This is a genomic window from Brevibacterium sp. HMSC07C04 (genome assembly GCF_001815905.1).
Classification (GTDB): domain Bacteria; phylum Actinomycetota; class Actinomycetes; order Actinomycetales; family Brevibacteriaceae; genus Brevibacterium.
This window is the reverse complement of sequence record NZ_KV823235.1, coordinates 2215-59267: the sequence shown is the minus strand read 5'-3', so window position 1 is coordinate 59267 and position 57053 is coordinate 2215. Positions and strand designations below refer to the sequence as shown.

57 protein-coding genes and 4 tRNA genes (1 of these 61 running past the window's edge) are annotated in these 57053 nt (G+C 61.9%); 50 read left to right on the top strand and 11 right to left on the bottom strand.

The annotated features are described in order from the left end of the window. A protein-coding gene (locus tag HMPREF3162_RS00595; protein WP_176747318.1) for a CPBP family intramembrane glutamic endopeptidase crosses the window boundary here: on the bottom strand, positions 1–929 show its 5' portion. Its footprint begins 40 nt before the window's first position; 929 of the gene's 969 nt are visible here — the first part of the coding sequence; its start codon is at positions 927–929; its stop codon lies off the left edge, out of view. Between the two features lie 34 nt (positions 930–963). Between HMPREF3162_RS00595 and HMPREF3162_RS00590 the strand changes: the two genes are divergently transcribed. After that, the gene (locus HMPREF3162_RS00590; RefSeq protein WP_070776549.1) at positions 964–2874 is read left to right on the top strand and encodes a thiamine pyrophosphate-binding protein; all 1911 of its coding nucleotides are present in this window, start codon (positions 964–966) and stop codon (positions 2872–2874) included. 96 nt (positions 2875–2970) lie between these two features. Here HMPREF3162_RS00590 and HMPREF3162_RS00585 read toward each other — a convergent pair whose 3' ends face one another. Further along, entirely contained in the window at positions 2971–4314 is a 1344-nt protein-coding gene (locus HMPREF3162_RS00585; protein WP_070776548.1) for an isochorismate synthase, read from the bottom strand. An 87-nt stretch (positions 4315–4401) separates the two neighbouring features. On the opposite strand from HMPREF3162_RS00585, the gene HMPREF3162_RS00580 reads away from it, so the two are divergent. The 3 genes from HMPREF3162_RS00580 (at position 4402) to HMPREF3162_RS00570 (ending at position 7578) form a co-directional block, all read left to right on the top strand. Beyond that, positions 4402–5109 (top strand): demethylmenaquinone methyltransferase, encoded by a 708-nt coding sequence (locus tag HMPREF3162_RS00580; protein WP_070573382.1) that lies wholly within the window; start codon positions 4402–4404, stop codon positions 5107–5109. Continuing rightward, positions 5106–6428, top strand: coding sequence for a geranylgeranyl reductase family protein (locus tag HMPREF3162_RS00575; RefSeq protein WP_070776547.1), 1323 nt, complete (start codon positions 5106–5108; stop codon positions 6426–6428). The genes HMPREF3162_RS00580 and HMPREF3162_RS00575 overlap by 4 nt, the downstream gene beginning before the upstream one ends. Positions 6429–6507: 79 nt before the next feature. Continuing rightward, a complete protein-coding gene (locus HMPREF3162_RS00570; RefSeq protein WP_070776546.1) occupies positions 6508–7578 on the top strand; it encodes a polyprenyl synthetase family protein in 1071 nt (356 codons plus the stop codon). A gap of 44 nt (positions 7579–7622) precedes the next feature. Here HMPREF3162_RS00570 and HMPREF3162_RS00565 read toward each other — a convergent pair whose 3' ends face one another. After that, complete coding sequence (locus HMPREF3162_RS00565) at positions 7623–8537, bottom strand: EamA family transporter (RefSeq protein ID WP_070776618.1); 915 nt, start codon at positions 8535–8537, stop codon at positions 7623–7625. Positions 8538–8656: 119 nt separating this feature from the next. On the opposite strand from HMPREF3162_RS00565, the gene HMPREF3162_RS00560 reads away from it, so the two are divergent. Continuing rightward, a complete protein-coding gene (locus HMPREF3162_RS00560; protein WP_226829230.1) occupies positions 8657–10045 on the top strand; it encodes an FAD-dependent oxidoreductase in 1389 nt (462 codons plus the stop codon). 99 nt (positions 10046–10144) lie between these two features. Here the strand turns inward: HMPREF3162_RS00560 and HMPREF3162_RS00555 are convergent, their stop codons facing one another. Beyond that, positions 10145–10633, bottom strand: a complete 489-nt coding sequence (locus HMPREF3162_RS00555; RefSeq protein ID WP_070776544.1) for a YajQ family cyclic di-GMP-binding protein — start codon at positions 10631–10633, stop codon at positions 10145–10147. A gap of 43 nt (positions 10634–10676) precedes the next feature. Next, entirely contained in the window at positions 10677–11447 is a 771-nt protein-coding gene (locus tag HMPREF3162_RS00550) for an ABC transporter permease (protein WP_218079158.1), read from the bottom strand. 105 nt (positions 11448–11552) lie between these two features. On the opposite strand from HMPREF3162_RS00550, the gene HMPREF3162_RS00545 reads away from it, so the two are divergent. From HMPREF3162_RS00545 to rplL, 15 genes are all read left to right on the top strand, one after another. After that, positions 11553–11634, top strand: a tRNA-Tyr gene (locus HMPREF3162_RS00545). A 186-nt stretch (positions 11635–11820) separates the two neighbouring features. Beyond that, entirely contained in the window at positions 11821–13158 is a 1338-nt protein-coding gene (gene gdhA, locus HMPREF3162_RS00540) for an NADP-specific glutamate dehydrogenase (RefSeq protein WP_083304083.1), read from the top strand. Further along, a complete protein-coding gene (locus HMPREF3162_RS00535) occupies positions 13158–13949 on the top strand; it encodes a glycerophosphodiester phosphodiesterase (protein WP_176745876.1) in 792 nt (263 codons plus the stop codon). The genes gdhA and HMPREF3162_RS00535 overlap by 1 nt, the downstream gene beginning before the upstream one ends. Positions 13950–14043: 94 nt before the next feature. Continuing rightward, positions 14044–14116, top strand: a tRNA-Thr gene (locus HMPREF3162_RS00530). 26 nt (positions 14117–14142) lie between these two features. Then, positions 14143–14216 (top strand) — tRNA-Met (locus HMPREF3162_RS00525). A 134-nt stretch (positions 14217–14350) separates the two neighbouring features. Continuing rightward, positions 14351–14800, top strand: coding sequence for an FAS1-like dehydratase domain-containing protein (locus tag HMPREF3162_RS00520; protein ID WP_070573394.1), 450 nt, complete (start codon positions 14351–14353; stop codon positions 14798–14800). After that, positions 14793–15251, top strand: a complete 459-nt coding sequence (locus tag HMPREF3162_RS00515; protein WP_070573397.1) for a MaoC family dehydratase — start codon at positions 14793–14795, stop codon at positions 15249–15251. Before HMPREF3162_RS00520 ends, HMPREF3162_RS00515 begins: the two co-directional genes overlap by 8 nt. Further along, the gene (locus tag HMPREF3162_RS00510; protein ID WP_070776542.1) at positions 15248–16327 is read left to right on the top strand and encodes a UDP-N-acetylmuramate dehydrogenase; all 1080 of its coding nucleotides are present in this window, start codon (positions 15248–15250) and stop codon (positions 16325–16327) included. The genes HMPREF3162_RS00515 and HMPREF3162_RS00510 overlap by 4 nt, the downstream gene beginning before the upstream one ends. 112 nt (positions 16328–16439) lie before the next feature. Then, positions 16440–16512: transfer RNA gene (locus HMPREF3162_RS00505), tRNA-Trp, on the top strand. Between the two features lie 64 nt (positions 16513–16576). Further along, entirely contained in the window at positions 16577–16834 is a 258-nt protein-coding gene (gene secE / locus HMPREF3162_RS00500) for a preprotein translocase subunit SecE (protein ID WP_070776541.1), read from the top strand. 66 nt (positions 16835–16900) lie between these two features. Continuing rightward, positions 16901–17626: a transcription termination/antitermination protein NusG gene (gene nusG, locus HMPREF3162_RS00495; protein ID WP_070573403.1), complete on the top strand. Its 726-nt coding sequence runs from the start codon at positions 16901–16903 to the stop codon at positions 17624–17626. Positions 17627–17830: 204 nt separating this feature from the next. After that, positions 17831–18268 carry a 50S ribosomal protein L11 gene (gene rplK / locus HMPREF3162_RS00490; protein WP_019174620.1) on the top strand — a complete coding sequence of 146 codons (438 nt, stop codon included), beginning with the start codon at positions 17831–17833 and terminating at the stop codon, positions 18266–18268. Positions 18269–18331: 63 nt separating this feature from the next. After that, a complete protein-coding gene (gene rplA, locus HMPREF3162_RS00485; RefSeq protein WP_070573405.1) occupies positions 18332–19024 on the top strand; it encodes a 50S ribosomal protein L1 in 693 nt (230 codons plus the stop codon). Between the two features lie 367 nt (positions 19025–19391). Further along, positions 19392–19916 carry a 50S ribosomal protein L10 gene (gene rplJ / locus HMPREF3162_RS00480; RefSeq protein WP_070573406.1) on the top strand — a complete coding sequence of 175 codons (525 nt, stop codon included), beginning with the start codon at positions 19392–19394 and terminating at the stop codon, positions 19914–19916. Positions 19917–19988: 72 nt separating this feature from the next. Next, positions 19989–20378: a 50S ribosomal protein L7/L12 gene (gene rplL, locus HMPREF3162_RS00475; RefSeq protein ID WP_070573410.1), complete on the top strand. Its 390-nt coding sequence runs from the start codon at positions 19989–19991 to the stop codon at positions 20376–20378. Positions 20379–20524: 146 nt separating this feature from the next. Here rplL and HMPREF3162_RS00470 read toward each other — a convergent pair whose 3' ends face one another. From HMPREF3162_RS00470 to HMPREF3162_RS00455, 4 genes are all read right to left on the bottom strand, one after another. Next, positions 20525–22147, bottom strand: coding sequence for an MFS transporter (locus HMPREF3162_RS00470; protein WP_070776540.1), 1623 nt, complete (start codon positions 22145–22147; stop codon positions 20525–20527). A 10-nt stretch (positions 22148–22157) separates the two neighbouring features. Beyond that, positions 22158–23390: an amidohydrolase gene (locus HMPREF3162_RS00465; RefSeq protein ID WP_070776539.1), complete on the bottom strand. Its 1233-nt coding sequence runs from the start codon at positions 23388–23390 to the stop codon at positions 22158–22160. 152 nt (positions 23391–23542) lie between these two features. Further along, positions 23543–24331, bottom strand: a complete 789-nt coding sequence (locus tag HMPREF3162_RS00460; protein WP_070776538.1) for an MBL fold metallo-hydrolase — start codon at positions 24329–24331, stop codon at positions 23543–23545. A 24-nt stretch (positions 24332–24355) separates the two neighbouring features. Further along, a complete protein-coding gene (locus tag HMPREF3162_RS00455; RefSeq protein ID WP_070776537.1) occupies positions 24356–27832 on the bottom strand; it encodes a proline-rich domain-containing protein in 3477 nt (1158 codons plus the stop codon). 466 nt (positions 27833–28298) lie between these two features. Between HMPREF3162_RS00455 and rpoB the strand changes: the two genes are divergently transcribed. The 3 genes from rpoB (at position 28299) to HMPREF3162_RS00440 (ending at position 37247) form a co-directional block, all read left to right on the top strand. Further along, on the top strand, positions 28299–31781 hold the full coding sequence (rpoB, locus tag HMPREF3162_RS00450; protein WP_070776536.1) for a DNA-directed RNA polymerase subunit beta: 3483 nt from the start codon (positions 28299–28301) through the stop codon (positions 31779–31781). 59 nt (positions 31782–31840) lie between these two features. Further along, complete coding sequence (locus HMPREF3162_RS00445; protein WP_070776535.1) at positions 31841–35719, top strand: DNA-directed RNA polymerase subunit beta'; 3879 nt, start codon at positions 31841–31843, stop codon at positions 35717–35719. A gap of 526 nt (positions 35720–36245) precedes the next feature. Further along, on the top strand, positions 36246–37247 hold the full coding sequence (locus tag HMPREF3162_RS00440) for a PDDEXK family nuclease (RefSeq protein WP_070776534.1): 1002 nt from the start codon (positions 36246–36248) through the stop codon (positions 37245–37247). A gap of 157 nt (positions 37248–37404) precedes the next feature. Here the strand turns inward: HMPREF3162_RS00440 and HMPREF3162_RS00435 are convergent, their stop codons facing one another. After that, positions 37405–38430: an ATP-dependent 6-phosphofructokinase gene (locus HMPREF3162_RS00435; RefSeq protein WP_070776533.1), complete on the bottom strand. Its 1026-nt coding sequence runs from the start codon at positions 38428–38430 to the stop codon at positions 37405–37407. Between the two features lie 145 nt (positions 38431–38575). Next, positions 38576–39259 carry a DUF1707 SHOCT-like domain-containing protein gene (locus HMPREF3162_RS00430; RefSeq protein ID WP_070573429.1) on the bottom strand — a complete coding sequence of 228 codons (684 nt, stop codon included), beginning with the start codon at positions 39257–39259 and terminating at the stop codon, positions 38576–38578. Between the two features lie 426 nt (positions 39260–39685). Between HMPREF3162_RS00430 and rpsL the strand changes: the two genes are divergently transcribed. From rpsL to map, 27 genes are all read left to right on the top strand, one after another. Further along, on the top strand, positions 39686–40060 hold the full coding sequence (gene rpsL / locus HMPREF3162_RS00425) for a 30S ribosomal protein S12 (protein ID WP_019174631.1): 375 nt from the start codon (positions 39686–39688) through the stop codon (positions 40058–40060). Next, complete coding sequence (gene rpsG / locus HMPREF3162_RS00420) at positions 40060–40530, top strand: 30S ribosomal protein S7 (RefSeq protein WP_019174632.1); 471 nt, start codon at positions 40060–40062, stop codon at positions 40528–40530. Before rpsL ends, rpsG begins: the two co-directional genes overlap by 1 nt. Before the next feature lie 66 nt (positions 40531–40596). Continuing rightward, positions 40597–42702 carry an elongation factor G gene (gene fusA / locus HMPREF3162_RS00415; protein WP_070573431.1) on the top strand — a complete coding sequence of 702 codons (2106 nt, stop codon included), beginning with the start codon at positions 40597–40599 and terminating at the stop codon, positions 42700–42702. 108 nt (positions 42703–42810) lie between these two features. Continuing rightward, positions 42811–44004: an elongation factor Tu gene (tuf, locus tag HMPREF3162_RS00410; RefSeq protein WP_070573433.1), complete on the top strand. Its 1194-nt coding sequence runs from the start codon at positions 42811–42813 to the stop codon at positions 44002–44004. Positions 44005–44441: 437 nt separating this feature from the next. Then, the gene (rpsJ, locus tag HMPREF3162_RS00405) at positions 44442–44750 is read left to right on the top strand and encodes a 30S ribosomal protein S10 (protein WP_019174635.1); all 309 of its coding nucleotides are present in this window, start codon (positions 44442–44444) and stop codon (positions 44748–44750) included. Positions 44751–44764: 14 nt separating this feature from the next. After that, positions 44765–45439 carry a 50S ribosomal protein L3 gene (gene rplC / locus HMPREF3162_RS00400; protein WP_070573435.1) on the top strand — a complete coding sequence of 225 codons (675 nt, stop codon included), beginning with the start codon at positions 44765–44767 and terminating at the stop codon, positions 45437–45439. Positions 45440–45444: 5 nt separating this feature from the next. Continuing rightward, a complete protein-coding gene (gene rplD, locus HMPREF3162_RS00395) occupies positions 45445–46092 on the top strand; it encodes a 50S ribosomal protein L4 (protein WP_070776616.1) in 648 nt (215 codons plus the stop codon). Then, positions 46089–46391, top strand: coding sequence for a 50S ribosomal protein L23 (gene rplW, locus HMPREF3162_RS00390; protein ID WP_019174638.1), 303 nt, complete (start codon positions 46089–46091; stop codon positions 46389–46391). Before rplD ends, rplW begins: the two co-directional genes overlap by 4 nt. A 30-nt stretch (positions 46392–46421) precedes the next feature. After that, positions 46422–47258: a 50S ribosomal protein L2 gene (gene rplB / locus HMPREF3162_RS00385; RefSeq protein WP_070573437.1), complete on the top strand. Its 837-nt coding sequence runs from the start codon at positions 46422–46424 to the stop codon at positions 47256–47258. 15 nt (positions 47259–47273) lie between these two features. Continuing rightward, positions 47274–47555, top strand: coding sequence for a 30S ribosomal protein S19 (gene rpsS / locus HMPREF3162_RS00380; protein ID WP_026022711.1), 282 nt, complete (start codon positions 47274–47276; stop codon positions 47553–47555). Positions 47556–47594: 39 nt separating this feature from the next. Beyond that, positions 47595–47969, top strand: coding sequence for a 50S ribosomal protein L22 (rplV, locus tag HMPREF3162_RS00375; protein ID WP_019174641.1), 375 nt, complete (start codon positions 47595–47597; stop codon positions 47967–47969). Further along, on the top strand, positions 47969–48772 hold the full coding sequence (rpsC, locus tag HMPREF3162_RS00370; RefSeq protein ID WP_019174642.1) for a 30S ribosomal protein S3: 804 nt from the start codon (positions 47969–47971) through the stop codon (positions 48770–48772). The genes rplV and rpsC overlap by 1 nt, the downstream gene beginning before the upstream one ends. Before the next feature lie 3 nt (positions 48773–48775). Continuing rightward, positions 48776–49192, top strand: a complete 417-nt coding sequence (gene rplP, locus HMPREF3162_RS00365) for a 50S ribosomal protein L16 (RefSeq protein ID WP_070776532.1) — start codon at positions 48776–48778, stop codon at positions 49190–49192. Between the two features lies 1 nt (position 49193). Beyond that, the gene (rpmC, locus tag HMPREF3162_RS00360; RefSeq protein ID WP_070573441.1) at positions 49194–49445 is read left to right on the top strand and encodes a 50S ribosomal protein L29; all 252 of its coding nucleotides are present in this window, start codon (positions 49194–49196) and stop codon (positions 49443–49445) included. After that, on the top strand, positions 49445–49720 hold the full coding sequence (rpsQ, locus tag HMPREF3162_RS00355; protein ID WP_026022713.1) for a 30S ribosomal protein S17: 276 nt from the start codon (positions 49445–49447) through the stop codon (positions 49718–49720). Before rpmC ends, rpsQ begins: the two co-directional genes overlap by 1 nt. A 140-nt stretch (positions 49721–49860) precedes the next feature. Next, entirely contained in the window at positions 49861–50229 is a 369-nt protein-coding gene (rplN, locus tag HMPREF3162_RS00350) for a 50S ribosomal protein L14 (RefSeq protein WP_019174646.1), read from the top strand. Positions 50230–50231: 2 nt separating this feature from the next. Next, complete coding sequence (gene rplX, locus HMPREF3162_RS00345; RefSeq protein ID WP_019174647.1) at positions 50232–50603, top strand: 50S ribosomal protein L24; 372 nt, start codon at positions 50232–50234, stop codon at positions 50601–50603. Then, entirely contained in the window at positions 50603–51175 is a 573-nt protein-coding gene (gene rplE / locus HMPREF3162_RS00340) for a 50S ribosomal protein L5 (RefSeq protein WP_070573443.1), read from the top strand. The genes rplX and rplE overlap by 1 nt, the downstream gene beginning before the upstream one ends. A gap of 77 nt (positions 51176–51252) precedes the next feature. Then, on the top strand, positions 51253–51651 hold the full coding sequence (rpsH, locus tag HMPREF3162_RS00335) for a 30S ribosomal protein S8 (RefSeq protein ID WP_070573446.1): 399 nt from the start codon (positions 51253–51255) through the stop codon (positions 51649–51651). A gap of 17 nt (positions 51652–51668) precedes the next feature. Beyond that, positions 51669–52205: a 50S ribosomal protein L6 gene (rplF, locus tag HMPREF3162_RS00330; RefSeq protein ID WP_070573448.1), complete on the top strand. Its 537-nt coding sequence runs from the start codon at positions 51669–51671 to the stop codon at positions 52203–52205. Between the two features lie 2 nt (positions 52206–52207). Continuing rightward, complete coding sequence (gene rplR, locus HMPREF3162_RS00325; protein WP_070573450.1) at positions 52208–52588, top strand: 50S ribosomal protein L18; 381 nt, start codon at positions 52208–52210, stop codon at positions 52586–52588. After that, the gene (gene rpsE, locus HMPREF3162_RS00320) at positions 52585–53214 is read left to right on the top strand and encodes a 30S ribosomal protein S5 (protein ID WP_019174652.1); all 630 of its coding nucleotides are present in this window, start codon (positions 52585–52587) and stop codon (positions 53212–53214) included. Before rplR ends, rpsE begins: the two co-directional genes overlap by 4 nt. Beyond that, positions 53214–53399 (top strand): 50S ribosomal protein L30, encoded by a 186-nt coding sequence (gene rpmD, locus HMPREF3162_RS00315; RefSeq protein ID WP_070573452.1) that lies wholly within the window; start codon positions 53214–53216, stop codon positions 53397–53399. Before rpsE ends, rpmD begins: the two co-directional genes overlap by 1 nt. 1 nt (position 53400) lies before the next feature. Beyond that, positions 53401–53856, top strand: coding sequence for a 50S ribosomal protein L15 (rplO, locus tag HMPREF3162_RS00310; protein ID WP_070573454.1), 456 nt, complete (start codon positions 53401–53403; stop codon positions 53854–53856). A 231-nt stretch (positions 53857–54087) separates the two neighbouring features. Then, complete coding sequence (gene secY / locus HMPREF3162_RS00305; protein WP_070573456.1) at positions 54088–55389, top strand: preprotein translocase subunit SecY; 1302 nt, start codon at positions 54088–54090, stop codon at positions 55387–55389. A 123-nt stretch (positions 55390–55512) separates the two neighbouring features. Then, positions 55513–56082, top strand: a complete 570-nt coding sequence (locus tag HMPREF3162_RS00300; protein ID WP_070573458.1) for an adenylate kinase — start codon at positions 55513–55515, stop codon at positions 56080–56082. After that, a complete protein-coding gene (gene map / locus HMPREF3162_RS00295) occupies positions 56082–56918 on the top strand; it encodes a type I methionyl aminopeptidase (protein ID WP_070776531.1) in 837 nt (278 codons plus the stop codon). Before HMPREF3162_RS00300 ends, map begins: the two co-directional genes overlap by 1 nt. Positions 56919–57053: the final 135 nt, after the last annotated feature.

Below are 57053 nucleotides of genomic sequence, written 5' to 3'. Positions count from 1 at the left end.
CGCGGCAGGAGCGTCCGGTGTTTTCCAGCCAGCAGCAGAAGCCCGATGCCTGCCAGCAGACCGAGTGCGGCGGTGATGACAGAACCCTCAAGGCCCATCGTTCCACCGGTCAGCCACGACGATCCCGACCATTCCACCTGGAACAGGCCCACCGCCTCGCCCGTGCCGGAAACCGGAGACACGAAGACGAACGCCTGCATGAAGTTCCACCCGGCGTGGATGGCTATTGCCAACCACAGACGGCGCGTCAGGAGGTAGGCTCCGCCCAACAGCAGCCCCGCTTCGATCACAATGAAGATCGCACCGGACAGCGTGGCATCGGGGTTGCCCAGGTGCACGAGGCCGAAGATCGCGCTCGTGATGAGCAGCGACGGCACCCACCCCCACCAGGCGTCGAAGATGCGCAGGAAGAACCCGCGGAACAGCAGCTCTTCCGTAAAGGCCGGGCCCAGTCCGATCCCCAGAGCGAGGACAAAAGCAGGCAGAAGCTCATCGCGGGCAGTCAGACCGGTGATTCGGAAGCCCCCGGCCAGCGCAATCACGCCGACGGAAGTCCCGAGGATGACAAAGGCGAGGGTCAGGCCCAGAAGGAACTCCGTCACCTTGTTCTTGCCCCGCAGACCGTGCCCCGGGGCACGCGCGATAAAGCGCATGATCAGCAGGTAGAGAACGAACATGGCAGCACCGCCGGCCATAAGTCCGATCCCCAGACCGTACGACTCGGCATGGCTGCCGCCTTGTCGCGCGGAGGCGGTGTCGAGAGCCCCGATTCCGGCAATCGACGCAACAACGGCGACCGTGACCAGCTGAGCGATGACAAAGGCGACTATGCCTGCAAGCAGCTGCCAGATCCGGTGAGAGTCGGGACGTTTGAAGTCCGGGATCGCCGGTGCCGGTGCGTCCGAATAGGGGCTGGGAGGGTAGACCATGGTCGACATTCTAGGGTCTGGTTGAATCGGGTGCGTGAACACTTCAACTGCGACAGCCCGCACTATCGCCCTGTCTCTTATTCGCCGCGGTCTTGAGCATGTTGTCATTGCCCCCGGTTCGCGTTCGGCACCGCTGACCTACGCCTTTGCGGAACTTGCCGATGCCGGTCTGGTGACCACCCACGTGCGCATTGACGAACGCGATGCGGCGTTCTTTGCGCTGGGACTGGCCAAGGGGCTGCGCCGGACGGCCGTTGCCGATGCGTCTGTTCGGGCTTTCGGCGGTGCGGCGGCTGCGGGTGTTCGCGGTGCGGAACCCAGTGCCGTCGCGGGCGGGGTCAGTGGCAGCACCTCGCCTCAGACTCCGGGGCTGGTCGCTGTTCTCACGACTTCGGGAACAGCGGTGGCGAACCTGCACCCGGCTGTTCTGGAGGCTTCGTATTCGCAGCTCCCGCTGCTCATCCTCAGTGCTGACCGGCCCGAGCGCCTGCGCCGCACCGGGGCCAACCAGACGATCGACAGGCAGTCGCACGTGCTCGGCGATGTTCGTCTGCGCTTTGATGTGCCTGTAGAACCTGACGAGGCGTCGCTCACCGCCTCCGTACACGCTGCGGCTGCCGCTGCGGTCGGCTCGGAGGGGGCGGGCGCGGGTATGAACGCCCCGTACGCCCTGAGTTCGGGACTGCGTGGACTGTCCACACCGGGGCCGGTCCAGTTCAACGTGCAGTTCGACGGTGAGCTCACACCGAAGCCCGAAGACATGCCCTGGCGTCCCGAGATCGGCGAGGCCAACCGCCTTGAACACCGTCCGCACGTGCACGCGGGATTCGCGCAGGCGCTGGAAATGCTCAGCCGCCCTGGAACTGTTCTGCTGGCCGGCAGCGACTGCGACTTCGGCGCGCACCGAGCAGGGGAACTCGCCGTGGCCTTCGGAGTCCCGGTTTTTGCCGAACCGTCCTCACCGCTGTTCCACCTGTCGGTGCCCGGCCACCCGGGCGTTCTCGACGATGACCTTGCCGAATCCATCACCGGGGTTGTCCGCACCGGCAGAATCACCCAGTACCGTCAAGACCAGCGGCTGTTGGCGAACCTGCCGACGGCAGAAATCCAAGCGGACCTCGACTGGGCGCCGGCGGATGAATACGGCTCGTACTTGGCTTCGGCCGGGCTCACCGGCCAGACACCAGATGCTGATGCGAAGCGGTGGGCTCGCACCGCTGCATCCGAATCGCATATTCAACGGGCTGCGGGAGTGCGCGAAACCCTGCTGGGCCGCACCACCGGCGTGATCGCAGGCCAGCCGACCGTCGCCTCGGAAGTCCGCTCGCATCACCGTGAGGCGGCCGCCCAATGGCACGAGGTGCCGCCGACCCCAGCTGAACCGCCCGCCGGGGTGTCTGCTGTCGCTGCGATTGTCGGTGCTGCCGCCGAGAATGCAGCCGAACACGGCACCGTCGCCCAGATCTTCCTCGCAAGTTCCAATGCGGGCCGCTACGCTTCTGCGCTGGCTGGGAACGAGGCTCTTGGGCGTGTGCAGATGAGCGCCAGCAGAGGGCTGGCCGGGATCGACGGGTTGATTGCGACGGCTGTCGGCATGGCGCTGACGGGACCCGTGTCGAAGCAGTGCCCGCTGCGTTTGATCATCGGGGATGTCGCAGCCCTGCACGACGTGGGAGGGCTGCTGCGCGAAGGCGGAAGCGTGAATCTGCCCGCCCTGCAGATCTTCGTCCTCAATGATGACGGCGGAGCCATCTTCGGCGGTCTGGAGCACGGTGCCGGGCACCTGAAAAGTCATTTTGCGAGGTACTTTGCAACACGCCACGGACGCAACTTCCGTGCGCTCGCCGAAGCCTACGGCTGGCCGTACCAGCAGGTGGCAGTCGACGATCTGCTTGCTGTGGCAAAGGCCGGCAGTGCGGGGCTTTTTGAAGTCCCGCTGGTCTGAGTTGAAGCCCCGCTGGTCTGAGCGTCTGGACCGAGCGCTTGCCCGGTGGGGTGAGCCTCTGTCCCGCCGGGATGCCCTGCTGGCGGCGAGCGGCGCTTACGGGCGGCTGACGCCGAGCGCCTGGAGCATAGGGCCGAGCTTTGCCCACGATTCTGCAAGTTCGGACTGCGGGTCTGAATCGGGCATGATCCCGCCGCCGGCCCACAGCCGAATGCGGGTGCGCGACTCCAACTGTCCGCAGCGCAGCGCAATGCCCAGCTGGCCGTTGCCCGCACCGTCAATCCATCCGACCGGCCCTGCGTAGCGACCGCGGTCGGCCCCTTCAATGCGGGCGATTTCGCGCATCGCCTCATTGCGCGGCACGCCGCCGACAGCTGCCGTGGGGTGAATGCTCTTGGCCAGATCGATGATCGACGGACGGTCATTCGGTCTGCCGGAAGGGGAGTCGAGAGTGCCGTGAGCGTCGGTTGCTAAGTGAATGACATTGGGCAGGGTCAGCAGATAGGGCTGTTCGTCTACGTGCAGGTCACTGCTGTGGGGACGCAGGCTCTCTTCGAGTGAGTGCGTGGCGTAGATGTGCTCCTGGGAGTCCTTAGCCCCGGCAAGCTGCTGGCGGGCCTGAGCCAGTTCCGTTTGGGCATCGGCGCGCACCTGGTACGTGCCGGCGAGCACGCGGGAGCGCACAACGCCATCGTGAGCACCCACCAGAAGCTCCGGTGTTGCGCCGATCATGCCGGCCACATTGAACGTCCACGTGGCGGGGTAGGCGGCGTTGAGCGCTCCGAGCACCGCCCGAACGTCGATGTCGCGTGGCGTGTCGACTACAGCGTCGCGGGCCAGGACGATCTTCTTGAACCGGCTGCCGGGTGCCCGCATGAGTGCGACCGCGTCGGACACATTGCGGATGTGCTGCTCCTGGCTGATGCGGCCCTCGTGCAGCGAGGCACCCGCAACGGGGCTCAGCGCTGTTGATTCGAGCGTGAAGTCGTCATCGGCGCCGTCTTCGGGGCAGATGGAGGTCAGCCACACGCGTTCGTGACGGCGGCCCATGATGAAACGCGGAATGTCGATGACGGAATCCGTGTCGGAATCATCGGCAAAGGCAATTGCGGTGAAGCCCACCAGGCCCGATCCCGGCAGTCTGACCGCGTCTTCGACCTGAGCGCGCTCAGACACAGTGCGCCACTGCTGGGACAGCTGATCGAAGCGGGTGCGCCCCTCGACGGTCCCACTGCCGCTGGCGCGCAGTCGTGCTGCTCTGCCGAAGCCCACCAGACCGGAGTGCCCTCGCACCCAGCAGTTGAACGTGTCCTGGGGCAGCTGTGCCAAAAAATCCTGCACGGTTGACGGCAGACCGCCCGCAAAGGGAGCGGGAGCGTGGGGGTCGACGCCGTCGATGAACCACGAGCGCACCCGCAGGGAAACAGAATCGCTGAGCACACGGCCAGTCTAGTGAGAAGCACTGTCGTCGGCACTGGCACCGGCCCGATTGGCTCCCGGGAGGGCGGGACTGAGATTATGAGACACATGAATCGCGCTCACCTGGACAAGAACAAGGCGGATGTTGCATCGATGTTCGACGCTGTTGCCGAACGCTATGACATCACCAACGACGCCATGACCTTCGGCATTTCGCGCTGGTGGCGCGTGGAGATCACCCGATCGGTCGACCCCAAACCCGGTGAGCTCATCCTTGACTTGGCCGCGGGAACCGGTTCCAGCTCAGTGCCCTACGCACAGCGCGGAGCCACTGTCATCGCCGGTGACATCAGCGAGGGAATGCTTGAGGTGGGCCGTCGCCGCCACCCTGAAATCCAGTTCCAGTACGCAGATGCGACGGACCTTGACTTCGACGACAACACCTTTGACGTGGTCACCATCACCTATGGCTTCCGCAACGTGCAGGAACCTCAGAAGGCGCTTGCGGAAATGCTGCGTGTTCTCAAACCCGGCGGCCGACTGGTCATTGCCGAGTTCTCGACCCCGACGTTCAGCCCGTTTGCGCGGTTCTACAAGGAATACATCATGCGGGCCCTTCCTGCGGTGGCAAAAGCAGTGAGCTCGAATCCAGACGCCTACGTGTACCTGGCTGAGTCGATCCGCGCCTGGCCGGCTCAGCTTCCGCTGGCCCATATGATCCGCGATGCAGGCTTCGATCAGGTCAAGTATCGCAACCTCACCGGCGGCATCGTCGCCATTCACCACGGTCTCAAACCCGCTGGTGATGCACAGTGAAGAACGTCGATGCCGATGTCGTGATCGTCGGTGCCGGTCCCGCCGGATCTGCGGTCGCCGCCCACTTGGCACACGCCGGGCTCGATGTGGCGCTGCTGGAGAAGACGGCGTTCCCGCGCGACAAGATCTGCGGTGACGCGCTGACGCCGCGGGCGGTCAAAGAGCTCGGCCACCTGGGCTTTTCCCTGCCGGATGAGGCCGGTTGGCACCGCAATCGCGGGTTGCGCCTTATCGGCGGGGGACACCGGCTGGAAATCCCGTGGCCGGATGTGACGGGCTTTCCGTCCTATGGACTGACCCGAGCCCGTATGGACCTTGACGAACAGCTGGCCCGGCACGCCGAAAAGCAGGGTGCTGTCCTGTACCAGCAGATGTCAGCAGAAGAGCCCGTTTTCGACAAGGGTTGGATTGCGGGTATTCGCGCCGTCCCGGCAGACGTCCGGGGGCGGAAGCTGCGTTCCAACAAGGCCGGCGAAGCGGCCGAGGAAGTGTTCTTCCGTGCGCCCATCGTGATCGCGGCAGACGGGGTCAGCGCCCGCACGGCCGTGCAGATGGGGCACCGCAAGCGCGATGACCGTCCCATGGGCGTGGCAGTGCGCACCTACTACGACTCTCCGCGCCACGACGATCCGTTCATTGAGTCGTGGCTTGAGCTGCGCAGCCCCGAGGGCGAACCCATGCCCGGCTACGGGTGGCTCTTCCCCCTGGGCGACGGCACCGTCAACGTGGGACTGGGCATCCTCAACACCAGCCCGCAGTTCGGCAAGGTCAACTACCAGACGGTGCTCAAGGACTGGATCGCCGCAATGGGCGATGAGTGGGGCATCGGCGGGGCTGACGGAAGCGAGGGAATGCGCCAGCCCATCCGCTCGGCAGCCCTGCCGATGGCGTTCAACCGCACCCCGCACTTCGACCGGGGAGTCATGCTGCTGGGTGATGCTGCAGGCATGGTCAACCCGTTCAACGGTGAAGGCATCGACTACGCGTTCGAACAGGCGCGGATCGCTGCTGACATCATCAGCACCTACCGCGGGTTCCCGCAGGCTGTCTACCGGGAAAAGCTTGCAGGGTTCAGCACGGCCGTGCAGGACGAATACGGCAGCTACTTCACGCTGGGACGAGGCTTCGCCCACCTGATCGGCCAGCCCAAGGTTATGGAACTGGGACTCAAGTACGGCATGGGCTCGCGATACCTGATGAGTTTTGCGGTCAAACTGTTGGCTAATCTTTACGAAGACGACCCGCGGGCACACCGCGACCTGCACGACCGGGCAGTGCACGCGCTCATCACGGCCGTACCTGCCACCTCGAATCGCTAGCAGAGTGAACGTAGACTGAGGGGTCGCAGATCCCTGCACAGCCGAACCGATTGAGAATCTGAGGAAAGAGAAGACGACGATGGCACCTTCTGGCGAGGCCAGCGCGCCCTCCGCACAGCCGGGCACCCAGCCCAAACCTGGTGCTTTCGCCGCTGTTGGCGCTGACCTGAGCGCCAACCTCGATCGTCAGCTCGAACAGGTCGAACAGCTCCTTTACGACGCGGTGCGCCAGACTGACCGCCTGGCTGACGAATCGTCCCGCTATCTTCTGTCAGCCGGCGGCAAGCGAGTGCGCCCGTCATTGGTTCTTCTGGCCGCACAGTGGGCGGCCCAGCTGAGCCCAGAAGCGAACGCGGAAAGCTTCGATGTGGTGAAAGCCGGTGCTGTTGTCGAACTGACCCACTTGGCCACGCTCTACCACGATGACGTTATGGACGAAGCTCCCGTGCGCCGCGGCGCACCGGCTGCCCACCAGGTGTGGAACAATTCGGTGGCCATTCTCACCGGCGATGTTCTGCTTGCACGAGCGTCCAGCCTGTGTTCGGAGCTCGGTGCGCGTGCCGTTCTTCTGCAGTCGGAGACCTTCGAACGTCTGGTGCTGGGTCAGCTCAGTGAGTACACCGGCCCCGAAGACGGTGCAGACGCCGTTGAGCACCACATCCGCGTGCTGTCGGACAAAACGGGTTCGCTCATTGCCGCGTGCGGTGAGTTCGCGGTCTTGGCTGCCGGCGGTTCTGCTGAGCTCGTGGAGCCCCTGCGGCAGTACGGTGAAAACGTCGGCGTCGCGTTCCAGTTGGCCGACGACATCATCGACTTGGCCTCAGAAGAAGACGAATCCGGCAAAACACCCGGAACGGACCTGCGCGAGGGCGTGCCGACTATGCCGACGCTTCTCATTCGCCGCGAAGCTGCGGCAGGGGATGCTGAAGCGCAGCGGATCGTCGATCTGCTGAATGCTGATCTTTCCTCTGACGAAGCGCTCGAAGCGGCCCGCACCGCACTCGTCGCCCATCCCGTTATGGAGGATGCTCGTGCCGAGGCCCGCCGGTGGTCGGCTCGTGCCGTAGAAGCGCTGCGCGACCTCCCGGACGGGCCCATCAAGGCGGCCTTCGAACTGTTTGCCGCCGGAGTCGTCAACCGGGTCGGCTGAACCACTCCGTCCAGAGCCCGCCAGAGCTCGGGCGCACCGAAGCTTCAGCCGGCTTCAGGGCCACCGGCAGTGTTTGGGGTGTTCTGTACAGCGCGCTTTGCACGGCGGGCGCGGTTGCCTGCGCGAATCGAATCAGCGCCGATGAGTGCGACTGTGACCCAGATGATGATGAATCCCCACCACTGCCCCCGGGACATGTGCTCGCCGAAGATCAGCAGCAGGACGGTGTGCCAGAAGCCTTCCGTGGTGAACGTGCCGAGCCCGTTGGCTTCCACGACAGCGAGGATGACGATGCTGGGCAGCGTGAGGATGAAGGACTCTATTGTCAGCCCCTCCAGTGCGCCTACGCGGGAGCCGACCTTGGACTTGACAAGGCCGTAGAGGCCGAAGCTGATGGCCACCGCCAGGCCCAGCCAGGGCACGATGCCCTCAGAGATTGTGATGACGAGAACTGAGACGAGCCCCAGTCCCATTGCGGTCCACTGCAGGGGCCGCAGGCGCTCGCGCAGGAAGATGATGCCAAGCGCCACTGTGATCAGCGGGTTGATGTAGTAGCCGAGCGCGACCTCGGTCACGCGGCCGGCCTGTACGCCGAGGATGAACACCAGCCAGTTGATGCCCACAAAAAGCGAGGCGGCGGCCAGGGTGCCGAAGATCTTCGGTTTGCGCGCAAGGTCCCACGTGCGCTTGAGGCCGCGGGCGAAAGCCAGCAGCAGTGCGCAGAACACCAAGCACCAGATGATTCGGTGGGCGAGGATTTCGAAGGCGCCGGCCGGGGCGGCTGCCGCAAAGACGAGCGGCATGCTGCCCCAGAACAGATAGCCGCCGATTCCCAAGATCAGCCCGTCGCGGCGGCGACGGGCTTCGTCTGCGGGAAGAGCAGCAGTTGAAGTGGCTGAGCTGCTGGCGGGCGTCGTTGCGGCGGCTTGAAGTGGTGCGGATTCTGAGTCATCGGTCACATTGGCGAGTGTAGACCCGCTTGCGGAGAGGAAAGCAACTATTCGCCAATAGAGCACAGCTTCATTTCCAAAATCGCGGTGCGTACAATTGACGGTCGGATATAGGGAAAGGTGATACTTTGAGTCGTCCTCTGCGCTTGGCCATTGTCGGTGCTGGTCCGGCGGGTATCTACGCCGCTGATCTCATGACCAAAGAAGAACGTGACTTCGACGTGAGCATCGATCTTTTCGAGCGCCTGCCGGCGCCCTTCGGTCTGGTCCGCTATGGTGTGGCGCCCGACCACCCGCGCATCAAAGGCATCACGAACGCACTCATTCGCGTGATGGATCGCCATCAGCTGCGTCTGTTCGGCAATGTGGACTACGGCACGGACATCACGCTGGAAGAACTGCAGGACCATTACGACGCGGTCATCTTCTCCACCGGCTGCTTCATCGACACGAAGCTGCCGATCCCCGGTGTTGAGCTTCCGCGCTCCTACGGTGCTGCCGAGTTCGTCAACTGGTACGACTCACACCCTGACGTTTCGCAGGAATGGCCGCTGGAAGCCGAAAAGGTCGCCGTCATCGGCAACGGCAATGTCGCTCTCGACGTCGCGCGCATCCTCGCAAAGCAGGCTGATGATCTGCTCTCGACGGAAATTCCCGACCACGTGTACGAAGGCTTGAAGAAGAGCGCCGTCACCGATGTGCACATCTTCGGCCGCCGCGGTCCCGCCCAGGCGAAGTTCACCCCCTTGGAGATCCGCGAACTCGGTCAGGCCGCCGATGTCGACATTGTGGTCTACCCGGAGGACTTCGAATTCGACGAAGGCTCAATGGAGGCCATCCGCACCTCCAATCAGGTTAAACAGGTAACCAAAACCCTTACCGATTTCACACTGCGCGAAGACACCGGAGCCAAGCGTCGCCTGCACCTGCACTTTTTGGAAGCGCCGGTTGAAATCCTCGGCGACGAAGAGACAGGTGTGACGGCACTGCGCACGGAGCGCCAGGAACTCGACGGCACCGGTGGAGTCAACGGCACCGGCAAGACCACTGACTGGCCGATGGACGCCGTGTACCGCGCGGTCGGCTACTTCGGCACGAAGCTGCCCGGCCTGCCGTTTGATGACAGGCGCGGCGTCATCACGAACATCGAAGGCCGTGTCATCGACGGCGAATCGGTCGATGTCGCCCAGGCCGAAGATCACATTCCCGGTGTGTACACCACCGGCTGGATCAAACGTGGTCCCGTTGGTCTGATCGGCCACACGAAGGGCGATGCGCTGGAAACCATCGGCCACATCATCGAAGACTACGAAGCGGGCCGTCTGCCCCAGCCTGCCAAGCCGGAAGAAGACGCCATCGTCGACCTGCTGGCTGAGAAGGGCATCGACTACATCGACTGGGAGGGCTACCACCGCATTGAGGCTGCCGAAAAGGCTGCCGGTGAACCGCACGGCCGTGAGCGCATCAAGCTGGCCACGCGGCAGGCAATGGTCGATGCGGCTATGAAGATGGCCTAGTTCAGACGAGATCCCCTGAACACAAAGGGCGAGGCGGAACTCCGCCTCGCCCTTTCTGGTCCGCTTGTCGGTGGCGCAGCCTGCGCTCACCCGAGCCCGTCAGCGGTAGTTGACGAACTGCAGGTCGACGTCGAGGTCTTTGCCCTTGAGCAGAGCGATCACCGCCTGCAGGTCGTCGCGCTTCTTCGAAGACACGCGCAGCTCGTCGCCCTGGATCTGCGGTTTAACGCCCTTGGGGCCCTCATCGCGGATGATCTTGGAGATCTCCTTGGCGGTCTTCTGCTCGATGCCCTCTTTGATTGCCGCTTCGATCCGGTACTCCTTGCCGGATGCGAAGGGTTCGCCCGCGTCGAGTGACTTCAGCGAAATTCCGCGGCGGACCAGTTTGGACTGGAAGACGTCGAGGACTGCGAGCACGCGCTCTTCCGAATTGGCCTTCATAAGCACCTTTTCGCCAGACCACTCAATCGAAGGGTCGACGCCCTTGAAGTCATAGCGGGAGTGGATTTCCTTTGCCGCCTGGTTCAGGGCGTTGTCCGCTTCCTGTTTGTCGACCTTGCTGACAATGTCAAAGCTTGAACCAGCCATGTGTGCCTCCTTGTTCGCCAACGCGTCGCCCACAGTCTAAGCGCTAGGAGTCTGTGACGACGGGCTTCTTGGCGCCGGGTGCGAGTGTCATGGCAATCGTGATCGACACGACTGCACCGGCGGTGAGGATGCCCACCAGCACGAACACCTGGAAGAGCCCGGCCTCGTAGGGAGAAGACCCGCCGAACAGCGCGCCGACAAATGCGCCGGGCAGAGTGACAAGCCCCGTGGTTCGGGTGGTGTCGGTTGTCGGGACGATGGCGGAGTAGACGGCGGACCGGGCCAGGGGGCTGGTTGCCTGCCGAGGTGTCGCCCCCAGGGCGAGCCAGCCCTCGACTTCCGGCCAGCGATCGTGCAGCAGTTCGTTCAGCCTGCGCACCGTCAGCGTGGACAGGGTCATGCAGTTTCCGATGATGATCCCGCCGAGCGCCAAAAGGTACGACGGTGAGAACTCCAGGCCGCGCAGACCGAAGATCGTCACAAGAGTCACACCGGTCCCTAAGAACATGCCCAGGCCGATGACCGCGGCGGTTCTGCCGGTTCCCGTGGACCGGCCGAGTGCGCGAGCGCGCTTGAAGGCGGTCCACCAGGCAACCGAGAACATGAGCACCAGGAATGCCGCGACCCAGCCGGCTGAAGAAATGGCCCCCGTGAGAACGAAGGCGAGTACGGCCAGCTGGAGGGTGCCTCGGGCGACTGCGTACACCGGCGCCCAGGGCGCACGGATTCGGGCAGTCAGCAGAAGAACGGTCAGAACCGTCAGCAGCGCGATCAGGGCGGGGGCAGAAGACAGAAAATCAGCGGGCGCGGTCACACCGGGCAGTGTAGTCGGCAGATGCGTCGTAGAAGAGGATTTCGCTTTTCATTCTCGAACGTCTATAGTGTTACGAGTGCTCAGCCAAAAACGGAGCACAAACCCGGCAGATTGCCCGAGCGGCCAAAGGGATCTGACTGTAAATCAGACGGCATTGCCTTCGAAGGTTCGAATCCTTCATCTGCCACAGCCAAAGGCTCCGACCATGTGGTCGGAGCCTTTTGTGTACCCCCAGTTTCTGCGGCCGCGCACGGCTGTGGTCCAAATCATGGTCGCATGCACGCGAATTCAGGCAGAGGAATACTATTCACGTGAGACAGTGACAAGGTCCGGCCCGTTCGGGGTCCGATGCGAGGGGAGAAGCCGCGTGCCACTGGAAACCATTGACGACCTGCAGGAAAAGGTCATAGCCCGCAATCCAGCCGAACCCGAATTCCATCAGGCGGTCCGCGAAGTTCTCAGCTCACTGCGCGCGCTGGGCAATCGCCACCCGGAATACGCTGACGCGCGGATCGTCGCACAGATGTGCGAACCGGAACGCCAGCTGATCTTCCGCGTCCCGTGGGTCGATGACAAGGGTCAAGTGCAGGTCAACCGCGGTTTTCGCGTTGAATTCAATTCGGCTCTCGGTCCCTACAAGGGCGGGCTTCGCTTCCACCCGTCGGTCAACCTCGGAATCATCAAGTTCTTGGGATTTGAGCAGATCTTCAAGAACTCCCTGACGGGCCTGCCGATTGGCGGCGGCAAGGGCGGGGCTGATTTTGACCCGCACGGCAAATCTGACGACGAAGTGATGCGCTTCTGCCAGTCGTTTATGACTGAGCTCTACCGATATCTGGGCGAGTACACCGACGTCCCGGCCGGTGACATTGGTGTTGGATCGCGTGAGATCGGCTACCTGTTCGGCCAGTACAAGCGGATCACCAACCGCTACGAGTCCGGTGTTCTCACCGGCAAAGGGCTCTCCTGGGGCGGTTCGCTCGTCCGCACGGAGGCCACCGGCTACGGCTGTGCGATCTTCGCCGGGGAAATGCTTGCCAGCACCGGCGGTTCCTTTGACGGTGCGAAGGTCGGAGTTTCCGGGTCGGGCAATGTTGCGATCTTTGCAATCGAAAAGGTGCACCAGCTCGGTGGTCTGGCTGTGACCGCCAGTGACTCCGGCGGCTACGTCTATGATCCCGACGGCATTGACCTCGACCTGCTCAAGCAGATCAAACTCGAAGAGCGCGGCCGCATCAGCGAATACGCTGATCGCCGGGGCGGAAACGTGAAGTACGTCAAAAAAGGCTGCGTATGGGAAGTCCCCGTCGACATTGCCCTGCCGTGCGCCACGCAGAACGAACTCGACGGCGCTTCTGCCGCGCAGCTGGTGAAAAACGGAGTGCGGGCTGTTGCCGAAGGCGCGAACATGCCGTGCACACATGACGCAGTGGGCGTATTCGCAGATGCCGGCGTGCCCTTCGGCCCCGGCAAGGCGGCCAATGCCGGCGGTGTCGCCACCTCTGCACTGGAAATGCAGCAGAACGCTGAGCGTGACTCGTGGACGTTCGAATACACGGAGGAGCGCCTGACGCAGATCATGAAGAACATCCACGAAACGTGCCTGGCGACCGCCGATAAATACAACCACCCTGGCAACTACGCGATGGGTGCGAACATTGCAGGCTTCCGCAAAGTCGCCGACGCAATGCTGGCCTTCGGGGTGGTGTGATGTTCACGCAGTTCCTTCGGGAGCGGGGTATTGACAGGGTCCCCGGCCGAGGCGGCAAGCCGTGGGCAATTGCCCACAGGGGGTATTCCTCCGCGGCACCTGAGAACACGATGGCGGCACTCGATGCGGCTCGTGCGCTGGAAGCCGATTTCATTGAGATCGATGTGCACCTGAGTGCTGATGGCACTCCGCTGGTTCTGCACGACCCGACTCTCAATCGCACAACGGACGCATCCGGTGCGGTTGCGAGTCTGTCGGACGAACAGATTTCTTTGGCCGATGCCGGGTCATGGCTTGGGCCGGGATTTGCCGGACAGCGGATTCCGCATTTGGATGCCGTTCTGTACAGCATGTCGTTTCGCGGCGGCTGGCTGCTGCTGGAGCTGAAGGGCGATTGGGAAGCCGGGGGAGTTGCTGCGGTTGTCGACCTCATCGCGCAGCACGGAATGGCTGACCGGGTGGTCCTCCAGAGCTTTTCGCAGCACACCCTGCACAACTGCCAGGCGGTTGCCGGGCACATTCCGCGAATCCTCCTGCGGATGGTGCCCAAAGAGGGCGATGTCGAATTGGTCCAGCGGCTTGAGGGAATCGGCTATGCGCCGTCCTTCCGCGGCTTCAAATCCCGCCGCGAACTGGTTGAGGAGATCAGCGAACTTGACCTGTGCGTCAACGTCCACACCGTTGACACCCCTGAAGGCTGGGATGCGCTTCTGTCAGCTGGCGTCAGCGGGATCATCACGAATCAGCTGGGTCGCCTACAGGGCTATCTGACAGCGAAGTTCGATGTTTGAGATGCGGGATCAACAGCTGTGATGAAGGTCTCTGCGTGATCCCTCCGTGCGGATTTTGCATTCGCCAATCGGGTGTGTAGAGTTAAGTCTCGTTGCCCCAATAGCTCAGTCGGCAGAGCGTTTCCATGGTAAGGAAAAGGTCAAGGGTTCGATTCCCTTTTGGGGCTCTGGTGTAGTCACCGCGCTGCACTGTGGCGGGGTAGCTCAGGTGGTTAGAGCGCACGACTCATAATCGTGAGGTCGCGGGATCGAGCCCCGCTCCCGCTACTTGTCAAGGCTTCCAACAGTCCTCTGTTGGAAGCCTTTTTCTATGCCCGAATGCGTGGCGCCGCCGCCCGGTGGTGGTGTCGAGAGAGCGCTCGCCAACCGCCTAGACTTGATCCCTGAACGAGGAGGAAACTATGGCAGTCAACACGCAGCTGCAGGGGGCTGAATACCGCCTTCCGCAGCCGTACTTGGTTTCGCGCGAAGCGATCGCCGAATTCTCGCGCGCAACAGGAGCGCAGCACCCGGCCCACACAGATGCGCAAGCGGCTCGCGCGGCCGGATACGCCGATCTTGTCGCCCCGCCGACCTTCGCGGTGATTCCCGCCCAGCGCAGTGAACAGCGCTACATCTTCGATGAGAACTCCGGCATCGACTTCTCTCGGGTGGTCCACGGCGGAGAGCAGTTCACCTACAGCCGACCGATTGTCGCCGGTGATGAACTCGACTGTGTTACCCACATCGACGGTCTGCGCGAAGCCGGGGGCCACGCCATGATCACCACCCGAACCGAACTCACCGCAGGCGGCGATCACGTTGCCACCGTGACTTCGACCATTGTTGTGCGAGGAGGCGACGATGACTGACACCTCGAAATCTCCCGTGCTGACAGAACTTGAAGTCGGCCAGGAAGTGATCAGCCGCACCATCCCGATTTCGCGGGCGGACCTGGTCCGCTACGCGGGGGCTTCCGGTGACTACAACACGATTCACTGGAACGAGCGCTTTGCGCAGGAAGTCGGCCTGCCGAACGTCATTGCCCACGGCATGCTCACAATGGCCCTGGCCGTTGGCCCCGTCACGCAGTGGGCTGGTGACCCCGGCGCCGTGATCGACTACCGCACGCGGTTCACAAAGCCCGTTGTGGTGCCCGATGCTGAAAGCGGATCCCCCGAACAGCCCACGGTTGAACTGGCAGTCACTGCGGCTGTTGGGGCGATTGACGAAGAAAGCCGCACCGTGAGGCTTGACGTCGACGTCACAGCAGAAGGGATCAAGGTTCTTGGCCGCACCCAGGTGAAGGTGCGTTTGGCATGAGCGCACCGGTCAGCCTCGCCGAATACACAACCCTGCGAATCGGCGGCCCAGCGGCAAACACGGAAGTCCTCACAACCGAAAACGAACTCGTCGCATTTGCAGACGAATTTCGCCTCCAGGAAGGTCCGGCGCTCCTGATCGGCGGAGGTTCCAACCTCGTGTTGGCTGATGACGGCTTTGCCGGGCCCGTGGGCATTATCCGCACAGAGGGCGTTCAGCTCGAAAGGGGCCGCGGCGCGGCGCGGGTGACGGCCCACGCGGGCGAAGACTGGGACAGCTTCGTCGCTTGGACCATCGAGCAGGGTCTCACCGGCCTTGAGCCGCTGTCGGGAATCCCCGGCTCCGTGGGCGCTACGCCGATTCAGAACGTCGGAGCCTATGGCGCCGAGGTGGCCTCCACCATCGAATCGGTGTTTCTGTTCGACCGTGAATTCGGCCGCACCCACATTGTGCGCAAAGCAGAACTTGAGTTCGGCTACCGAACCTCGGTCCTCAAGCGCACAGCGCAGCACCACGGTCAGCCGCGCTACGTGGTCCTCTCGGTCACCTTCAGCCTGCCCAAAGCCGGCGATGCGGGTTCGGCAGTGCCCATCAAGTACGCGCAGTTGGCCAACGCGCTCGGCGTGGAAGTCGGAGGCGCCGCCAGCCCGACGGCTGTGCGCGAAGCCGTGCTCGAACTGCGCCGATCCAAGGGGATGGTCCTCGACCCCAGCGACCACGACACCTGGTCGGCCGGGTCTTTTTTCACCAACCCGATCCTCGATGTTGAGCAGGTGCCCCTTCCCGAAGGCGCACCGCGCTATGCCGTCGTCGACCCGAGCACGGGCAGAGACGACCCTTCGGCAGTCAAAACCTCCGCCGCGTGGCTCATTGAGCAGGCCGGTTTTGCCAAGGGCTTCAAGCTCGACGGTTCAAATGCCGCGCTGTCTGGCAAACACACGCTGGCGTTGACCAACAGGGGCGGTGCTCAGGCACAGGAAATCATCGAACTGGCACGGCACATTCGCGATGGCGTGCAGAGCAGATTCGGCATAACTCTGGTCCCGGAGCCGAACCTCGTAGGCCTGGAACTTTAGGCGCGCACACGTTCAGTTCGACGCGAGCACACCGAGCGGCTAATATGTTGTGTCGGTGACGCCCCGTTTCGTCAGTCGCAGCATTGCGGCTATGATGATCCGGTGCTCGCTTAGGGGTGTGGCGCAATTGGTAGCGCAACGGTCTCCAAAACCGTAGGTTGCAGGTTCGAGTCCTGTCACCCCTGCTCTATTCCCGGCACAGCCGGGGAAGCCCGAAGGTTGGGAACGTAGACGGAAGAATGAGGACGAGTGGCTGAATCGCAGGCAAGCTCTGGAAGAGCGCGGAAGAAGCGCGGATTCTTCGGCGCGATCATTCAGTTCCTTCGCGAAGTCGTCGACCAGCTGAAGAAAGTCGTCACTCCCAGCCGCAAGGAGCTGATCAACTACACCCTCGTCGTTCTGGGCTTCGTCGCCGTCATGATGGTGCTCGTGACCATCCTCGACTTCGTGTTCGGCAAACTTGCCGGATTCATCTTTGCGGGCTCACCGCTGTGGCCGCTCTGGTAGCACCCGGGCACAGCAGGCCCACTGAACCTGACCCGCGCCGCCGACTGCGAAAACAAAGGAGAATCGGTGTCTGAGAACACTCCGGAAAACGTCGAAGCCGAACAGGCAGAGAACTTCGACCCCACAACGGGCGAAATTGCCGACGGCGCGGACGCTGCAGACCAGCAGTCTGCACCGGAAGTCGACCCGTTCGAAGAATTCAAGTCGGACCTTCGCATGAAGGACGGCGACTGGTACGTCATCCACTCCTACGCGGGCTACGAAAACCGCGTCAAGGTCAACCTGGAAAACCGTGCGGTATCGCTCAACGCCGAAGATGAAATCTTCGAAATCCAGGTGCCGATGGAAGAAGTCGTCGAAATCAAGAACGGCCAGCGCAAGACCGTGCGCCGCGTCCGCGTGCCCGGCTACGTGCTGGTGCGCATGGAGCTCACCGATGAATCGTGGGGCGTCGTCCGCCACACCCCGGGTGTCACGGGTTTTGTCGGCAACGCCTACGACCCCATCCCGCTGAGCATTGACGAAGTTGCGGGCATGCTCGCGCCGGTTTTCGAAGAACAGCAGGCCGAAGCTGCGAAGATCGCAGGCGAACAGGCCGCCGCGGATGGCGTGCCCATCGAAACCGAATTCGAAATCGGAGAATCCGTCATGGTCAAGGAGGGCTCTTTTGAAGGCCAGCCTGCCACCATTCAGGAAATTCGTCCCGAGCAGCAGAAGCTCACAGTGCTTCTGTCGATCTTCGAACGTGATGTCCCCGTGGAACTCGGATTCAACCAGGTTTCCAAAATCTGATACTGCGCTTACGCTCAAAGCGGGTGCCGGGCTGTTCGCCGGGCACCCGCTTCTGTGTTCCCTGGAGTCCGCATTTAACAAAAGTGTGCGACCGTGGAATAATGTTGTGGTTTGGACTCCGTCCGCCCTCATCGGAGCGGACAACCGCGTCCAAAGCCCACGGCCCTTCTGACCGTGGGAACACCTACCAGATTAAGGACCAACATGGCACCCAAGAAAAAGGCTGTCGGTCTGATCAAGCTGCAGATCCAGGCGGGCGCTGCTAACCCGGCACCCCCGGTCGGTCCTGCCCTTGGTCAGCACGGCGTGAACATCATGGAATTCTGCAAGGCCTACAACGCGGCCACAGAATCCATGCGCGGCAACATCGTTCCGGTTGAAATCACTGTCTACGAAGACCGCTCGTTCGACTTCATCACCAAGACCCCGCCGGCTGCTCAGCTGATCAAGAAGGCAGCTGGACTGAAGTCGGGTTCGGCAACCCCGCACACCGTCAAGGTCGGTCACCTGACCGCTGACCAGGTGCGCGAAATCGCCGAAACCAAGATGCCTGACCTCAACGCGAACGACATCGACGCCGCCTCCAAGATCGTGGCCGGCACCGCTCGTTCCATGGGCATCACCACCGACATCAAGGCCTGATCAGGCACACCCAAACGTGGTAGGGCCGGCGCGGCCCGCACCACAACTGCAAGGAGATAGCAGATGGCAAAGCGCTCAAAGGCCTACAGGGCCGCAGCCGAAAAAATCGCGGCTGACACTCACTACACCCCGGACCAGGCAGTAGCCCTGGCCAAGGAAACCGCCGTTTCGAAGTTCGACTCGACCGTCGAAGTTGCATTCCGTCTGGGCGTCGACCCCCGCAAGGCCGACCAGATGGTGCGCGGCACCGTGAACCTCCCGCACGGCACCGGTAAGACCGCTACGGTCCTGGTGTTCGCAGCCGGAGACCGTGCTGAAGCTGCCCGTGAAGCAGGTGCTGACTACGTCGGCTCCGATGACCTGCTGGAAAAGGTGGCCGGAGGCTTCACTGACTTCGACGCTGCTGTTGCAACCCCGGACATGATGGGCAAGGTCGGCCGTCTGGGTAAGGTTCTGGGTCCCCGCGGACTCATGCCGAACCCCAAGACCGGCACCGTCACCATGGACGTCGCGAAGGCTGTCCAGGACATCAAGGGCGGCAAGATCGAGTTCCGTGTTGACAAGCACGCGAACCTGCACTTCATCATCGGCAAGGCTTCGTTCTCCGAAGACCAGCTGCGCGAAAACTTCGCCGCCGCTGTCGAAGAGATCGCACGCCTCAAGCCGTCCTCGTCCAAGGGTCGCTACGTCAGCAAGGCAACGATCACCACGACCAACGGTCCGGCGATTCCGCTGGACGTTGCGTCCCTGCGCTGATTCTGCGGCCTCACCGGCCGGGAAACCGCAGCTGAGCATCAGGCCCGGGCGCTGAGTACAGTGCCCGGGCGACCACGAGCGGAGCTCGTCTTTCCAACGGGGAGGCGAGCTCCGCCTCGTAGGGGCATGATTTGCGCTTCCCTGCAGAACTGCCCTACAATTGAATCTGCCCAAGACCGTCGGTCTCGGAAACCGCTGCGCGAGCAGCAGTGTCCGACGAAGACTCTCAGCGAGAGTGACCCGCGCAGGTGAGAACAAAGCTGAAAGCGCACATTGTGTGCCCTCAGCCGAACGCCAAGCGTTCCGCACCTGCCTGCGGAGCGCTTTTTGTTTTGGGCAAACCAACAGATGTATTGAAAGGAATACCATGGCGAGGCTTGACAAGGCAGCCGCGGTAAAGGAGATCAAAAACCGTTTTGACAACTCCTCCGCTGCAGTGCTGACCGAGTACCGTGGTCTCACAGTGGGCGAAATGCAGCAGCTGCGTCGTTCGCTGGGCGAGAACACCACCTACGCCGTGGTAAAGAACACGCTGACGGCCATCGCGGCTAAGGAAGCTGGAATCGACGCGTTTGAAGGTCTGCTTAACGGCCCGACCGCCATCGCGTTCATCGAAGGCGAACCTGTTGACGCTGCGAAGGCCCTGCGGGACTTTGCCAAGGCGAATCCCAAGCTGGTCATCAAGGGCGGTTACTTCGACGGTGCTGCTCTTACAGCTGAGGATGTTTCGAAGCTGGCGGAACTCGAATCTCGCGAGGTGCTGCTTGCCAAGGCAGCCGGCGCTATGAAGGGCAGCCTCTACAAGGCCGCCTACACGTTCACTGCACCTGCCGTCAAGGCGGTTCGCACCGTGGACGCTCTGCGCGCCAAGCAGGAATCGGAAGCCGCCTGAGCTTCATAACCACAAACCGGTTTTCCTATAGCTGAACAGCTGTAGACCCATTAATGGAAGGACTTTGCCACCATGGCTAAGCTCACCCCCGAAGAGCTCATTGAAGCTTTCAAGGAACTGACCCTCATCGAACTCAACGATTTCGTCAAGAAGTTCGAAGAAGAATTCGAAGTTGAAGCAGCTGCTCCGGTCGCTGCTGTTGCCGCTCCGGCTGCTGGCGGCGGCGACGCCGGCGGCGCTGCCGAAGAACAGAGCGAATTCGACGTTGTCCTCGAATCCGCTGGCGACAAGAAGGTTCCGGTTATTAAGGAAGTCCGTGCTCTGACTTCGCTGGGCCTGAAGGAAGCCAAGGACCTCGTTGACTCGGCTCCCAAGCCGATCCTCGAAGGCGCTTCGAAGGAAGACGCTGAAAAGGCTAAGGAACAGCTCGAAGCTGCAGGCGCCACCGTCTCGCTCAAGTGATCATCGGTCACTGACTGTTCTACAGCGAAACCCCCGGGATGTTTCCCGGGGGTTTCCCTGTATTCAGGCTTCTTCTTACGAGACGCCGCTCACCTGATTTCTGAAACCACGGTCAGACTGCCTGGCGGCGAGTGCTGTAGGTGCGGCTATTCTTTCGCCACTGCTTCTTGGGCTTCCTCGTAGCGCTGACGGGCCAAGCGGGCTTCTTCCTGAGCCTTGGCGGCCTCTTCTTCGGCAGCGGCGAGGTCTTCCTTGGCTGCTGCGAGCAGTTGCGAGGCCTTGGTTGGCGCACTGTCGGATGTCTTGCTGCCCGCATCACCCGGCACGAAGAGGATGATGGAGGACAGCGCGATCAGGGCCATGGCGAGTGTGGCGCCCAGGCCGAGCATGGCGGCTTCGCGGACTGCCGTGTTGTCCTGACGGCCCGTGAATTCAATGGCGCTGCCCAGCAGCGTGGAATCCGAGGTGGACAGGACGGTGTAGATGGTCGTCGGGATAGCGGCGCCGAAGGCGGCGCCAAGAGACGAAGCCACCTTGTACACACCAGAGCCTGCGCCGGCCTTGTCATCTGGCAGGGCACTCAGTGCTGCGTCGGTGGAAGGGGTGGCGTAGAAGGCCAGACCCAGTCCGAACAGGCTGAAGGCGATAATCGCCAGGACGAGGTAGGTCTGCGTCATCACGTTGGTGCCCATGAGCAGAATGATTGCGGCGATGACGATCATCGCGCCCCACATCATCGGCTTTTTAGCACCGAACTTCTGCAGCAGCTTCTCGCCGACGCGAATGAAGGCGATGATGAAGATCGCGTAGCCCAGTGTGTAGTACCCGGCTGTAGCCGCGTCCATTCCGGCTGCGTCCTGTAGCACCCAGAGGGTGACCGGGATAAGACCGGCGGTTGCATTGATCATGAGGTTGGAGATGGTCGCCCCTGTGAACACCGGGTTCTTGAACAGGGAGAAGTCCACCAGGGGCGCTTCACTCTTGTTTTCCACCCGAACGAACAGGGTCAATGCGATGATGGAAACAGCCAGGAGCGTCCATGTGATCCAGTTGGTCCAGCCGATGGTGGAACCCTGCGTGACGACCAGCAGGAGAGTCAGTACGAAGGTCGCCAGGGTGAAGATGCCGGGCACGTCCGTCTTTGCGCCTGCGTCCTTTGCCGGAGCATCCTCGGGAATCTGACGCATGAGCAGAATGGAAACTACGGAGATCAGCGCGCAGATGATGAAGATCGAACGCCATCCGAGTGCCGTGGAGGCCATGAAGCCGCCGAAGATAGCGGCCAGACCAGAGCCGCCCCACGAGCCGATGGACCACATGGATACGGCTCGCTGTCGTGCGGCTCCCTGCCAGTAGGTCTTGAGAAGTGCCATCGTGGCGGGCATGATGCAGGCTGCGGAAAGGCCCTGCAGGATGCGGCCGATGATCAGCATGACGTTGCCGACGCCGCCGGTGATGGCCAAACCGACCAGAAGGGAGCCGATGATTCCCAGGATGTTGCCGATTGTGGTCATCCGCACGCGGCCGATGCGGTCGGCAAAACCGCCGGCGACCACGATGAACATCCCGGAGAACAGGGCGGACAGGGAGATGGCGATGTTCATGACCGTCGCGGGCGTGTTGATGTCCTGGCCCATCGCCGGGCCGATGTTCAGTGTGGTCTGTGCGAAGAGCCAGAAGGTGATGACGGCAAGTACGATGCCCAAGAGGGCGGAGTCATTGCCTTTGAATTCTTTAGCCATTTCGACCGATTGTCTTGTAGTGGTCATGGCTTGATCCTTATTTGGTCAACCAGGCGGAAGCGGCAACAACGACTGCTTCTGCGCCGCGGTCGAGGGTGGGTTGGAGGTCGGGGGCGAAAGCCGGATTGTGGTTGCCGACTGCTCTGCTCATATCCGCAAAGCCGCCGAGGCCCCAGTAGCTGTAGGGCACGCCGAGTTCGTCCGGAATGATTGAGAAGTCCTCTGACGCTGGCACCGGGTCCAGGTCGCAGGCTTCTTCGCCGAAGTACGCGTCGAATGCCTTGCGGGCGGTGTCTGTGGCATCCCCGTCGTTGTCGGTGAGGGGGTAGCGGTCGTAGTACGTGAATTCGGGTTCTTGGGGGCTGCGGGCAGCAGTGCACTCTGCTCGCACATTGCGCTCGATAGCCTCTTTCAGGTGTGCGCTGACATCGCTGCTGTAGGCGCGGGTGTTGATGAGCAGTTCGGCGGAATCGGTGATGATGTTGGACTTAGTGCCCGCGTGGATGGCTCCGACGGTCACCACTGCGGTTTCCTTGGCGGCGACTTCACGCGAGACGATGGTCTGAAGGCGCATCACGATGGTGGATGCCAAGACAACGGGATCGACGCCCAGTTCCGGCATGGAGCCGTGGGAGCCTTTGCCGTGCACGGTGACTTTGACTGAGAAAGCAGAAGAAAGCACCGGGCCGCGGCGAGTGCCCACGAAACCGCAGGGAAGGCTTGCCAGCACGTGCTGGCCGAGATAGACATCGGGCTGGGGCATTGCCTTCTTCAGGTCTGCTGCAAGCATTGCGCGTGCGCCTTCGGCGGTTTCTTCAGCGGGTTGGAAGACGCCGATGAATGTGCCGGACCACTGGTTCTTGTTGTCGTTGAAGGCCTGCAGTGCCGTCAGCAGCGACATGATGTGGAAGTCGTGGCCGCAAGCGTGGGCGACGGGGACTTCCGCGCCGGTCTTTTGGTCAACCTGCGTTGCTGTGGAGGCGTAGTCTTTGCCCGAGACTTCCTTGACCGGCAGCGCGTCTATGTCTGCGCGCATAGCCACGACGGGCCCGTCGCCGTTTTCAATGATGGCAAGCACACCGGTGTCTCCGATGCGGTGCGTGGAGATTTCTGAGGCTTCGAGCTCTTGCACGATCCGGTCTGCGGTGCCGTGCTCCTGCATGGAGAGCTCAGGGTGTTGGTGGAAGTATTTGTACAGTTCTTCGCGTTCAGATCGGGTAGACGCGAGGCCACCCAAAATCTTTCTGACGCTGTCAGTTGTGGTGGACATACTTCAATTATAGGCGGGCGTTAAGGCTACTGCCAGGGAATTCTCAGGAATTTACTTTCGCAGAAGCAGGCGTTCAGGTTCCGAATCTGAGGGCGATCGTTGGGGTGCCCGGGCTGAGGCGCACTCAGCGCTTGTGCTTCACGAGGTGCCGCTCACCTGATTCGCTTAGCTTCGCCGATCCCCGTGGTGGGAAGGTACGTGAACGGCTGTGCCTGGCGGGTGCTCACTTCGGCATCACCCCCTTCTGGGTCTGCCAGCTGTGCGGCGACTGCCGCGATGTCGTTTGCCTGAGCTTGGACGAATGCCCTGTCGACGGGTTGGCCGTGGCCGGGGCAGAAGACGCTGAGCCCATCGATGGTGAGGATCTCGCGCAGCGACTGCGCCCATGCGCTGGGCAGTGCGTCGTCACCGAACTGGGGCGGAGCACCCTCTTCGATGAGGTCTCCGACGATGAGCGCATCTGCCACCTGCAGAACGAGGTCGCTTTCCGTGTGTCCGCAGTATTCGTGCACTGTCACCTCGGCGCCGCCGAGGTCAATGGTGTCGCCACGGCCTATGATTCGCGTGGTTTTGACGACGAGTTCGGTCGGATCGGCTGGGAGCTCGGGTTCGTCGGCCGCGGGAACTTCCGCCAGCTGAAGCCATGCACTTGCAGCCTGGTCTTGAGCGAAGCGCTCTGAAGCGAAGAAGTCTTCAATTCCCTCGCTGCGCAGGTGGGCATTTCCGAAGAAGTGGTCCCAGTGGTCGTGCGTGTTGACTACGGCAATCGGCAGGCCGGTGATTCCACGCACGGCGGTGAGGATGCGCTGTGCTTGCCTGGGCCCCGAGCCGGTGTCCACCAGCAGCGCCTTGTCTGTGCCGACGACGAGGTAGCTGTTGACCGCGGCTGGGTCAGTTGTAATGACATAGATGCCGGTCTGCTGCGCTGAGCTGTCTGTCAAAGGCCCTCCTGTGGTTCTTGAAGTCTACTGGCCGGGATGGTCAGCGCGGGGATCGCGGCTGAAACCGGGTCCGGGCGGGGGAGCGGTGTCGGACATTCCGGGCTGTGAGGGCCGAGGTGCCGGTCCGGGTGGGAACGGTCCGGGTGGTTTCGGGAGTCCCGGCGGTCCATGCTGCTGTCGGCGAGGTGCTGGTGGGTAGGGCGAAATCTGCTGGCTCTGTGGCTGGAGCGGGTGTGGCGCATGCCGAGGGCCTGCTGGGCCGCTGGGGTGTGGGCGGGCCGCACCGCCTGGCACGCCCTGCGGGGGTTTGGGTTTCTTTGGTCGAAGCAGCATCCACACGACAACGCCGATGAGCATGAGCGCCAAAAGCACGAGAGCCAACCAGATGAGACTGCGCAGCCCCCAGAAAACAGCGAAAGCGCACGCAATGAGTCCCCACCACAGTGCATATTGGCGTGACGTCAGTGCGCCGATGGCGAGCAGAACCGCGTGGTCTGCCAAGAACAGCACCGTCAGCCAGCCGGGCCCAGTTGCTGCGGCCACTATCCCGGCCGCCGTCAGGATCATCCAGGCAACCAGAATCAGCACGTCGAACACCGTGAACGATTGGCTTGCCGATGGGGGTGACCAAGGAGTGTTTCGGGCTCGGCGGGCCAGCACGAGGCCCCATGTGACTGCAACTGCTGTGGGTACGTGCCACAGGACGACGAAGGGGCTGTCGATGAAGCCGTCGATTGCCAGCATGACTGCGACAGCTCCGAGATACGAAGCACCTTCCCGGCACCCGAGTCTGTGGCTTGGATTCCTGAGGAATCGCGCGGCGCCGAACACCATGAGCGCCAAAATCGCGAATGTCAGTCCCGCAGCTGCACGCTTGGGGTTTTCGAGCCATCCGCGGTCGACCGTCACGAACATCTGCGCGAACAGGGCCATGAGCAGTGCCAGACCGGCCGTGATGAGAGTAGCGAGAATCTTGCGGTTGAAAAGAATGAGAACCCAGTGGCCGGCGTAGGACACCGCCCACACACCCCAAGATGCGAGCAGCATTCCCAGAGAGAAGCTCTTGGTCAGTTCGCCGAATACTGAGAAGAGGCCCATGAAGAGTGTGAGCCCCGCTGCCAGCTGGAGCCATTGAATCGACAGGCTCACGCTCATCCAGGCGATTGCGACCGCGGTCAGGGCGAACGCTGTCGCAATCACTGCAGTTGGAACACCGAGAAACCGCGTTGTCTGAACAGCCCAGAGCCCGCAGGTGAAGATCAAGACCGGAACTGCGAACAGGCGGAGTCTCCCAGGTTCGGCGGGGTGCTTTCGGCGAAGATCGGAGACCGCCCCCTGAGTTCCCGCCGCTGCAGCCAACGCCGCGACACCTGCGGTGATCATGACGATGGAAGCGCTGAGAACTCGACCGTCAGTGCCGAAGAACGTGTGCCGGAAGACTCCGGAGGCAGCAGCAGTCGCCCATACGATTGACATGGCGTATGCCGCTTGTGCCCGCCGAGCTCGCCCCTTCAGCCGCAAACGGTGCGACACTGCCCAAAGGACAGCTGATCCGATCCCGGCCAGTGGGATGAAGACAGCCGCGCTGTAGTTCACTCCTGCAGAGCGGCTGATGATGAAGCCCAGTGCTGCGGAAGCGCCGAAGGCGGCGCACAGTGCTGCAAGGGACATGACAGCAGAGCGGAAGAGGAAAGCAGCCCCGGCAAAGATTGCGGCAGCTGCCGCGGAAGCTGCAAAGAAGATCCACAACCACAGCGTGGAATTGTCTGCCCACACGAGAAACGTAAACGGCAGGCCGCCGGCAATGCTGATGACTGTCGTGCAGACCGTGGATGTCGATCGCAGCTGTCGGCGCTGCCTGCCCGCTTCGGTCCGCGAAGCAAAAGACAGTGCGCCGTGTCCGACGACCATGACAGTGCTCATAACAAGCAGCACCGCGCTTGAGGTCCACGGCGGTGTGAGATCTGACAAGCCGGCGGCCAGGATTGGCGCCGATGCCAGCGACAGTGCCGATGCCGCCTGGAGGAAAACAGAGTCCGATTGCCAGGCAGACCATGCACACACGAGCCCGGCCAGAAACAGGATGACTCCAGCGGCAAGCAGCGACGGGGCCATCGCGTTGAATGACGCTTCGCTCTGCTGTGTGGACGAGGAAACTGCTCCGAGGCGCGACGTCACACGCAAAGCCAGTATCGACACCGTGAGAATCGCGGTGGAAATGTACAGCGCAATGAGCAGCGTCAGCTGTCTGCCCCGGCGGGCGAACAACGGCAGAACAGCTGTCAGGATGAGGATTTGGATGAATCCGGCAGCGATCCCAGCGGTTGAGACAGTCACTGAGCACGTGGGCACAAAGCCGCCAGCTGTCGGTTCGGGGCTGGCTGTGGTCCGGCATATGGAGCCCGTCAGAGTTGTGATGCCGATTGTGCTGGCAAGCACCGCCGCGCCCAGGGCGTAGGTCCAGCTGCGGCACGTGCCCAACACGATGTAGAACACCGTGAGAACCAGCCAGAAAACGCCCTTCGCCCACGGTGAATCGTCAGGCAGGGTGATGAGCGCGCAGACACCCGACGCCGGAGCGATGATCTGCCCCAGCAGGGAGAAGGGCCGCGCCCAGTGAACCTGCTGGCCCCGGGCTGCGGAGAGAAAAGAGCGAAACCCGGCGGCGCCTCGTGAGTGATAGGGCCGGGCAGCGGCCGCCGGGCCTTCGAGCACGCGGCCGACCACTATGAACAGCATCGACACGATCACCAAGCCGACCCCGTAGTAGGCAAAGGACGGCCCGCCGAAGTTGATGGCGGACAGCACCGTCGAGCCGAGGAAAAGCAGGCCGAACCACGTGACGAACTCTGAGCGCAGCAGGGCAGCCGCAAGGGCACAGCTGACCAGCCCGAACGCCGAGGCGGCAAGCCACGCAGTCTTCGCACCGGTGATGCCAAGACCCCCGAGGGCGGCTCCCGAAACCGGAAGGAGGACGAGGCCGACCGCCGTCAGGGCAATGCCGACCGGCTTGAGGCGGGAGGACAGCAGCGAAATGAGCAGACCGGCGCCGTAGGTGATGATCCCGGTGCTGATGACGGCTGCCCCGCGCAGGAGCGCGTGTTCGGCGATGCCTACGAAGATGAATGCCGCGATCACAAGGAAGGTGGCCGCAACACCCAGCAGGATGTTCGCGTAGACGGAGGTGTCGCTGTTCATTCCGGCTGGAGCAGGGTCAGGGGCAGTCGGGCGCGGGGGATACGGCCCACGCCCAGGACCGTGGTGAGCGGCCACGGTCCGCAGCTGACGAGGTTCGGCGGGCGGGAAGGGCGCCACATTGGGTCCGACGGGCTGGCGGGCAGGCGTGGTCCCGGGCGGGGTCTGTGGGGAGCGGACGGTCTGTTGGGCGTCCGCGTGGGGCAGGGCAAGCCCAATGAGGCTGTAGATGAGCGCGGCGAGTGTCGCCAAGAACAGCAGCGGAACCGAGCCGAGTGTCGCGAGCATAAGCGGCAGGTTGAACATCTGGGCCTCCCAATAGATAGGCCCAGATTAACGTGAAGCCCCTCACAGTTGACTACCGGAATTACGCCGCAATCCAATATGTTGGACAGTGACTATAGGTCACAGGTGCTGGCGAGAAGTGGGGGAGTGCGGCACCTGGCAGGCCCGAATGGGTGGGCGCACAGGGCACATGCAGAAGCGCCCTGCCCGTCGCGACATTCGTCGGACCGTGCAGAGCGCAAAATGAGTGGAGAGGCAAAACCCTACCACACGGGGCCTTGCTGCGGCAGGACCAATCGGCTATCCTGAATGTTTGTGTTGCAGTGGGTTTGCTGTGCCTTCATATAGCGGTGGGCATCAAACTAGCACACCTCGGCCGAATCCGTTCTAATGTCAGCGGATCGAGTGTCGCTACAGCGGCCTGATCGGCCCGCGGGTGTCCAACGCTGCAGTGCACGAGTGATGACCACAACGTGGAAGGAACCCATTGGCCGCCGCCAACGAAAACATCAGGACCGCTAACCCGCCTCAGCGCATTTCCTTCGCGAAGATCCACGAACCTCTCGAAGTTCCCAACCTCCTGGGACTGCAGACCGACAGCTTCGACTGGCTGATCGGCTCGGAAGCCTGGCAGGAGCGAGTTGCGGAAGCAATCGAGAACGGCGACACCTCCGTTCCGGAAACCTCGGGACTCGAAGACATCTTCGAAGAGATCTCTCCCATCGAAGACTTCTCGGGCTCCATGTCGCTGTCGTTCCGCGACCACCGCTTTGAACCGCCCAAGTACTCAATCGACGAGTGCAAGGAGCGCGACATCACCTATTCGGCGCCGCTGTTCGTCACCGCCGAATTCATGAACACCTCCACCATGGAGATCAAGAGCCAGACGGTGTTCATGGGCGACTTCCCGCTCATGACCCCCAAGGGCACCTTCATCATCAACGGAACCGAGCGCGTTGTCGTTTCGCAGCTCGTGCGCTCGCCCGGCGCCTACTTCGAGTCCGCTCCGGACAAGACCTCCGACAAGGACATCTTCACCGCGAAGATCATCCCGTCGCGCGGTGCCTGGATCGAATTCGAAGTCGACAAGCGCGACCAGGTCGGCGTCCGCCTCGACCGCAAACGCAAGCAGTCGGTCACAGTTCTGCTCAAGGCACTCGGCTGGACCTCGTCGGAAATCCTCGAACGCTACGGCGAATTCGAATCGATCCGCGAAACCCTGGCCAAGGACACCGTCGAAACGCGCGAAGAAGCGCTCATCGACATCTACCGCAAGCTGCGCCCGTCCGAACCGGCGACCGTCGAGGCCGCAGAGAACCTTCTGCAGAACCTCTACTTCAACCCCAAGCGCTACGACCTTGCCAAGGTCGGCCGCTACAAGGTCAACCGCAAGCTCGGACTCGATGAAGACGTCACGCAGGGCGTGCTCACCACCGAAGACATCGCGGCGGCCATCCACTACATCGTCGCGCTGCACGCCGGTCACGAAACGCTCAAGGGCGTTCGTGACGGTGAAAGCGCCGACATCCCGGTGGCGCTGGACGACATCGACCACTTCGGCAACCGCCGCATCCGCGCGGTCGGAGAACTGATCGAAGGCCAGGTTCGCACCGGTCTGTCGCGCATGGAGCGCGTGGTCCGCGAACGCATGACCACCCAGGACGTCGAAGCGATCACCCCGCAGACGCTGATCAACATCCGACCCGTCGTGGCAGCCATCAAAGAGTTCTTCGGAACCTCGCAGCTGTCGCAGTTCATGGACCAGAACAACCCGCTGGCCGGACTTACCCACAAGCGCCGCCTGTCGGCGCTGGGCCCCGGCGGTCTGTCCCGCGACCGTGCGGGCATGGAAGTCCGCGACGTCCACCCGTCGCACTACGGGCGCATGTGCCCCATCGAAACGCCGGAAGGCCCCAACATCGGTCTGATCGGCTCGCTGGCCTCCTACGCGCGCATCAACCCGTTCGGTTTCATCGAAACTCCGTACCGCATTGTCGAAAACGGTGTTGTCACCGACAAGACGCGCTACCTGACGGCCGACGATGAGCTCCCGTACAACATCGCCCAGGCCAACGCGCCGCTGACCGAAGACCAGCGCTTCGCGGAAGAATTCGTCCTGTCCCGCCCCAAGGGCGGTTCAGGCGAAGCCGAACTGCTGCCGAAGGAAGAAATCGACTTCATGGACGTCTCCGCACGTCAGATGGTGTCGGTCGGCACGGCTCTCATTCCCTTCCTCGAACACGACGACGCCAACCGCGCCCTCATGGGTGCCAACATGCAGCGCCAGGCAGTTCCGCTGGTCCGTTCGGAAGCACCGCTGGTCGGCACCGGCATGGAGTACCGTTCGGCAATCGACGCCGGCGACGTCATCACGGCAGACAAGTCCGGTGTGGTCACCGAAGTCTCGGCTGACTACGTCACCGTCATGAACGACGACGACACCCAGACCATCTACCGAGCAGAGAAGTTCCGCCGTTCCAACCACGGCACCTCGTACAACCAGAGGATCATCGTCTCCGAGGGCGACCGTGTCGAAGCCGGCGCGGTGCTGGCTGACGGCCCATCCACCCAGAACGGCGAAATGGCACTCGGCAAGAACCTCCTCGTCGCGTTCATGTCGTGGGAAGGCTACAACTTCGAAGACGCCATCATCCTGTCCCAGCGCATGGTCCAGGACGACGTGCTGTCCTCAATCCACATTGAGGAATACGAAGTCGACGCCCGCGATACCAAGCTCGGCGCCGAAGAGATCACCCGCGACATCCCGAACATTGCGCAGGAAGCTCTGGCCGACCTCGACGACCGCGGCATCATCCGCATCGGCGCCGAAGTCACCGACGGCGACATCCTGGTCGGCAAGGTCACGCCGAAGGGCGAAACCGAACTCACGCCCGAAGAGCGCCTGCTGCGCGCCATCTTCGGTGAGAAGTCCCGCGAAGTCCGCGACACCTCGCTCAAGGTGCCCCACGGCGAAACCGGAACCGTGATCGCCGTCAAGGTCTTCGACCGCGAAGAAGACGACGAACTCACCCCCGGTGTGAACCAGCTGGTGCGCGTCTATGTGGCCCAGCGCCGCAAGATCACCGTCGGCGACAAGATGGCCGGACGCCACGGCAACAAGGGCGTCATCTCGACGATCCTGCCGGTTGAGGACATGCCGTTCATGGAAGACGGAACCCCCGTCGACATCATCCTCAACCCGCACGGTGTGCCTCGCCGAATGAACATCGGCCAGGTCTTCGAAACCCACCTCGGGTGGGCAGCCAAACAGGGCTGGAAGATCGAGGGCAGCCCCGAATGGGCGCAGGAGCTCAAGGAAGCCGGTTTCGACCTCGAAGCCGAGCCCGGCACCAACGTCGCAACCCCGGTGTTCGACGGAGCGCACGAACCCGAACTGCGCGGCCTGCTCGACAGCACCCGCCTCAACCGCGACGGTGAGCGGCTCATCGACGGATCCGGCAAGGCTCGCCTGTTCGACGGACGCTCCGGCGAACCGTTCCCGTACCCGATCTCGGTGGGCTACATGTACATGCTCAAGCTGCACCACCTGGTCGACGACAAGATCCACGCCCGCTCCACCGGTCCGTACTCGATGATCACCCAGCAGCCGCTGGGCGGTAAGGCGCAGTTCGGCGGCCAGCGCTTCGGCGAAATGGAAGTGTGGGCCCTCGAAGCCTACGGTGCGGCCTACACGCTGCAGGAACTCCTGACCACCAAGTCAGACGACGTTCCAGGCCGCGTCAAGGTGTATGAGGCAATCGTCAAGGGCGAGAACCTGCCCGACCCGGGCATCCCCGAGTCGTTCAAGGTCCTCATCAAGGAAATGCAGTCGCTGTGCCTTGACATCGAAGTTCTGTCGGCAGACGGCCACGCTGTCGAAATGCGCGAAGACGACGAAATGTACCGGGCCGCTGAAGAGCTCGGCATCAACCTCTCGCGCGACGAAGCCCAGACAGTCGACGAAGTCTGACAGCCAGCCAGCCCGAATTTTTACTGACCTTCTGAAGGTCACCAAGGAAGAGGATTTACGTGCCTGACGTTAATTTCTTTGATGAACTGCGCATCGGCCTGGCCACGGCTGATGAGGTTCGCCAGTGGTCGCACGGCGAAGTCAAAAAGCCCGAAACCATCAACTACCGCACGCTTAAGCCAGAGAAGGACGGTCTGTTCTGCGAGCGGATCTTCGGTCCCACGCGCGACTGGGAATGCGCCTGCGGTAAGTACAAGCGCGTTCGCTTCAAGGGCATCATCTGTGAGCGCTGCGGTGTGGAAGTCACCCGCGCCAAGGTGCGCCGTGAGCGCATGGGCCACATTGAGCTCGCCGCGCCCGTCACCCACATCTGGTACTTCAAGGGTGTGCCCAGCCGCCTGGGCTACCTGTTGGACCTGGCGCCGAAGGACCTCGAAAAGGTCATCTACTTCGCGGCCTACATGATCACGTCGGTCGATGAAGACTCGCGCCACCGGGACATGCCCACCCTGCAGAACCAGGTGGACATTGAGAAGAAGCAGATCGAAGACCGCATGAGCGCGGACCTCGATCGCCGCACCAAGAAGCTCGAAGACGACCTCAAGGAACTCGAAGCCGACGGTGCAACCGCTGCGGCTAAGAGCAAGGTCGAAAAGCAGGCCAATAAGGAGCTCGGCAACATCCGCCGCAACTCCGAACGCCAGCTCGACCGCCTGGAACAGGTGTGGGACCGCTTCAAGAACCTCAAGGTCGCAGACCTCGAAGGCGACGAAAGCCTGTACCGCGACATGGTCGCCCGCTTCGGCATCTACTTCGAAGGCTCCATGGGTGCAGCTGCCATCCAGCAGCGCCTCAAGGACTTCGACCTCGAATCCGAAGCCGAAATGCTGCGCGAACTCATTCGCACCGGCAAGGGCCAGCGCAAGACCCGCGCGCTCAAGCGCCTCAAGGTCGTCAACGCATTCATGACCACGGACAACAAGCCCGAGGGCATGGTGCTCGACGCGATCCCGGTCATCCCGCCGGAACTGCGCCCCATGGTGCAGCTCGACGGTGGCCGCTTCGCAACCAGCGACCTCAACGACCTCTACCGTCGTGTCATCAACCGCAACAACCGCCTCAAGCGCCTGCTTGACCTCGGTGCACCCGAAATCATCGTCAACAACGAAAAGCGGATGCTCCAGGAAGCTGTTGACTCGCTGTTCGACAACGGTCGCCGCGGCCGCCCCGTCACCGGACCGGGCAACCGTCCGCTTAAGTCTCTGTCCGACATGCTCAAGGGCAAGCAGGGACGTTTCCGTCAGAACCTTCTGGGCAAGCGCGTCGACTACTCCGGCCGTTCGGTCATTGTTGTCGGCCCCACGCTGAAGCTGCACGAATGCGGTCTGCCCAAGACCATGGCGCTGGAACTGTTCAAGCCGTTCGTGATGAAGCGCCTGGTTGACCTCAACCACGCGCAGAACATCAAGTCCGCCAAGCGCATGGTCGAACGTCAGCACCCGCAGGTGTGGGACGTGCTCGAAGAAGTCATTCAGGAGCACCCCGTCCTTCTCAACCGCGCACCCACCCTGCACCGTCTGGGCATTCAGGCCTTCGAACCGCAGCTGGTCGAAGGCAAGGCAATTCAGATTCACCCGCTGGTCTGCACCGCCTTCAACGCCGACTTCGACGGTGACCAGATGGCAGTCCACCTGCCGCTGTCAGCTGAAGCACAGGCCGAAGCACGCCTGCTGATGCTGTCGGCAAACAACATCCTCAAGCCCTCGGACGGCAAGCCCGTGACCATGCCCACGCAGGACATGATCATCGGCATCTTCCACCTGACCTCCGAACGCGAAGACGTTCCCGGCATCGGCCGTGAGTTCGGTTCGGTGGCCGAAGCCATCATGGCCTACGACCGTGGCGAACTCGACCTCGGCGCAAAGGTGAAGATCCGCCTGAGCAACATCGTTCCGCATCGAAAGATGGAACTGCCGGAAGGATGGGAAGCTGGCGACACCCTCGTTCTTGAGACCACGCTGGGCCGTGCGCTGTTCAACCGGTCGCTGCCGGAAAACTACCCGTACGTCAACGAGACCATCGGCAAAAAGCAGCTGTCGAAGATCGTCAACCGCCTTGCAGACAACTACCCGCGTGTAGAAGTCGCCCAGGCGCTCGACAACTTCAAGGAAACCGGCTTCTACCAGGCAACCCGCTCAGGTCTGACCGTCGCAATGAGCGACATCGTGTCCCCGGAATCCAAGGAACAGTCGCTCAACGAAGCCGAAGAACTCGTCGACAAGGTAGAAGAACAGTACGCCTTCGGTGCGCTCACCGACGACGAGCGCCGTACCGAACTGGTCAAGATCTGGTCGGACACCACCGACAAGATCGCCGAGGCAATGCAGAAGAACTTCACGTCGGAGAACTCGATTCTGCGCCTGGTCGAATCCGGTGCTTCCGGTAACTGGACGCAGGTTCGCCAGCTGGCCGCAATGCGCGGTCTCGTGACGAACCCCAAGGGTGAAATCATCCCGCGTCCGATTAAGTCGAACTACCGCGAAGGCCTGTCGGTCCTCGAGTACTTCATCGCATCGCACGGTGCTCGTAAGGGACTGGCAGACACCGCTCTGCGTACCGCAGACTCCGGTTACCTGACGCGTCGTCTGGTGGATGTTTCGCAGGATGTCATCATCCGCACCGAAACCACCGACTCGAAGCGCGGAATCACGCTTCCCGTCGCCCAGGAAGATGCCAACGGCAAGCTTGTCGTGCACGAATGGGCCGAAACCTCGGTTATGGGCCGCCTCACGGCAGTCGACGTCACCGACGCCGACGGCAACGTCGTGGTGCCCGCCAAGACCGACATTTCGGTCGATGTGCTCGACCAGCTGGTCGCAGCCGGTATCCGCGAAGTCAAGGTCCTGTCGGTCCTCACCGCAGACTCCGACGCGCAGATCTCGGCTGAGCACTACGGCCGGTCCATGGCAACCGGCAAGCTTGTCGACATCGGCGAAGCAGTCGGCACCGTGGCTGCACAGTCGATTGGTGAACCCGGTACGCAGCTGACCATGCGCACGTTCCACACCGGTGGTGTTGCTGCCGGAGGCGGCGGTGACATCACGCAGGGTCTGCCGCGTGTCACCGAGCTCTTCGAAGCACGGACGCCCAAGGGCTACGCGCCGATTTCGGAAGCCGCCGGCAAGGTCAAGATCGACGACAGCCGCAAGACGCGCTACGTCATCGTGATCCCCGCGGACGGCTCCGACGAAATCGAGCACGCAGTCGGCCGCCGCGCAAAGCTTCTGGTTGAAGACGGTCAGAACATCGAAGCCGGAACCCAGCTGGTCGAAGGTGCTATCGATCCCAAGCAGGTGCTGCGCATCCGCGGTCGTCGCGACGCCGAAAAGTTCCTTGTCGACGAAGTCCAGAAGGTCTACCGTTCGCAGGGTGTCGGCATTCACGACAAGCACATCGAAGTCATCGTGCGTCAGATGCTTCGCCGCGTGACGGTCATCGAATCCGGTGACACCAACCTGCTGCCGGGTGAACTGGTTGACCGCGGCCGCTACCAGGACGAAAACAAGCGCGTCGTCGCTGAAGGCGGCCAGCCGGCTTCCGCACGTGACGAACTCATGGGCATTACGAAGGCATCGCTGGCCACCGAATCGTGGCTGTCGGCCGCATCGTTCCAGGAGACCACGCGCGTCCTGACCGAAGCGGCAATGGAAGGCAAGTCCGACCCGCTGCTGGGCCTGAAGGAGAACGTCATCCTCGGTAAGCTCATCCCGGCCGGTACCGGTATGCACCGCTACCGCAACCTGGTTGTCGAACCGACTGACGAAGCCAAGCAGGAAATGTTCTCGAACACCTACGGCGACTTCTACCCGGCATTCGCCGGCGAAGGCTCGACCATTCCGCTCGAGGACTACGACTTCGGCGGCTTCGGCGACATCTGATTCGCCTAAGCGTGTGATTCGGCTGCGCAGCTGAATCACCAGCGCGACTAAGCGGGGGAGAGGCGCTTGTCTCTCCCCCGTGGGCAAGCTGCTGAGCGGGTAGACCGCCAAGCCCAAGCCCGGCGCACAGCGGCCCGGAGGGATTTTCCCTCCGGGCCGCTTGTGTTCTGTGGGTAGGTGCGCTGCGAGGTGCCGCCCGGCTGGGACCGAGCCCTCCACCTCGGCACCGGATCTCAACCTCGCAGACCCCACAACTGCGGCCCACGCCTTAGCAACAGAAACTCCCGTCAGCAGTTGTTGCTAAGGCGCAGATCCGTAGCTAACGGGAGTTTGCTTGTTGCTAAGGGTGTTTTACGGCTTCGGGGGTTTGCCGGGTCGCCGAACTGGGCGCCGAAAAGCGCGCCGAGGGCGTCCTCGCCCTTTGGGAAAAGCCACTTCATCCACAATCGCCCAGAAAATCCACAGGGTTATCCACAGATATGGACTGGGGGTTGTGGAGCGATAGGTTCTCGGACGACAGTTGCATATGTTCAACGTGTTCTCGCTTCAAGAGGCAAAGGCTTTCGGCGCTCAAAAGTGGCAGGTCGAAAGGGCCGTCGGCTGTTGCCTCGAACGGCTGTATCGGTCCTGCTATTTCGTCAATCGCACCTGCGCCAAACACACTCAGTTCAACCGTTTCGCAGAACCGGAGATTCTGTACCTGATAGGGGAGGCCACCTCAACAGGGAAGGGGCGCGCATGGTTCCAGCTGCAGGAGAAGAAGCACCTCGGCAAAGCTGAATTCATCGGCCGACGGCTGAGTGAACGCGATGTTCTCAGCCACGAAACTGCCGCCCTGATCTACGGGCTTCCCGTGCTGACCGTTCCAAGCAAGGTGCAGATCATCAACCCGTCACGGTCCCGGGCAGGTGAAAGGTTTGTTCGGCGCCAGAGGCAGATTCGCCAACCTGAAGAGACCACCCTGTGGCATAGCGTTGCTGTCACCAGTTCGGTGCGCACGGTGCTGGATATCGCGAATGACAATTCGCTTGAGCACGCGGTCGTCGCGTTCGACGCTCTGCTGCTCTCGAAACCGAAAAAGGCACCGGCCTACGAACACTCTGCCCGCGAGCTCATCGACGCGAACGTGAAGTTCGCTGCCTCGCAGCGGGTGGTCACACTCATGGAGTATTCGACGGGGCTGGCCGAATCGTACGGTGAAAGTGTCTGCATGGTCACGGTGCGCAACCTTGGCGTCAAAGGACTGGTCCAGCAGGCGAACATTGTCGATGAGAACGGTGACTTCGTTGCCCGCGTTGACGGCCTGATTCCTGACAAGCGCATAATCATCGAGTTCGACGGGGCCGTGAAGTACCGAGACACCGGTGTCGGCGGCATCAATGAGCGCGGTGATCAATTCATGCTCGAGAAGCAACGTGAACACAGGCTGCACGTGCTCGGATACACGGTGGTGCGGATCATGTGGCACGACCTGCAGAACCCTCTCCGCCTGAGGGAACGACTAGCTGCAGTGGGTGCACTCGGCTAAGCGCGCCTTGGTCCTCCGCCTCGGGAGCCGTCCCACAGCCGCCGCCCACGCTTCAGCCGCAAAAACTCCCGTCAGCAGCTGTTGCTAAGGCGCAGACCTGCAGCTAACGGGAGTTTTCTTGTGGCTAACGGGTGCATCCCATCGATGCCCCTAAGCCCTACCCCAGCAGCGCTTCGAGCTCGTCCCAGCGCTCCTTCGGGACAGCTTTCAGTGATTCAACCGCATCGGCCATGGGGACGCGGATGATGTCTGTGCCGGAGAGGCTGGTCATGTAGCCCCAGCTGGCGTCGTGGACGAGGTCGACTGCGGCTAGGCCCAGACGTGTGGCAAGTACGCGGTCGTAGGCGGTGGGGACCCCTCCGCGCTGCAGGTGGCCGAGGATTATCGCGCGAGTTTCGATGCCCGTCATGCGTTCGACTTCGGCTGCGACGTAGTCGCCGATTCCCCCGAGCCTCGGCCTCCCGTCGGCGGCGATTCCGGCAACCCCTTCTTCTGCGTCAACGCCGACGGGCACAAATCCTTCTGCAACCACGACGATGGGGGCGCGGCCTCGGTTGCGGGCGCTTTGAACCCACTCGGCGACGCGTTCCATGGTCACGGGGAATTCGGGCAGCAGGATGGCCTGTGCTCCTGCGGCCATGCCGGCGTGCAGTGCGATCCAGCCGACGTGCCTGCCCATGACTTCGACAACCATGCACCGGTGGTGTGATTCTGCTGTTGTGCGCAGTGCGTCGATGGAGCGTGTGGCGATTGCCGCTGCCGTGTCGAATCCGAACGTGTAGTCGGTGCTGCCGAGGTCGTTGTCAATGGTCTTGGGCACGCCGACTACGGGCAGTCCTTCGTCGTCAGCGAGTCGCGCGGCCCCAGCGAGCGTGCCTTCACCGCCGATGGCGATGACGCCGTCGATCTCGTTGTCCTTCATGACCTGGCGCATGGCATCCGGCCCGCCCCCGGAGTAGGGGTGGGTGCGTGATGTGCCGAGAACAGTCCCGCCGCGGCCGCTGATTCCGCGCACATCGTGGGTGGTCAGCGGATGCAGGTCGCCTTCCAGCAGGCCCCGCCATCCGTCGCGGATGCCGACGAATTCATCACCGGAAAGTCGCACGCCTTTGCGGACGGCGCCGCGGATGACGGCGTTGAGGCCGGGGCAGTCGCCGCCGGAGGTCAGAATTCCGATCTTCACATTGGTCCTTTCGTCCGTGTGTGCGGAGGTCGTGTGTCATACGGGCATCAGGGTGCGGGCCGCTCGATGTTGTGCGGGCGGCCTGTTTCTACGAGGTGTTCTTACGAGGTGCCGCTCACCTAACGCTGTATGTTCTGGCCAGCGGTTACCTGCCGCCGGTCTGGACTCCAGGGTCCAGGTGGACGTCGTTTCCGCCCATGAGGTTGAAGCCTTTGATGATGAGCGTTCCGTTTGAGCCGTCGCCAAAGGCATTGGGTTTGATGTCGTTGCCGCCAAGGATATTCACCGAGTGGTCGATGATGCGCACGCCGGCGGGCACGTATATGTCTGAACCGCCCATTGTGTTCATGCTGAAGATCGTGATTTCTGCGCCCGGCCCGCAGACTTCAGACAAATAGAGGTCGCTGCCGCCCATCAGCGCGAAGGATGTCACCTGCGGGGTGTTCGCAGCGATCGATTTGGAGGATCCGCCGAGAACTGCAATGTCTGTCACTGTCGGCCCGTCTCCGGGTCGCGCGGGAACGACGGCGTTCTTTGGCTGCACGGCTGACGAGGTGCCGCCCGGCTTAGGGGCGTTTGTTTCCTCCCTGATTCGGGACTCGATTTCGCGGCCTTCGGGAATGTCGTGAATGATCGGAAGCAGTTCGTGAAGGTAGATGCAGGCCAGAACGGCGTTCTGGCGCTCGTCTAGATCCTCTGGTGAGAGCCGACCCGCGACGTGTGCGTTGGAGATGACCTGCAGGACATCGTCACGGTCGCGATCAGAGGCGCGAATGCGGTGCTGGTGCTGGTCGAAGGCGTCGCTGGCGGAGGGCCGGTAATCAGTCATTCTTCAACAATAGTGCTGGGCGGACTGTGCGTCGTGGAATGTTTTCGGAGAATGAGCGAACCTCAAGCAAACTCCTTGCAGAACACGGCTGCCGGCGCGTTACAGTTGGAACGCCTGAAATCGCCAGGTCAAGCACCGTCCAACCGTGTTTTGACCGAGTGCCTCGCCGAGGGTTACCCTAGGTGTATCTGCGATTTTTCGGCAGGCGGTGTTGTTGCCCTATGGCGGTGAAGTTTTCATCATCACACGGAAAACATCAACACCGGTGGTTCTTCGCCATATACCGACAGACAGTGCGGCTGCACTGGAAACGGCGGTGGAAGCCACGTCTGCAGTCGGGCACGCAGCTTCACCCGGCCGCAGAAGGATACGCTCCTGAATCCTCAGGAGATTAGGAATAACGAGAAGCATCGGAGAACCTGATAAGTGCCTACTATTCAGCAGCTCGTCCGCAAGGGACGGCACGACAAGCCGGCGAAGAACGCTACGCCTGCTCTTAAGGGCAGCCCGCAGCGTCGCGGCGTGTGCACTCGCGTGTACACGACCACGCCGAAGAAGCCCAACTCGGCACTGCGCAAGGTCGCACGTGTCAAGCTCTCTTCGCAGATCGAAGTGACCGCCTACATCCCGGGTGAAGGCCACAACCTCCAGGAGCACTCCATCGTGCTCGTGCGCGGAGGCCGTGTGAAGGACCTCCCCGGTGTCCGCTACAAGATTGTTCGCGGTGCACTCGACACTCAGCCCGTCAAGGGCCGTCAGCAGGCTCGCAGCCGCTACGGAGCGAAGAAGGAGAAGAAGTAATGCCGCGTAAGGGCCCCGCACCCAAGCGCCCGGTCGCAATCGACCCGGTCTACAACTCACCGCTGGTCACCCAGCTCATCAACAAGGTCCTCCTCGACGGCAAGCGTTCCACCGCTGAGCGCATCGTCTACGGCGCACTCGAAAGCGCTTCGGAGAAGGCCAATGTCGAGGCTCTCACCCTTCTGAAGAAGGCCCTCGACAACATTCGCCCGTCGCTTGAGGTCCGCTCCCGCCGCGTCGGCGGTGCCACCTACCAGGTGCCGGTTGACGTCCGCCCCGCCCGTTCCACCACGCTGGCGCTGCGCTGGCTGGTTCAGTTTGCTCGCCAGCGTCGTGAAAAGACGATGACCGAGCGTCTGATGAACGAAATCCTCGACGCTTCCAACGGCCTTGGTGCTGCTGTGAAGCGCCGCGAGGACATGCACAAGATGGCTGAGTCCAACAAGGCCTTCGCTCACTACCGCTGGTAATCATCAGGCGGTGCCCGCTTTGGCGGGTGCTGCTTGTCCAGGTACTTCTTACGAGAGAGGGACACCGTGGCACTTGAAGTGCTGACTGACCTTAAAAAGGTCCGCAACATCGGCATCATGGCTCACATTGATGCCGGTAAGACAACCACCACCGAACGAATCCTGTTCTACACCGGCGTCAACTACAAGCTGGGCGAAACCCACGACGGCGCTTCGACCATGGACTGGATGGAGCAGGAACAGGAGCGCGGCATCACGATTACATCGGCCGCGACGACCTGCTACTGGCAAGACAACCAGATCAACATCATCGACACCCCCGGGCACGTCGACTTCACCGTGGAAGTGGAGCGTTCGCTCCGCGTTCTCGACGGCGCTGTCGCTGTGTTCGACGGCAAGGAAGGTGTTGAGCCGCAGTCCGAAACCGTTTGGCGTCAGGCTGACAAGTACGACGTCCCGCGCGTCTGCTTTGTCAACAAGATGGACAAGCTCGGTGCTGACTTCTACTACACCGTCGGCACCATCAAGGACCGTCTCGGCGCTAAGCCGCTGGTCATTCAGCTGCCCATCGGCGCTGAAAGCGACTTCGAGGGCGTTGTCGACCTCCTCGAAATGAAGGCCTACGTCTGGCCGGACGAAACCAAGATGGGCCAGGACATGCAGGAAATCGAAATCCCTGCTGACCTGCAGGAACGCGCGGAAGAATACCGTGCAGCCCTGGTCGAAGACGTTGCCGAAGCCAGTGAAGAGCTCATGGAGAAGTACCTCGAAGAAGGCGAACTCTCCATCGACGAAATCAAGGCCGGCATCCGCCAGCTCACGATTGCCTCAGAAGCCTTCCCCGTCATGTGCGGTTCGGCTTTCAAGAACAAGGGTGTGCAGAAGGTCCTTGACGCTGTCATCGACTACCTGCCTTCGCCGCTTGACGTTCCGCCGGTCACCGGCCTCGTCTACGGCAAGGAGGACGAAGAGGTTGTGCGCAAACCCTCGAAGGACGAACCGTTCTCGGCTCTGGCCTTCAAGGTTGCAACGCACCCGTTCTTCGGTTCGCTCACCTACATTCGCGTGTACTCCGGTCACGTGAAGTCCGGTGACACGCTGCTGAATACCACCACCGGCAAGCGTGAGCGCGTAGGCAAGCTCTTCCAGATGCACTCCAACAAGGAAAACCCTGTTGAAGAGGCATTTGCAGGTCACATCTATGCCTTCATCGGCCTGAAGGACACCACTACCGGTGACACCCTCGCCGATCCGTCCAACCCGGTTGTTCTGGAGTCGATGGCATTCCCCGAGCCCGTCATCTTCGTTTCTATCGAACCGAAGACGAAGGGCGACCAGGAAAAGCTGTCCTCGGCTATTCAGAAGCTCGTCAAGGAAGACCCGACGTTCACGGTCAACCTCAACGAAGAAACCGGCCAGACCGAAATCGGCGGCATGGGCGAACTTCACCTCGATGTGTTCGTCGACCGCATGAAGCGCGAATTCAAGGTCGAAGCCAACATCGGCAAGCCTCAGGTTGCGTACCGCGAAACCATTCGCAAGGCAGTCGAAAAGTACGACTACACGCACAAGAAGCAGACCGGTGGTTCGGGCCAGTTCGCCAAGGTTCAGATCACCATCGAGCCGATGGAGGTCGAAGGCGACAAGATCTACGAATTCGACAACGCGATCACCGGTGGCCGCGTGCCCCGCGAATACATTCCGTCGGTGGATGCGGGCATCCAGGATGCCATGCAGGTCGGTGTTCTCGCCGGCTACCCGATGGTCGGCATCAAGGCCACCCTGGTCGACGGTGCTTACCACGACGTCGACTCGTCGGAAATGGCGTTCAAGCTCGCCGGTTCGATGGCATTCAAGGAGGCTGCTCCCAAGGCGCGCCCCGTGCTGCTCGAACCGCTCATGGATGTCGAAGTCCGCACTCCGGAGGAGTACATGGGCGACGTCATCGGCGACCTGAACTCGCGTCGCGGACAGGTGCAGTCGATGGAAGACGCCACCGGCATTAAGGTTGTGCGTGCACTCGTCCCGCTGTCGGAAATGTTCGGCTACATCGGCGACCTGCGCTCCAAGACGCAGGGACGTGCCGTTTACGGCATGCAGTTCCACTCGTACGCCGAAGTTCCGCAGAACGTTTCGGACGAAATCATCCAAAAGACCCGCGGCGGAGAATAATCTCCCCGTTGCTCGGCGGGGCAGCTCAACGCTGTCCCGCCGAGCGCAACAAGTAAAAAGGCGCGGCGCTCACAAGCTTGCGCCGCACCAATCACTAGGAGGAACCCAGTGGCAAAGGCTAGCTTCGAAAGGACTAAGCCGCACGTCAACATCGGTACCATTGGTCACGTTGACCACGGTAAGACGACTCTGACCGCGGCAATCACGAAGGTCCTTGCAGACCAGTACCCCGACCTCAACGAAGCACGTGCATTCGACCAGGTCGACAACGCTCCTGAAGAGCGTGAACGTGGTATTACCATCAACGTTTCGCACGTTGAGTACGAGACCGAAAAGCGTCACTACGCTCACGTTGACGCCCCCGGTCACGCTGACTACGTCAAGAACATGATCACCGGTGCCGCCCAGATGGACGGCGCAATCCTGGTTGTCGCTGCAACCGACGGCCCGATGCCGCAGACCCGTGAGCACGTTCTGCTCGCTCGCCAGGTCGGCGTTCCCTACATCGTCGTGGCTCTGAACAAGTCCGACATGATCGACGACGAAGACCTCTTCGACCTCGTCGAAATGGAAGTCCGCGAACTCCTGTCTGACCAGGAATTCCCCGGCGACGACGCACCTGTCATCCGCGTTTCGGCTCTCAAGGCCCTCGAAGGCGACCCGGAATGGGTCAAGTCGGTCCAGGACCTCATGGAAGCTGTCGACGAAAACGTTCCGGAACCGGAGCGCGACATCGACAAGGACTTCCTCATGCCCGTGGAAGACGTCTTCACCATTACCGGTCGCGGCACCGTCGTCACCGGTCGTGTTGAGCGCGGCATCCTGCTGCCGAACGAAGAAATCGAGATCGTCGGCATCAAGCCGCAGTCCTCGAAGACCACCGTCACCGCTATCGAAATGTTCCGCAAGACCCTGCCGGACGCTCGTGCAGGTGAAAACGTCGGTCTGCTTCTGCGCGGCACCAAGCGCGAAGACGTTGAGCGCGGTCAGGTCATCGTGAAGCCCGGCAGCATCACGCCGCACACCAAGTTCGACGCACAGGTCTACATCCTGTCGAAGGAAGAAGGCGGCCGTCACAACCCCTTCTACTCGAACTACCGTCCGCAGTTCTACTTCCGCACCACGGACGTCACCGGCGTCATCACGCTGCCTGAAGGCACCGAGATGGTTATGCCCGGCGACGACACCGAAATGTCGGTCGAGCTCATCCAGCCGGTCGCCATGGAAGAAGGCCTCCGCTTCGCTATCCGCGAAGGTGGACGCACCGTCGGCGCAGGCCGTGTCACCAAGATCCACGCCTGATCTTCTGACAGCCTGACAGAGAGCCCCGTGGTTTCGGCCGCGGGGCTCTTTGTTGTCTGCATAGGCGAGGAAGCGGCTTCCAACAGCGCAGAGGGTGAGACGGCCGAAGGAACTGCGGCACGCCGTGACGCACAACATCAGCCTCCGATTTGAGCTTGTGTGCTAGGTGTGCCAAGATGTGTAGGTTGCGTTTTCGGGCGCAGACCCCTGCTCGGCATCAGCCGGATGCCCGGAAACATCGGAAGTGAATCCGCTACGGGTTCGGTTCACCGAAACAACTCTGACAGCGAGTCGCACTGCCCAGGCAGCATTTTTTTAAAAAGATTGTTGCGACACGCCCGACCGCGGGGGTCGGAAGAACAGCTGGTGCAAACCGCCAGATCCGCAAGGACGGGCGGTTGATGGCCAGGAAGAACAAAGGATGGAGTTACGACGCCATGGCCGGACAGAAGATCCGCATCAGGCTCAAGTCGTACGACCACGCTGTGATCGACAGCGCTGCACGCAAGATCGTGGAGACTGTCACACGCGCTGGCGCTACGGTTGTGGGCCCCGTGCCGTTGCCGACTGAAAAGAACGTGTACTGCGTTATTCGGTCGCCCCACAAGTACAAAGACAGCCGCGAGCACTTTGAAATGCGCACCCACAAGCGGCTCATCGACATCGTCGACCCGACGCCCAAGGCAGTTGACTCGCTCATGCGCCTTGACCTCGCCGACGACGTCAACATCGAGATCAAGCTCTAAGGGAGGGACTTTCAATGGCTAACACCCGTTCCAAGGCCCTTCCCACCACCCGCACATTCAAGGGCCTGCTCGGCAAGAAGCTCGGCATGACCCAGGTGTGGGACGAAGAGGGCAACCTCGTTCCCGTCACCGCCGTCGCCGTTGACACCAACGTTGTCACCCAGATCCGCGACGTCGAAACCGACGGCTACGCAGCAATCCAGATCGGCTCGGGCGAAATCGACCCGCGCAAGGTCAACAAGCCGACCGCCGGTCACTTCGACAAGGCCGGTGTGACACCTCGCCGCTACCTCGTTGAGCTTCGCACGGCTGATGCCGGCGAATACTCGCTCGGCCAGGAGTTCGGCGTTGACGTCTTCGAAGCCGGCACCAAGGTTGACGTGACCGCCAACACCAAGGGCAAGGGCCACGCAGGCGTTATGAAGCGCCACGGCTTTGCCGGTGTCGGCGCATCGCACGGTCAGCACCGCAACCACCGCAAGCCCGGCTCCATCGGCGGCGCAGCCACACCCGGCCGCGTCTTCAAGGGCCAGCGCATGGCCGGCCGTATGGGCAACGTCAAGCAGACCACCCAGAACCTCACGATTCACGCGGTCGACGCTGAAAACAGCGTTCTGCTGCTCAAGGGTGCTGTTCCGGGAGCCAAGGGTGCTGTCGTCCTCGTTCGCTCTGCAGTGAAGGGAGCATGACTCCGATGGCTGAAACCAAGTCAATCGACGTTCTCGACGCAGCCGGCAAAAAGGCCGGAACCGCTGAACTGCCCGCCGCGATCTTCGATGTGCCGACGAACGTCGCGCTCATCCACCAGGTCGTGACTGCGCAGCTGGCCGCAGCTCGCCAGGGAACGCACAAAACCAAGACCCGCGCTGAAGTCCGCGGTGGTGGCCGCAAGCCGTGGCGCCAGAAGGGCACCGGCAACGCACGCCAGGGTTCGATCCGCGCTCCGCAGTTCGCAGGCGGCGGCATCGTCCACGGTCCGGTTCCGCGCGACTACTCGCAGCGCACCCCCAAGAAGATGAAGGCTGCAGCACTGCGCGGCGCACTTTCTGATCGGGCGCGCTTCGACCAGGTGCACGCTGTGACTGCCCTCGTCGACGGTGACACGCCTTCGACCAAGGCTGCTCGCGTAGCAATCGAAAAGCTTTCGAGCAACAAGAACCAGCTCGTCGTCGTCACCGACGACGACCGCGTCACCGAACTGTCGGTTCGCAACCTGCCCAACGTGCACACGCTGCACTGGGGACAGCTGAACACCTACGACGTGCTGATGGCCGACGACATCATCTTCACCGAGGCTGCGCTCAAGGCGTACCTCGGCAAGAACGAGGAGGCAGCCAAGTGAGCAGCGTAACCATCAAGGACCCGCGCGACATCATCATCGCGCCGGTCGTTTCGGAGAAGACCTACGGGCTCATGGACGAAGGCAAGTACACCTTCCTCGTTGATCCGCGGTCGAACAAAACCGAAATCAAGTACGCCATCGAAAGCATCTTCGGCGTCAAGGTCGACAAGGTCAACACCTTCAACCGCGAGGGCAAGCGCACGCGCACCCGCACCGGTTACGGCAAGCGCAAGAACACCAAGCGCGCCGTCGTCGCCCTTCGCGAAGGATCGATCGACATTTTCGGCGGATCGCTCTAAGCGATCCAGTTCAGAAGGAATTGAAGACTCATGGGAATCCGTAAGTACAAGCCCACGACCCCGGGCCGCCGTGGCTCGTCGGTCGCGGACTTCGTCGAAGTGACCCGGTCTACGCCGGAGAAGTCGCTTCTGCGTCCGCTGCCGAAGAAGGGCGGCCGCAACAGCCAGGGCCGAGTCACCACCCGTCACCAGGGCGGTGGCCACAAACGCCAGTACCGCGTGATCGACTTCCGTCGTCACGACAAGGACGGCGTCCCGGCAAAGGTCGCACACATCGAATACGACCCGAACCGCACCGCGCGCATTGCACTGCTGCACTACGTCGACGGCGAGAAGCGCTACATTCTCGCCCCGAACAAGCTCAAGCAGGGCGACCGCGTCGAAGCCGGAGCACAGGCTGACATCAAGCCGGGCAATGCTCTGCCGCTGCAGAACATCCCCGTCGGCACCGTGATCCACGCAATCGAACTTCGCCCCGGCGGCGGAGCCAAGATCGGCCGCAGCGCCGGCACTTCGGCTCAGCTCGTTGCGAAGTTCGGCCGCTACGCACAGCTGCGCATGCCCTCGGGTGAAATCCGCAACGTCGATGCTCGCTGCCGCGCGACCGTCGGCGAAGTCGGCAACGCCGAGCAGGCCAACATCAGCTGGGGCAAGGCCGGCCGCATGCGCTGGAAGGGCGTGCGTCCCACCGTCCGCGGTGTTGCAATGAACCCGATCGACCACCCGCACGGTGGTGGTGAAGGCCGCACCTCGGGTGGCCGTCACCCGGTCAGCCCCTGGGGCCAGCCGGAAGGACGCACCCGCCGTCCGAACCGCGAAAGCGACAAGTACATTGTGCGCCGCCGTCGCACCGGCAAGAAGCGCTGATAGGGAGCCTAGAAAATGCCTCGTAGCTTGAAGAAGGGCCCCTTCGTAGACGAGCACCTTTTCCAGAAGGTCGCCGCTCAGAACGAAAAGGGCACCAACAACGTAATCAAGACGTGGTCGCGTCGCTCGATGATCATCCCGGACTTCCTGGGACACACCATCGCGGTCCACGACGGACGCAAGCACGTCCCGGTGTTCATCACCGAATCAATGGTCGGGCACAAGCTCGGCGAATTCGCACCGACGCGGACGTTCCGCGGCCACGACAAGGACGACCGCAAGGGCCGCCGCGGCTGAGCCGCGCCCCTACGCGTCCTATAAGGAGAGAAGGAAACGATGGAAGCCAAGGCGAAGGCACGCTTTCTGCGTGTGACGCCCATGAAGGCTCGGCGTGTCGTTGACCTCGTTCGTGGTCAGCAGGCAACCGAAGCCCTCGCGATGCTCAAGTTTGTTCCCCAGGCTGCATCTGAGCCTGTCTACAAACTCGTCGCATCGGGCATCAGCAACGCCCGTCAGGAAGCTGACAAGCTCGGCGTTGCATTCAATGAAGACGACCTCGTGATCTCAGAGATCTACGTCGATGAAGGACCGACCATGAAGCGGTTCCGTCCTCGCGCCCAGGGTCGTGCACACCGCATCGACAAGCGCACCAGCCACATCACCGTGGTCCTCACGGACGGCTCGGACGCTGATGGGAAGGAGAACGCCTGATGGGTCAGAAGATCAACCCCACCGGGTTCCGGATGGGCATCACCACCGATCACCGTTCGAAGTGGTTCTCGGACTCGACCGTTAAGGGTCAGCGCTACAAGGACTACGTCGGCGAAGACATCCGCATTCGCAAGATGCTCGAAACCGACCTCGAACGCGCGGGCCTTGCAAAAATCAACATCGAGCGCACCCGTGACCGTGTTCGCGTGGACATCCACACGGCACGCCCCGGCATTGTCATCGGCCGCCGGGGTGCGGAAGCCGACCGCCTGCGCTCCAAGCTTGAGAAGCTCACCGGCAAGCAGATCCAGCTGAACATCCTCGAAGTCAAGAACCCCGAGGTCAATGCACAGCTGGTCGCCCAGGGTGTAGCAGAGCAGCTTGCCAGCCGCGTGGCATTCCGCCGCGCTATGCGCAAGGCAATCCAGTCCGCACAGCGCGCAGGTGCCAAGGGCATCCGCGTGCAGTGCTCCGGCCGTCTCGGCGGCGCTGAAATGAGCCGTTCGGAGTTCTACCGCGAAGGCCGTGTGCCGCTGCACACCCTGCGGGCGAACATCGACTACGGCTTCTACGAAGCGCACACCACCTTCGGCCGGATCGGCGTGAAGGTCTGGGTCTACCGCGGCGACATGACTGACAAGGAACTTGCCGCTCAGGAAGCTGCACAGACCAACCAGCGCGGCGGACGCGGTGGACGCGGACGCGGCCGCGGTGGACGCGGACGCGGCGGTCAGGGCGCAGCTCAGCAGAAGAACGACAATGCTGCAGCTTCGAAAGAAGCCGCAGCCGGAACGGAGGGCTGACACGTGCTGATCCCTCGTCGTGTTAAGTACCGCAAGCCGCACCACCCCAGCCTCGACGGCTACGCCAAGGGCGGAACCGAACTGGCATTCGGTGAATGGGGCATTCAGGCACTCGACGCCGCTTATGTGACCAACCGTCAGATCGAAGCTGCTCGTATTGCCATGACCCGCCACATCAAACGCGGCGGCAAGGTCTGGATCAACATCTTCCCGGACCGTCCCATTACCAAGAAGCCTGCCGAGACCCGCATGGGCTCCGGTAAGGGCTCACCCGAATGGTGGGTTGCACCCGTCAAGCCCGGACGCATCATGTTCGAGCTCGGCGGCGTTTCGGAACAAGTGGCTCGCGAAGCTCTGCGGCTCGCAATCCACAAGCTTCCGATGAAGGCCCGCATTGTTTCTCGTGAAGGTGGTGAATGACGTGGCAGTAGGATCCAAGGATCTGACCATGGACGTTCTCGACGGCTACAACAACGAACGTCTGGGCGAAGAGCTCAAGAAGGCAAAGGCTGAACTGTTCAACCTGCGCTTCCAGGCCGCAACCGGCCAGCTCGACAACCCCGGTCGCGTGAAGGCCGTCCGGAAGGACATTGCACGCATCTACACCGTGCTTCGCGAACGCGAGCTTCTGCTCCGCACCAACCCGGCTGACGCTAAGGAAGAGGGCAAGTGATGTCTGAAGTGACAGAAACCACCCAGCGCGGCAGCCGTAAGACCGCGCGCGGCTACGTTGTGTCTGACAAAATGGACAAGACCATCGTGGTTGAGGTCGAGCGCCGCAAGCAGCACCGCCTGTACGGCAAGATCATGCGCACGACCACCAAGTTCAAGGCCCACGACGAAGACAACACCGCTGGTGTTGGCGACCTCGTGCGTGTTGCTGAGACCCGCCCGTACTCGGCAACGAAGCGCTGGCGACTCGTAGAGATCATCGAGCGCGCCAAGTAATTCGCGGCCACCGGCTGCGGTCCGCCCCGGTCCCGCCCCCACTCCTGGGGGCGGCTACCGGGGAACCGCACACGGGCACTGTAAACACAACCGTTCCGCAAGGCTCATAAAGAGAACCAGCGAGACGACAGGAGAAGACATTGATCCAGCAGGAGTCGCGACTGAAAGTCGCTGACAACACCGGTGCCAAGGAGATCCTTGCCATCCGGATCCTCGGGGGTTCAGGACGTCGCTACGCGTCCGTCGGCGACACGATCGTCGCTACGGTCAAGGACGCAATCCCCGGCGGCAACGTCAAGAAGGGCGACATCGTCAAGGCCGTTGTTGTGCGCACCCGCAAGGCGCAGCGTCGCAACGACGGTTCGTACATTTCGTTCGACGAAAACGCAGCCGTCATCCTCAAGACCGACGGTGAACCGCGCGGCACCCGCATCTTCGGCCCCGTGGGCCGTGAGCTGCGCGAAAAGAAGTTCATGAAGATCATCTCGCTCGCACCGGAGGTGTTGTAAGAATGACGGCACCTAAGCTGCACATCAAGAAGGGCGACACCGTTCAGGTGATCGCCGGTGCAAAGCAGGAGCGCGGAGGCGACCGCGGCAAGCAGGGCAAGGTTCTGGCCGTGTACCCCGAACGCCAGCGTGTTCTGGTCGAAGGCGTCAACCGCATCACCAAGCACAAGCGCGCCACTCAGACCGCAGCCGGCGCTACTGCCGGAGGCATCGAGATTCACGAAGCTCCGATTCACGTTTCGAACGTCATGCTCGTTGACCCCAAGGACAACAAGCCGACCCGCGTGGGCTTCCGCGAGGAAAAGGTTGAACGCGACGGCCGCACCAAGACCGTCCGCGTCCGCTACTCGCGTCGTACCGGAGAGGACATCTGATGACTGAAGCAACAGCAACCAGCCGTCCTGCACCTCGACTGCGCGAGTTCTACCGCAACGAGATCGTCGCGAAGATGCAGGAGGAGTTCAACTACGCGAACCCCATGCAGGTTCCCACGATCGAAAAGGTCGTCGTGAACATGGGTGTCGGTGACGCCGCCCGCGACTCGAAGCTCATCGAAGGCGCAATCAACGACCTGACCCTCATCACGGGTCAGAAGCCGGTTGTCACCCGCGCACGCAAGTCGATCGCACAGTTCAAGCTGCGCGAAGGCCAGCCGATCGGCGCTCACGTCACGCTGCGCCGGGCGCGCATGTGGGAGTTCCTCGACCGCACCATTTCGCTGGCACTGCCGCGTATCCGCGACTTCCGCGGACTCTCGGACCGCCAGTTCGACGGCAACGGAAACTACACCTTCGGCCTGACCGAACAGTCGATGTTCCACGAAATCAACCAGGACAACATCGACCGCGTTCGCGGTATGGACATCACGATCGTCACTACCGCCAAGACCGACGAAGAGGGCCGGGCGCTTATCAAGCACCTGGGCTTCCCCTTTAAAGCAAACTGAACCACTACGTTGAAGGTCCGTGTCGATCCACAATCGGAAACGGCACAGAAACCGCAGCGAGGAAGGGCTAAAGCCCAATGACTATGACTGACCCAGTCGCAGACATGCTTACGCGTCTGCGCAACGCCAACTCGGCGTACCACGAGGATGTCAGCATGCCCCACAGCAAGCTGAAGGCGAACATCGCCGACATTCTCAAGGCCGAGGGCTACATCGCCGACTACCGCGTCGAAGACGCCCGCGTCGGCAAGACTCTGGAGATGGACCTGAAGTTCGGCCCGAACCGCGAACGTTCGATCGCCGGCCTCAAGCGCGTCTCGAAGCCCGGTCTTCGCGTCTACGCCAAGAGCACCAACCTGCCGAAGGTTCTCGGCGGTCTCGGCATCGCGATTCTGTCCACGTCGTCCGGTCTGATGACTGACCGCACGGCAGCTAAGAAGGGTGTGGGCGGGGAAGTCCTCGCCTACGTCTGGTAAGGGAAGGAGAGAGCACAATGTCACGTATCGGCAAGCGCCCCATCTCCGTTCCCAGCGGTGTTGAGGTCAAGATCGACGGCCAGACCGTCAGCGTGAAGGGCCCCAAGGGCGAACTGAGCCACACGGTTGCTGAACCGATCAAGGTTGAGCTCGAAGACGGCGTCATCACCCTTGAGCGTCCGAACGAGGAGCGCGAATCTCGCGCCCTGCACGGTCTGTCGCGCACCCTGGTCGACAACATGATCGTCGGTGTGACCCAGGGCTACGAAAAGAAGCTCGAGATCGTCGGCACCGGCTACCGCGTTCAGGCGAAGGGCAGCGACATCGAAATGTCGCTGGGCTACTCGCACTCGATCCCGGTTGCCGCACCGCAGGGAATCACCTTCACGGTTGAGGGCAACAACAAACTCACCGTCAGCGGAATCGACAAGCAGCTTGTCGGCGAAGTCGCTGCGAACATCCGCAAGCTTCGCAAGCCCGAACCCTACAAAGGCAAGGGTGTCCGCTACGCAGGCGAACAGGTTCGCCGCAAGGTTGGAAAGGCTGGTAAGTAACCATGGCCTTCGGATTGAAGAAGAGCCGCGGCAAGTCCAAGACTGCTGCACGCAACCGTCGCCACGCCCGTCTGCGCAAGCACATCAACGGCACGCCCGAACGTCCGCGTCTTTCGGTGACCCGCTCGTCGCGTCACGTGTTCGTCCAGGTCATCGACGACGAAGCCGGCAATACCGTTGCTTCGGCCTCGACTATGGAAGCCGAGCTGCGTTCGTTCGACGGCGACAAGACCGCAAAGGCACGCAAGGTCGGCGAGCTCATCGCCGAACGCGCGAAGGCCGTCGGTGTTGAGGCTGTTGTGTTCGACCGCGGCGGCAACGCCTACCACGGCCGTGTGGCCGCAATCGCAGAGGGCGCACGTGAAGGAGGTCTGGCGCTGTGAGCAACGAAGAGAAGACAAACCAGACTGAGCAGCAGAACCCCGATCGCGGTCGCGGTCGCGGTCGCGGCCAGGGCGGTCGCCGCGGTGGACGCGGTGAGCGCGAAGACAAGAACCAGTTCATTGAGCACGTTGTCACCATCAACCGCGTGTCCAAGGTTGTGAAGGGCGGACGCCGGTTCTCCTTCACCGCCCTGGTCGTTGTGGGCGATGGCGATGGCATGGTCGGAATGGGCTACGGCAAGGCCAAGGAAGTTCCCGCGGCCATTGCCAAGGGTGTTGAGGAAGCGAAGAAGAACTTCTTCCGCGTCCCCCGCATCGAGAAGACCATTCCGCACCCGGTGCAGGGTGAAGACGCCGCGGGCGTTGTCCTGCTCCGTCCGGCTTCGGCCGGTACCGGTGTTATCGCCGGTGGTCCTGTCCGTGCCGTCCTCGACTGCGCTGGCATCCACGACATCCTTTCGAAGTCGCTGGGTTCGGCAAATGCGATCAACATCGTGCACGCCACCATTGCAGCGCTGAAGGGCTTGGAGCGTCCGGAAGAAGTCGCGGCTCGCCGTGGCCTGCCGGTTGACGAAGTTGCTCCGCACGCTCTTCTGCGCGCAGCAGAAAGCGGGGCAAGCGCCTGATGGCTAAGAAGCTGAAGATTACGCAGATCAAGTCGACGATCGGTGGCAAGCCGCAGCACCGTGAAACCATCCGCACTCTCGGTCTTAAGCGTCTGAACCACTCGGTGGTTCGCGAGGACCGTCCCGAGGTTCGCGGTATGGTGAACGCTGTTCGCCACCTGGTCAAGTGCGAAGAGGTGGACTGACATGGCTGAAGAACGTGCACTCAAGCTTCACCACCTGCGCCCCGCTGAGGGCGAGAAGACCGCCAAGCACCGCTACGGTCGTGGTGAAGCAGGCAAGGGCGGTAAGACCGCAGGCCGCGGAACCAAGGGCACGAAGGCCCGCTACCAGGTTCCCCACGGTTTCGAGGGCGGACAGACGCCGCTGCACATGCGTCTGCCCAAGCTGCGCGGTTTTAAGAACCCGAACAAGGTGACCTACGCGGTCATCAACCTGGACAAGCTGCAGGCGCTGTTCCCGGAAGGCGGCGACATCACGGTTGCCGATCTGGTGGAAAAGGGTGCTGTCCGCGCCAAGCAGCCCGTCAAGGTTCTCGGTGAGGGTGAACTCACCGCGAAGATCAACATCACGGCTGAAAAGTTCTCCGGTTCCGCGATCGAAAAGATCAAGGCTGCCGGCGGCACTGCAACTGAAGCCTGATTGACGGCAGCTTAGGCTGTCTGATTTCGCTGACGAGGCGGAGGTCATCTTGACCTCCGCCTCGTCTGTTTTTGTTTTGGGAAGCGTTGGGCGAGGTGCCGGTCGCCTGGTATGTCAGATTCGGGTTTGCTTGGCCTGTTGGAGCGGAGTAAAGTACCTGCGGTATCTGTCTGCGGAATCGTCGTGCCTTGAACTTGTCGAAGGTGCGGGTTCTTGATCTCAGGAGGACGTTTGTTCGGCGCTATCGGTAGAGCCTTCCGGACCCCGGATCTGAGGAACAAACTCCTCTTCACCTTGGGCATTATCGTGCTCTTCCGCTTGGGCAGCTTCATTCCTGCGCCGGGCATTGACTACGCGAACGTTCAGCAGTGTGTTTCCAATCCGCAGCTGAATTCGGGTGCCTTCGGCATGATCAACCTGTTCTCCGGCGGTGCGCTGCTGAAGCTGTCTATTTTCGCGTTGGGCATCATGCCCTACATCACCGCTTCGATTATCACGCAGCTTCTGCGCGTGGTCATTCCGCGCTTTGAGGCGCTGCACAAGGAGGGTGCTTCCGGGCAGGCCAAGCTGACGCAGTACACCCGCTATATGACTATTGGTCTGGCTGTTCTCAACGCTACGACTCTGGTGACGACTGTGCGCACCGGTGCTCTGTTCGGCAATGTCGAAGGCTGTGAAAACATCATTGTGCGCGATGAGTGGTGGGCGCAGCTGATCATCGTTCTCACCCTCACGGCGGGCACTGCCCTCATTATGTGGCTGGGTGAGCAGATTACGGAGCGCGGCGTGGGCAACGGCATGTCGCTGCTGATCTTCACGTCGGTTGCTGCTGGCTTCCCGACCGCATTCGGCGAGATCCTCAAGTCGAAGGGCCCGGACGTCTTCGCGATTGTCTGCTTGGTCGGTCTGCTGGTTGTGGCGCTGGTTGTCTTTGTTGAGCAGTCGCAGCGTCGCATTCCGGTGCAGTATGCCAAGCGCATGGTGGGTCGCCGTATGTTTGGGGGCACTTCGACCTACATTCCGATCAAGGTCAACCAGGCCGGTGTTATCCCGGTCATCTTCGCAAGCTCGATTCTGTACCTGCCGCAGCTCATCTCTCAGTTCGGCAACCCTGAATCCGGTTGGGTGCAGTGGATCCACACCTACCTGGCCCGGGGTGATCACCCGCTCTACATGGCCATCTACGCCGGTCTGACTATTTTCTTCGCGTTCTTCTACGTTGCGATCACCTTCAACCCTGAAGAAGTCGCCGACAACATGAAGAAGTACGGCGGTTTTGTTCCGGGCATTCGCGCCGGCAAGCCCACTGAGGACTACCTGCGCTTTGTCCTCAACCGCATCACGACTCCCGGTTCGCTTTATCTGGCGTTCGTGGCCATGATCCCGCTGATCGCCTTGGTGCTCGTGGATGCCAATCAGGACTTCCCGTTCGGCGGCACGTCGATCCTCATTGTTGTGGGTGTCGGCCTTGAAACGGTCAAACAGATTGATTCGCAGATGCAGCAGCGCCATTACGAGGGCCTTCTGCGCTGATCTGCCGCTGAGCTCACACAACCCTTTGATCCAGCGCACAGACCCGAATCCCGACCCAGCTGTTGGGGTTCGGGTCTTTGCGCTTAGGTAGCATTCGATTAGGAACACATCGGAAGGACGCACATGACAAAGCGCATCATCCTCATCGGCCCTCCTGGCGCAGGTAAGGGCACCCAGGCAGCCAGGCTCAGCTCCGCACTGTCGATTCCCGCTATTTCGACCGGAGACATCTTCCGCGCGAATGTTAAGGGCGAAACCGAGCTGGGCAAGAAGGCGAAGCGCTACATGGATGCCGGCGAGTACGTGCCGGACGAGGTCACCAATTCGATGGTTGCCGACCGTTTGCAGCAGGATGACGCAAAGGACGGTTTTCTGCTTGACGGCTACCCTCGCACTGAAGCTCAGGTGAATGAACTTGACTCCATGCTGGAAGCCTCCGGTCACAGCCTGGACGCTGTTGTCGAACTGACCGCTGACACCGATGAGATTGTCGGCCGTCTGCTTGCTCGCGCGCAGACCGAAGGCCGTTCGGACGACACCGAGGACGTCATCCGTCACCGTATGGATGTCTACGAAGAGCAGACTCAGCCGCTGACGGACATTTACCGCCGTCGTGGTCTGCTTCGCCAGGTTGACGGCTTGGGGGAGATCGAGGCGATTACGGAACGGATTATGAAAGCGCTTGAGGGCTGATGTTCGGTCCTAAGATCGAACTGAAGACGGACGACCAGATCCGCACTATGCGCCGTGCGGGTTTGGTCACCCGGGCGGCTTTGGAAGCCGCTGCGGCCGCCTGTGTGCCCGGAGCGACGACGGAGCACGTTGACGCAGCTGGCGCGCGGGTGATCGAGGAGCACGGCGCGAAGTCAAACTTTTTGGGCTATATGGGCTACCCGGCCACGCTGTGCGTTTCGGTCAACGACGTTATTGTGCACGGCATTCCGTCCGATGGCATTGTTCTCAAAGAGGGCGACATGGTTTCGATCGACGGCGGAGCGATTGTGGACGGCTGGCACGGTGATTCCGCAATCACGGTGTTTGTCGGCGGGCGGGAAGCTGCGCGTGGGCAGGACCTGCGGGTTTCAGATGCAACAGAAGAGGCCATGTGGGCCGGAATTGCCGCTTTCGCCCGGGCCGATCGCATTGGCGAAATCGGCGAAGCCATCGAGGGATGGGTGTTGGAGAATGCACCTGAGCTCCACGGCGGACTGATTGAAGACTTCACCGGACACGGCATCGGTTCGCAGATGCACATGGAACCAGAAGTCTTGAACTACGCGGTGAAAAAGCGCGGGCCGAAGATCAAACCCGGGATGGCCATCTGCATTGAGCCGATGCTGACCACCGGCGGGTCTGATAGCCGAACGCTTGATGACGACTGGACTGTTGTTACCGCGGATGGCTCCCGTGCATCCCACTGGGAGCACACGGTTGCTCGTCATTCCGGGGGAATTTGGGTGCTGACCGCCCCAGACGGCGGCAGGGACCGTTTGGCCGCATATGGCGTGCAGCCGGCTCCATTGGACTAGGGCTGTAGGTTCACGGGGCGGGTGTTCAGGAAGCTGAACACCCGCCCTTGTTGGTTGTGTGTGGGGTCTTCTTTTGGGCCTGGTTTTGGGTCTGGTTTTGCCTTTGTGTGGTGTTGGGCGGGGCTACTGTTGCCT

Excerpts from the sequence above, each read along its gene's own strand:
- rplC (WP_070573435.1), top strand. The coding sequence starts at position 44,765 with ATGGCTAACACCCGTTCCAAGGCCCTTCCCACCACCCGCACATTCAAG.
- rplV (WP_019174641.1), top strand. The coding sequence starts at position 47,595 with ATGGAAGCCAAGGCGAAGGCACGCTTTCTGCGTGTGACGCCCATGAAG.
- HMPREF3162_RS00465 (WP_070776539.1), bottom strand. The coding sequence starts at position 23,390 with ATGTCCACCACAACTGACAGCGTCAGAAAGATTTTGGGTGGCCTCGCG.
- HMPREF3162_RS00510 (WP_070776542.1), top strand. The coding sequence starts at position 15,248 with ATGAGCGCACCGGTCAGCCTCGCCGAATACACAACCCTGCGAATCGGC.
- rpsS (WP_026022711.1), top strand. The coding sequence starts at position 47,274 with ATGCCTCGTAGCTTGAAGAAGGGCCCCTTCGTAGACGAGCACCTTTTC.
- rplB (WP_070573437.1), top strand. The coding sequence starts at position 46,422 with ATGGGAATCCGTAAGTACAAGCCCACGACCCCGGGCCGCCGTGGCTCG.
- rplF (WP_070573448.1), top strand. The coding sequence starts at position 51,669 with ATGTCACGTATCGGCAAGCGCCCCATCTCCGTTCCCAGCGGTGTTGAG.
- rpmD (WP_070573452.1), top strand. The coding sequence starts at position 53,214 with ATGGCTAAGAAGCTGAAGATTACGCAGATCAAGTCGACGATCGGTGGC.
- HMPREF3162_RS00440 (WP_070776534.1), top strand. The coding sequence starts at position 36,246 with ATGTTCAACGTGTTCTCGCTTCAAGAGGCAAAGGCTTTCGGCGCTCAA.
- rplO (WP_070573454.1), top strand. The coding sequence starts at position 53,401 with ATGGCTGAAGAACGTGCACTCAAGCTTCACCACCTGCGCCCCGCTGAG.
- rplA (WP_070573405.1), top strand. The coding sequence starts at position 18,332 with ATGGCAAAGCGCTCAAAGGCCTACAGGGCCGCAGCCGAAAAAATCGCG.
- rplR (WP_070573450.1), top strand. The coding sequence starts at position 52,208 with ATGGCCTTCGGATTGAAGAAGAGCCGCGGCAAGTCCAAGACTGCTGCA.
- rplK (WP_019174620.1), top strand. The coding sequence starts at position 17,831 with ATGGCACCCAAGAAAAAGGCTGTCGGTCTGATCAAGCTGCAGATCCAG.
- HMPREF3162_RS00300 (WP_070573458.1), top strand. The coding sequence starts at position 55,513 with ATGACAAAGCGCATCATCCTCATCGGCCCTCCTGGCGCAGGTAAGGGC.
- rplL (WP_070573410.1), top strand. The coding sequence starts at position 19,989 with ATGGCTAAGCTCACCCCCGAAGAGCTCATTGAAGCTTTCAAGGAACTG.
- rpsH (WP_070573446.1), top strand. The coding sequence starts at position 51,253 with ATGACTATGACTGACCCAGTCGCAGACATGCTTACGCGTCTGCGCAAC.
- HMPREF3162_RS00470 (WP_070776540.1), bottom strand. The coding sequence starts at position 22,147 with ATGACCACTACAAGACAATCGGTCGAAATGGCTAAAGAATTCAAAGGC.
- rpsC (WP_019174642.1), top strand. The coding sequence starts at position 47,969 with ATGGGTCAGAAGATCAACCCCACCGGGTTCCGGATGGGCATCACCACC.
- HMPREF3162_RS00455 (WP_070776537.1), bottom strand. The coding sequence starts at position 27,832 with ATGTTCAACCTGCCGCTTATGCTCGCGACACTCGGCTCGGTTCCGCTG.
- HMPREF3162_RS00580 (WP_070573382.1), top strand. The coding sequence starts at position 4,402 with ATGAATCGCGCTCACCTGGACAAGAACAAGGCGGATGTTGCATCGATG.
- HMPREF3162_RS00535 (WP_176745876.1), top strand. The coding sequence starts at position 13,158 with ATGTTCACGCAGTTCCTTCGGGAGCGGGGTATTGACAGGGTCCCCGGC.
- rplE (WP_070573443.1), top strand. The coding sequence starts at position 50,603 with ATGACTGAAGCAACAGCAACCAGCCGTCCTGCACCTCGACTGCGCGAG.
- rplD (WP_070776616.1), top strand. The coding sequence starts at position 45,445 with ATGGCTGAAACCAAGTCAATCGACGTTCTCGACGCAGCCGGCAAAAAG.
- HMPREF3162_RS00515 (WP_070573397.1), top strand. The coding sequence starts at position 14,793 with ATGACTGACACCTCGAAATCTCCCGTGCTGACAGAACTTGAAGTCGGC.
- HMPREF3162_RS00555 (WP_070776544.1), bottom strand. The coding sequence starts at position 10,633 with ATGGCTGGTTCAAGCTTTGACATTGTCAGCAAGGTCGACAAACAGGAA.
- rpsQ (WP_026022713.1), top strand. The coding sequence starts at position 49,445 with ATGTCTGAAGTGACAGAAACCACCCAGCGCGGCAGCCGTAAGACCGCG.
- HMPREF3162_RS00520 (WP_070573394.1), top strand. The coding sequence starts at position 14,351 with ATGGCAGTCAACACGCAGCTGCAGGGGGCTGAATACCGCCTTCCGCAG.
- rpsJ (WP_019174635.1), top strand. The coding sequence starts at position 44,442 with ATGGCCGGACAGAAGATCCGCATCAGGCTCAAGTCGTACGACCACGCT.
- rplX (WP_019174647.1), top strand. The coding sequence starts at position 50,232 with ATGACGGCACCTAAGCTGCACATCAAGAAGGGCGACACCGTTCAGGTG.
- HMPREF3162_RS00430 (WP_070573429.1), bottom strand. The coding sequence starts at position 39,259 with ATGACTGATTACCGGCCCTCCGCCAGCGACGCCTTCGACCAGCACCAG.
- HMPREF3162_RS00570 (WP_070776546.1), top strand. The coding sequence starts at position 6,508 with ATGGCACCTTCTGGCGAGGCCAGCGCGCCCTCCGCACAGCCGGGCACC.
- rpsG (WP_019174632.1), top strand. The coding sequence starts at position 40,060 with ATGCCGCGTAAGGGCCCCGCACCCAAGCGCCCGGTCGCAATCGACCCG.
- rplJ (WP_070573406.1), top strand. The coding sequence starts at position 19,392 with ATGGCGAGGCTTGACAAGGCAGCCGCGGTAAAGGAGATCAAAAACCGT.
- map (WP_070776531.1), top strand. The coding sequence starts at position 56,082 with ATGTTCGGTCCTAAGATCGAACTGAAGACGGACGACCAGATCCGCACT.